The sequence below is a fragment of the Deinococcus sedimenti genome (assembly GCF_014648135.1).
Classification (GTDB): Bacteria; Deinococcota; Deinococci; order Deinococcales; family Deinococcaceae; genus Deinococcus; species Deinococcus sedimenti.
Genome location: NZ_BMQN01000001.1, coordinates 1291539 through 1346368 on the forward strand (window position 1 = coordinate 1291539; position 54830 = coordinate 1346368).

Here is a 54830-nt window from a genome sequence, read left to right on the forward strand (position 1 = left end):
GGGCGTGCCGTACCACACGGACGCCGTCCAGGCGCCCGGCGTGCTGCCGGTGGACCTGATCGACTGGGGCGTGACCTTCGCGACGTTCAGCGCGCACAAGTGGGGCGGCCCGCGCGGCGTGGGTTTCCTGTACATCCGCCGCGGCGCCGAGCTGCCCCCCTTGACGCTGGGCGGCGGGCAGGAGGGCGGCGTGCGACCCGGCACGCAGGACACCGCCGGGGTGTACGCCTCGGGTGTGGCCCTGACCCACGCGGCCGCGACGCAGGGCGCGACCCTGGCGCACCTGGGCGCCCTGCGCGAGCAGTTCATGCGGGAGGTCGCGGGCATCCCGGACCTGAGCGTGAATCACGCGCCGGACAGCAGCCCGAAGGTCGTGAACGTCACGGTGGGCGGCGCGGACGGCGAGGCGCTGCTGATGAATCTCGACATGCTGGGTGTCGCCGCAAGTGCCGGGAGTGCGTGCAGCGCGGGCACCATGCAGCCCAGCCACGTCCTGACCGCCGTGGGACTGGATGAGGCGCAGGCCCGTGCGTCCCTGCGCTTCAGTTTCGGCGCGGCCACCACGCCCGCCGAGGTCAGCGCGGCGGCCCAGGCCCTCGCGCAGGCCGCCACCTGGAGCCGCGCCTAGACGGCCCACACCACGAAGAGAGGCCGTGTGTACAACTCCACGGCCTCTCTGCCTTGATGGTGTGGCTCTTCTCTATCAACCATCACCCATCAACCCTCTCCCCCCGTCAGCTGGTTTCGTTGGCGCCCGGGTCGCGCGTCAGGGTGGGTTTCACGGGGGCGTGCTCGCGGTCCTGGGTGTCGCGGGTGTCGCGGCCGAGGTCCTCGCGAGTGAGTTTGATCTCGATGGGGGCGCCGCCGAAGTTCAGGCTGCGCTGCGGGAAGGGAATCTCGATCCCGGCCTCGTCCATGGCGATCTTGATGCGGCGGTTGAATTCCCGGCCGATGGCGTACTGGCTTTTGGGTTGTACCTTGAACAGGGCGCGCAGGGTGACGCCGTCCGGGGCGAGTTGCGTGACGCCCTGCTGTTCGGGCACTTCCAGGAAGAAGTGCTTCCACTCGTCGGCCTCGTAGATCTCGGTGCTGACCTGTTCGAGGACGCGCAGGGCGTCGTCGATGTTCGCGGTGTAGGTGACGTCCACCTGCGCGACGACCCTGGACCAGTCTTTGCTGCTGACGCTGACCGTCTGAATCTGTCCGTTCGGGACGATGTGCACGGTGCCGTCCAGGGCGCGCAGGGCGGTGACGCGCAGGTTCACGCGTTCCACGCCGCCGGACAGCTGCCCGGAGTTCACGGTGATGACGTCGCCGACGCCGTACTGGTCCTCGAGGAGGATGAAGAAGCCGTTGAAGACGTCCTTGATGAGGCTCTGCGCGCCGAAGCCCACGGCGAGACCCAGGACGGACACCCCGGCCAGGAGGCTGGTGGCGTTCACGCCGAGCGCCTGGAGGCCCGCGATGACGCTCAGGATGACGACCACGACCCGCAGGGTGCTTTCCACGACGCCCTTGAGGGTCTGCACGCGGACGCTGCGGCGGTTGAATTCCTCGTCCGCGACGATGCGGTGCGCGAGTGCCCCGATGAGGTTCCAGGCGATCATGGCCATGGCGATCACCACGACCAGTTGCCCGGCGCTGTGGCGGAAGCCGTCCATGATGTCGCGGCCCAGGCTGAACAGCACGGGGACGCTGGGCAGGTACGCGACGGCGGTGGCGACGGCCAGCCAGCCGACGATCACGACCAGCGCCCACAGCCCGTTCAGGGCGGGGCGCAGGCGGGCGGGGACGTGCGGTTCGAGCGCGCGGATCAGCAGGCGCCCGAAGCGGTAGATGGCGTACGCGGCGACGGCGGTGAGGGTCAGTCCGACCCACACCTGGGGTTTGACGATCTGCACGGTGAGTTCCTGCAACATGACCCCCACCTTCTCATGAGGCGGTGAGGATGCATAGAGAACGCCCACCCCGTTTGGCTTGGGGCGGGCGTTCAGCAGCTGACGTTACGCGCCGGAGCTGTCGGTGAAGGCGGCCTCCAGCCGGGGGACGAGGTTCGCCTCGTGCGCGCGGGCGGCGCGCAGCAGGGCGTTCTTCACGGCGCGGGCGTCGGCGCTGCCGTGCCCGATGAATGCAAGGCCGCGCACGCCGATCAGGAGGCTCGCGCCGTACGTGCTGGGGTCCATCCGCTCGGCGAGGCCGCGCAGCGCGCCGCGCACCATCAGGCCACCCAGCTTGCTCTTCAGGCTGCTCTGCAGCGCCTCCTTGACCCACCCGAACAGCACCTTCGCCTCACCCTCGGCGAGTTTCAGGACGACGTTCCCGGTGAAGCCGTCGGTGACGACGATGTCGGTGGTGTTCCTGAAGATGTCGCGGCCCTCCACGTTCCCGTGGAAGTTGATGCCCCGGCCGTGCAGGGCCTTCAGCAGGCCATGCGCCTCAAGGACCAGGGCGCTGCCCTTGTGGGGTTCCTCACCGATGGACAGCAGGCCCACGGTGGGGTTCTCGCGGTCCTCGACGACCTTCAGGTACACGCTCGCCAGCCGCGCCCACTGCGCGTAGTACGTGGCCTTCACGTCGGCGTTCGCCCCGGCGTCCAGCAGGGTCGTAAAGCCTCCCTTCGCGGGCAGGTGCGTGAGGATCGCGGGCCGCTCGACGCCCCTGATGCGGCCCAGCGTGAGCAGCGCGGACGCCATGGTCGCGCCGCTGTGGCCCATGCTCACGACCGCCGACGCGCGGCCCTCTTTGACGAGGCGCGAGGCGACGTTGATGCTGGCCTGCGTGCGGCTGCGGACGTCGCTGGCGTGCTCGTCCATGCCGATCACGTCGGTCGCCTCGACGACCTCGATGGGCAGACTGGCGCTGCCCGCGTGCCGCCCCAGTTCCGCGTGGAGTTTCACGCGGTCCCCCACGAGGATCACGGCGACGCCCGCGCGGGCGGCCTGCACCGCCCCCTCGACGTTCGGCACGGCGCCGTGATCGCCGCCCATGGCGTCCAGCGCGACCGGCAGGCTCATCAGCGGTCGTCGCCGTCGAGCGCGGCGGACGTGTAGAAGGGCCGGGTCTCCTGCCCGCGCTGCTCACTGGGCAGGCGGTAACCGGGACGCTCGACGTGCTCGCGGATGTCCTTGAAGTCCACGTACTGATCGGCGGCATTGCGCAGCTCGTAGCTGGTCATCTCGGCGATGCTGGCCACCACGACGCGCTTACCACGCGCGCGCAGCACCTCGACCGGGCGCTCGAAGTCCCCGTCGCCGGTCAGCAGAACCGCCGTGTCGTACTGGTCGCTGGTGGTCAGGAGGTCCGTGACGATCTCGATGTCCAGGCTGGCGCGGCGGTACGTGTCGCCGCTGTCGTCGGTCGCCTCGCGCAGCGGGCGGGTGCGCACCGTGTAGCCCATGTACGTCAGGGCGTCCGTGAAGCGCTTCTGCTTGTCGTCAATGGGGGTGGGGACGGCGGTGTAGTAGAAGGCGTTGTACAGGCGGCCCGGAGCGGCGAAGTGCTCCAGGATCTTGCGGTGGTCGAAGTTCCACCCGAGTCGTTTGGCTGCCGCGTACACGTTCGCGCCGTCAATAAAAAGTGCAATGCGTTCCATCTGTCATGTCTCCTGGGTCCCGGTGGCCTGCCATGGGGCGGGCACCGGCGGACGCCCGGCGTCCCCTGGGGGGCCTGAGCGTTCGTGAATCAGGATACCGGACAGGACGTCACTCGAGCCATGCGGCCCCGCCAGGGGCGAGCAGCGCGGGCCTCCCCGGCTGTGGCCGCGCCGGGGCGAGCAGCGCCGCCCACACGTCCGATCTCAGCTGCGCGAGATCCACACCCGCGTACTCGGCGGGCAGCGCATCCAGGTACCGCAGGGCCTTGTCGTAATTCCGGTGCGTCAGGCTGCCGTGCGCCCAGCGTTTGTGCAGCGCCGCCGCGAGCAGGATCAGCGCCTGCAGGAACACCCGGTCGTCCCCGCGCGCGGTCATCCACGGCCCCTCCCACGCCTCGTGCGCCTCCCACCACTCGCCGCATGCGAACAGCGCCGCGCCGCGCCGGAAGTCCACCGACTCACTGACCGTCATGCCCGGCAGGGTACCCCGTCCCGGCCCGCAGAACGCCAACTGCGATTCACCTCACCACGGTTAAACAACCGGTGAGGGAACACCCACGCGCGGCATATCCCGCCCCTGCCCCCCAGGGGTATAGTCGATGGCATGAAGCCTGTGGAACTCACGGACAGCAACTTTAACGCCGAGATCAGCGAGGGCCTGACCCTGGTGGACTTCTGGGCCCCCTGGTGCGGACCCTGCCGCATCATCGCTCCCGTCATCGAGGAACTCGCCGGTCAGTACGAGGGCAAGGTCAAGATCGCGAAACTGAACGTCGACGAGAACCCCGTCACGCAGGGCCAGTACCGCGTCATGAGCATCCCCACCCTGATCCTCTTCAAGGACGGCCAGCCCGTCGAGGGCGTCGTCGGCGCCCAGCCCAAACGCGCCTTCGAAGCGCTGCTCGACAAGTACAGCAACGCCGAAGTCGCCAGCGCCTGAACGCCAAAAGTGACGCGCCCCGGTCAGTGACCTGGGGCGCGTTTCTCTGGGTGGTTGTGGAAAGTAGGGAGTGGGGAGTGGGCTGAAGGGCATCCGCATGCCACCTCGCGTGTTCGCTTTATCGCGGGTCCGCCGCGTGCCCGACCAAAGCGACCAACCCACTTCCCTCCCCCGTTCACATCCGCACGATGTCCGGCGGTGTCCAGGCGTGCAGGGCCTCACTGAGGAGCACCTCGCCGTCGGGCCAGTCGCCGTGACCGCTGGCGATGTTGATGTGCCCGGCCTCGCCGGCCGAGATGAATTCGGCGTCCCACGCTTCCGCGAACGCCTGCGCGCGCTCGAAGCTGGCGAAGGGGTCGTTCTCACTGGCGACGACCAGCGCCGGGAACGGCAGGGGCTGCATGGGGACGGGGGCCATGTCCGCCACGGTCGGGTACTCCTCGAACGCCCGGTCCGCGTCGGTGGGGCCGACGAGCATCGCGCCCTTCACGCGCGGGTGCCCGCCGGTCAGGCGCGCCCAGTGGACGATGTTCAGCACGCCACAGGAATGACCGATCAGCACCAGATCACCGGGCGTCGCGTCGATGACCTCCTGAAGGCGCGCCGACCACGTCTCGGGCGTGGGCCGCTCCGGGTCGTCCTGCCGCACGCGCGCCGCGCCGAACTTCGCGGTCCAGAGGCTCTGCCAGTGCTCCGGCCCGCTCTCCCCCAGGCCCGGCACGATCACGATGGTCGGCGTCATGTGTTCAGGCTAGCGCCTGAAGGAAGTGGGGAGTGGGGTGTGGGCAGTGGGTCGGTCGTCAGGGGCGGGCACGCGACGGACCTGCCTTGGGGTCAGGCTGACGCCTGACGGGAGTGGGCAGTGGGTTGTGGGGAGTGGGTCGGTCGCTCTGGGCGGGCACGCAGCGGAACCGCGATAAAGCGAGCACGCCGATGTCCCCGGTGATGCCCTTCACCCCACTCCCCACTCCCTACTACCCACAACCCTCTTCACCCTTCGAGGAGTTCCACCTGTCGTCCGTCGGGGTCCTGCACGAAGGCCATGTCGCGTCCGCCGGGGCTGGGTTGGAGGTCGCGGGTGACGGTCACGCCGCTCTCTTTCAGGGCTGGGAGGAGGTCGCGGAGGCCGGTGACGTGCAGGGCGATGTGTTCGGCCCAGTGGGCGTGCGGGGCGGGGGTTTCGCCGGTGATCTGGAAGAACTGGAGGAGGCCGTCCCCGAGGCGCAGCACGGCGCGGCGGTGCCCTTCGGTGGTGGTGAGGTTCTTCTCGGTGGTGGCGCCGAGGTGTTCGTAGAAGGCGACGGTCGCGGCGATGTCGCGGGTCAGGAAGGAGACGTGCTTGAGCATGCGTGCAGGGTATACGCTGCCGGGCGTGACGGGAGCACCGTGGAACTTGTCGGGTCGGGGCGTGGTCGCCGTGTACGGGTGCCGGGAGGCGGGGGCGTTGATGCTGGTGCGTTACGCGCAGTCCGGCGTGGGGCCGTACGACGAGTTGCTGTGGGTGTCCCTGTCGGGCGCGCCGCAGGTGACGCGGATCGTGGTGAGCACACAGGCGAGTGTGGTGTGGGGCCGCCGGAACTGGGCGATTCCCAAGTCACGGGCGGATTTCGCATGGGAGGGCGCGCCGGGGCGTGAGCAGGTGCGGGTCACGCAGGACGGGCGGCTGCTGGCGCACCTGAGCGTGCGGTCGTGGGGGCCGTCGCTGCCCGTGACGACGGCGGTGGTGCCTGCCGCGTGGCGGACGCTGACGCAACCGCCCCTGCCGGAGGCCGGGGACCGGGCAACGCTGCTGACGACGGTCTCGGCGGCCGGTCGGGTGCGGCCCGCGCGGCTGAGCGTGATCGCCGGGGACTTCCACCCGGCGCTGCTGGAGCGGCGACCGCTGCTGACGGTGGCGGTGCCGGACTTCCGGATGGTGTTCCCCGCTGCGCGCGTGCGGCCTGCCTGACCGGTCGTTCGGGGTCATGCGCCCCGCGCGGCGGGTGAGATAGTTCAACGCGAACGCCCCCACCCCACCTGCCCCGCGCACTGGGCCTGCGGGCACCCTCTCCCCCACTCCTCTCTGACTTCGGCGCCCCGCGCGCCCCGGTGATCCCATGAGCGAACAACCCGAATCGAACGCCCAACCCGCCGCACCCGCCCACGGAACTCCTGCTCAGGGTGCTCCGGGCCAGGGTGCGCCCGCCGGTCGCCCCGCCCGCAAACGCATGGTGGACCTCGACCCCAGCGGGCAGGTCACGCAGCGTGAACCCGACCGTGGTGGGCGGCAGTTCATGAACTACTCGTTCTTCAAGCTCGACCCCGCCTTCCGCCGCCTGCCGCACGCCGAACGCGAGGAGATCAAGGCCGAGTTCATGGCCGCCGCCGACGCGTGGCAGGCCGACGCGCCCGCCGCGAAGGGCCTCATCCAGCGCAGCTACTCGCTGGTCGGCGTGCGCGGCGACGTGGACTTCATGATCTGGCGCATGGCCTTCGACGTCCGCGACTTCCAGGACGCCCAGGCCCGCCTGAACCGCACCCGCCTGATGGGCTACCTGACCCAGCCGTACACGTACACCAGCATGAACAAACGCAGCCAGTACGTGAACCGCGTCGAGGGCAGCGGGCACGGGCTGGAAATCCTGCCCGGCCAGGGCCGCTACCTGTTCATCTACCCGTTCATCAAGACCCGCGCGTGGTACGACCTGACCCCTCACGCCCGCCAGGGCATGATGGACGAGCACATCTACGCCTCCGAACCGTTCAAGGGCGTGCGCATCAACACCAGCTACTCCTACGGCATCGACGATCAGGAGTTCGTGGTCAGCTTCGACAGCGACTACCCGCAGGAATTCGTGGACCTCGTGCACCGCCTGCGCTACACCGAGGCGAGCAACTACACGCTGCAGGACACCCCGATGTTCACCTGCGTGAAAAAGGACCTGCAGGAGACGCTCGACGACCTCGCATAAACGCGGGTGATCCGGGGGGAGGTCGGGTGGCCTCTCCCCTTCTGCTGCCGTCAGCTGCTCAGCGCGTCCAGGGCGGCGCGGATCTGCCGGGCGCCCTCGATGAGGCGGGGGCCGGGGCGGCCTAAGCCGCTCTCGGGCACGGCGACGACCGGGACGCCCAGGCCGCGCGCCTCGATGACCTCGGGGCGCAGTTTCTTCGCACCGCACCATGAGCAGACGATCAGGTCCGGACGGGCGGCGCGGACCTCGTCCAGCGTCAGCGGGCTGCTGCGACCTGCCCGCTCGGCCAGGGCGTTCACGGCGCCCAGGCTGGTCAGCAGGTCCGTCACCCAGGAGTCGCGGGTGGCGGCGATGATGGGTTTCGGCCACCACTCGACCAGCACACGTCTGGGGGTCAGGCTGGGGCGGTGCAGGGCGGCCAGTTCGGCCTCCAGCGCGGCGGCGACCTCCTCGCCACGTTCGGGCAGGCCCAGCAGCGTGCCCACCTGCCGGATGGTCGCGGCGGTGCCCGGCACGCTGGTCGGGTCGAGGATCACGGTGTTCAGCCCGGCGTCCTGCACGGCCTGCACGACGCGTTCCATACCGGGCACGCTCAGGCTGGCGAGCACCAGATCCGGGCGGGCGCGGGTCAGGGCGTCCACGTCGATGTTCAGGTCCGGTCCCAGCCGCGCGGCGTGGTCGAGGCCGGGTGCGTCGCTGTGGCTGTCCACGGCGACCAGCCGGTCGGTGGCGTGCAGGGCGTGCAGGATGTCGGTGTTGCTGCACGTCAGGCTGGCCAGTCGCATGGGGGGCATGCCCGGCAGTGTAGGACGAGGGTCAGGTGAGAGGGAAGTGCGCGCTGGCACGGGCAAACGCCCCCTGACCGTATGGTAGGCTCGGGGGTATATGAAGAACACGTTCGTCGTTTCCATGGCGCTGCTGCTGGCCCTGACCATCGGTGGGTCGATCGTCGGGTTCAAGAACGCCACCACCCCCCACCACAGCGAAGAGAAAGGCCACGAGGAAACCAAGGCTCCTTCCATGGGCAGTGAGGAAGCGCCCAGCCCGAACAGTGCCTCCACGGGCGCGGAAGCCGCCGCCGGCACCACCGGTGACGTGACCGCCGCCAATGAAGGTGGAGAGCAGGCGGGCGCGAACGGCGCCGTGAGCGCCAGTGGAGAGGGCACCACCGGCGAGGAGCAGACCAGCACGACTGAGGGGAGTGCCACCGACACCGACACGGCCGGCTCGACCGGGGAGCAGCCGGCAGAGACGGCGGCCGCCGCCGAGACGCAGGGCGACGCCAGCGCGGGCGAGAAGACCTACGCGGCTGTGGGCTGCGCCGGGTGCCACGGCGCGAACGGCCAGGGTGTGGTCGGGCCGAGCCTCGTGGCGGCGAACGGCCCCAAGGACTGGACGCTGGCGGAGTTCACCACGGCGCTGCGTGAAGGCAAGACGCCCGAGAAGGAACTGGCCGCCACGATGCCCCGCTTCACCGACGCGCAGATCACGGACAGCGACATCGCGAACCTCCAGGCGTACATCAAGACCCTGAACTGAACACCGCAGTTTGAGGCGGCCCCAGTACTCCTGGGGCCACCTCTCTACTTTCCGTGATCAGATGGGGTAGTACGCGCGGGGCTGGCCCTGCACGAAGTCGCGGGTGGGCACCCAGATCAGCGGGTTGCGTTCCTCGACCTCAGGAGGTGGGCCGTAGCGGACCAGGGATTCCACCTGCGCGAACGGCACCCACTTCACGCCGACGACCTCGGGGTCGGTGGGGTCGATCTCGCCGTGGAAGGTGGCGGTGAAGCGGCCGAAGATGGCGTAGCACTCGTTGCGGGTGCCGGTCAGCAGTTCGCCTTCGAGCAGGCTGACGAACATCAGGTCCGTGACGGTCAGGCCAGTCTCGACGAGCACCTGACGGACGGCGGCGTCCCCGAGGGTCTCGCCGGGCAGGGCCTTGCCGCCGGGCAGGCCGTAGAAGATGCTGCCGTCGTCCATGCGTTCCTCGACGAGCAGCAGGTGCCCGTCCCGGACGAGGTACACGTGCGCGGCACGTTTCAGGGGCAGGGTGCGCGACAGGTGGCTCATGTGCCCGGCAGTCTAGCGCGCCCCGGTTCCTGCAGCAGGCTCAGGACGTCGTCCGGCAGGCGCGCGGGGCGGTAGGTCTGGTCGGTGGCGATGTGGCGGGTCTCGCCCGTCGCGAGGAGTTCTTCGCCACGCAGCACCTCGTACGTGAAGGTCATGGTGCGCGAGCGGACGCTGCTCAGCCGCGCCACGATCCGCAGTTCGTCGTCGTACCGGGCGGCGCGGCGGTACTCGACGTTCAGGCCCGAGAGCATCAGGTAGTACCCGCGCGCCTCGACTTCGCGGTACGGGAGGCCCAGGTGGTGCATCAGGTCGGTGCGGGCCACCTCGAACCACACGGGGTACGTGGCGTGGTGCGCGACGCCCATCGCGTCCGTCTCGGCGTACCGCACGCGGATGACGGTGGGCGGCCAGGGCGCGCCCTCCGAGCCGGTTTCAGGCGCGGTCACAGGGGGGGACGGTCGCTGGCGTCGTGGAATTCCAGCACGGGCGTGCGGCGCAGCTTCACCTGATCCGCCACCTGCCGCTGCAGGTACCCGCGCGCGCCGCGCAGGGCGTCCAGAAGTTCCTCCATGTCGCCGGTCATGGCGCTCACGTACACGCGCGCCAGGGAGTAGTCGGCGGTGACGGTCACGCGCTCGACGGTGACGATCATGGGCACGCGCGGGTCGCGCAGGCCACCGATGGCGTCGCTGATCACGCGGGTCAACTGCGACTGGATCTGTTCGGGTTTCACGCGCCGCTCCGGCCGTCGAGGGGGTGGGGGGTGGGGACTGGCATCCCGGCATGCTACGGCATCCGGGTCCACCCTGACCTTCATGCGCCCTGCGGTCACGGCCCGGGCACGGTGCGGTCACGCCTGGCCGCGCAGCGGGTTCCGGGTGTGGGTTCGAGTCAGGGCACGCCTGCCCCACAACCTATCCGAGTTAAATCGTAGATTCTCCGAGCAAACTCGGATAGACTTGGGGCCAGGAGGCGAACATGGCACGACCACCCCACCCAGGCCCCACAGAACGCGAACTCACCCTGCTGAAACTGCTCTGGGAACATGGCCCCAGCACAGTGCGGCAACTGCACCAGCTCATCCACCTGCGGCCCAGGCCCGCGTACACGTCGGTTCAGAGCAACCTCCAGGGCATGCTCGACAAGGGGTACGTTCACAGTCGGACCGACCAGCACGCTCACGTCTACGCCGCCACCGTCACCCGGGACGAGGTGGAACGCCGCGCCGTCAGCGACCTGATCCGCCGCGTCTTCGACGGGTCGGCGCTGCGGCTCTTCACGGCAGCCCTGCATGACGAGCAGACCACACCGGCAGAACTGGAGCGCCTCCAGGCCCTGCTGGACGAGTCCCGTGATGACTGAGTGGCTGCTGACGTACCTGCTGCACAGCACAGCCACACTCGGCCCCCTGCTCCTCCTGCTGCGGTTCGCTCCGCCGCCCGCCGCGTGGCGCGACGCCTCGCTCAGGGTGGCGCTGCTCGCGCCGATCCTGACGGCCCTGCTCACCAGCACCCCTGCGGTCAGTGGGCGCGCCGAGCCGCCCACGCCGCCCCTCGTGACGACCGCCGACCGGACGGCGTCCAGTCCGGCGGCGCACCCTCCGCCGCACGCGCCAGTCGCGTCGCCCACGGAACCCCGCACGCCGCTCCTGATGCCCGCCCCGGCCACCCCCCTCACGCCGTGGGCATGGGCGGCGCTGTGCTCCGGGGTCATCTGGGCTGCCCTGCAGTACGGCCTCGCGTGGCGGCACCTGCCACGTCGGCGCGAACCAGTGCGCGACCCGGCCATCGTGACCCTGCTGCGCGACCTGCCGGGCAGTCACCGCGTGACGCTCTGCTGGGCGGCGGTGCCCGGCCCCTGCGCGCTGGGCGACCGCACGATCCTGCTGCCCAGGCCGATTCAGGACTGGCTGCCCCCACCTCAGCTGCGCGCCGCACTGGCCCACGAGTGCGCGCACCTGCGTCGTCACGACCCGGCCTGGACGGCCGCTCTGGGCTTCGTGGCCACTGCCCTGTGGGTTCAGCCCCTGAACCGGCTGGTGTTCCGGGCGTGGCGGCAGGCCGCCGAGGAACAGGCCGACGCCTGGGCGGCCCACCACACCGGACGCCGCGTCCTCGCGGACGCCCTGCTGCGGGTGGCGCGGCACGCTCCGTCCGCACCCGCGCCGCTGCTGACGCCCGCCGCGGCCCGCCCGGGTCACCTGACCACCCGCGTCACGGCCCTGCTCTCTCCCCCGGAGGTTTCCATGACCCGACGACTGAACTGGTTTCTCGGCACCCTGACCATCTCCCTGCTCGCCACGCTGCCGCCGGTGGCCGTGGCGCAACCCGTGCCCCTGGGAACCGTGGTGATCGACGCGGGCCACGGCGGCACGGACGCCGGCGTGAGGGGATTCGTCACCGAGAAGGACGTCACCCTGCTGCTCGCCCGGCAACTCCGTGACGACCTGACTCGACTGGGCGTCCGGGTGATCATGACCCGCCAGGAGGATCAGACCCTCAGCCTGCAAGACCGCCAGCGCCGCACTACCCCGGCGGCCCAGCTGCTGCTCTCCCTGCACCTGGACGCCTCTGCCGACGCCTCGCAGCGCGGCGCGCGTGTCTACGTCGCGCCGACCAGCGCGCCGCAGGGTCGCGCGTCTGCCGACCTCGCGCAGGCACTCCTGACCGCCCTGAGCGGCGTGAACGGCGACCGGGTCAGCGGACCGCAGCCGGGAACTTACTCCGTACTCGTGAACTCACCGGTGCCCGCGGCCCTCCTGAGCGTCGGCCACGCCACGAACCGCCAGGACGCCCGGCAACTGAGCGACCCGGCGTACCGGCAGCAGCTGAGCCGCGCCCTGGCGCAGGCGGTGCGGCGCAGTCTGAACCCCTGACCCACGGAACTTCTCAGCGGGGGCGCGCGTACCGTGGGGCATGAACCTGAAACTGCCGTTCCTGAAGACCGATGACGCGCTGCCCGGTGGCGTGACCCGCCCGACGTGGGTGGTGCTGGACCTGAGTGGCCCCTACCCGGAGCGTCAGCCGACGAATCCCGTGGCGGGGCTGCTGAGCCGCACTGAGACGCTGGAGGCCCTGGCGGCGCGCGTCGAGAAGCTGCGGGGCGCGGCGTGGTTGCATGGGGTGCTGGTGCGGTTCGGGGAGTTCACTGCGTCTCCCGCGACGGCGCACGCGATCCGCGGGCTGCTGGCCGACCTGCAGCGGGAGAAGCGGGTGGTGGCGTACCTGCCGCAGCTGAACATGCTGTCCCTGATCGCGGCGAGCGGCGCGGGGGAACTGGTGTCGCCGGAGTCCGCCGAGGTGAACGTCAGCGGTTTCGGGATCGAGAGCACGTTCCTGGGTGAGTTCCTGAAGAAGCGCGGGATCGAGTTCGAGAACCTGCGTGTCCGCGAGTACAAGGCCGCCCTGACGCGCTTTTCCGAGGAGCGGATGGACGACCACAACCGCGAGCAGTTGCAGGCGTACCTGTCGGGCCTGGAGGGCGCGTGGGTGCGGGACCTCGCGGCGGCGCGCGGCGTCCCGGAGGACGTCGCGGCCGGGTGGCTCGCGGCGGACCTGACGAGCGCGCAGGCGGCGCTGGAGGCGGGCCTGATCACGAAGGTCGCGTACGAGGACGAACTGATCGGCCCGGCCAGCCGTCCGTTCGCGGCGGTCGCGGACCTGCTGCTGCCCGCGCGGCCCGGGAAGGCGGCGAAGGCGGGGCGGGTGGCGGTCGTGCCGCTCGTCGGGGCGATCATCACCGGCAAGAGCCGCAGCAACCCCGTGCCGCTGCCGCTGCTGGGCGGCCCGATGGCCGGGTCGGACACGGTCGTGGCGGCGCTGCGCCGCGCCAAGGGGGACAAGACCACGAAGGCGATCGTGCTGTACGTGAACAGCGGGGGCGGCAGCGCCCTGGCCAGTGACCTGATCTGGCGCGAGGTCGCCACCAGTGAGAAGCCGGTCGTGGTCGTGATGGGCGAGTACGCCGCGTCCGGCGGGTACTACGTCGCCACGCACGCGAAGAAGATCGTCGCCTCGCCCTACACGCTGACCGGGAGCATCGGCGTGGTGAGCGGCAAGCCCGTCCTGACGGAATTCAACCGCCGTCACGGCCTGAATCCCGAACGGGTGGGCCGCGACCGCGCGCTGATGTACTCGGCGGCCCGCCCCTACAGCGACGACGAGCGTGAACACGTCGAGAAGGGCATCCTGGAGGTGTACGACCGCTTCACGACCCGCGTCGCCGAGGGCCGCACCCTCAGCAAGGAGCGCGTGAACGAACTGGGCCGCGGCCGCATCTGGAGCGGACAGGACGCCCTGGACCGCGGGCTGGTGGACGAACTGGGCGACCTCCGCACCGGCCTGGCGCGCGCGCGGGAACTCGCGGGCCTCCCCAGTGACGCGCCCGCGTGGAACGTCACGCCGAAAAACCACGGTCCCCTCCCGGAATTCGCGCAGGAGGCCGCGCGGGCCGCCCGCGTGACCGTCTGGCCGTTCGGCGGTGAACGCGTGCTGACGTGGTTCGATCAGGACGTCAAAGTGCGCTGACGCGGGCAGTAGTGAGTGGAAAGTGGTGAGTGGAAGGGCGAAACCCCCGACCCACTCACCACTTCCCACTGTCCACTCTCTGGTTACGCCTGCGTCGTGGCTTCGTACGCGTCGATCTGTCGGCGGATGACGTTCAGGCTGCCTTCCCAGAAGTCCGGGGCGTGCAGGTCGATGCCGAAGCGCGCGGCGAGGTCCAGCGGGGTGGCCTGCCCGGTGGCCGCCAGCAGCGCGTCGTAGCGGGCCTGGAAGTCCGCCTCCTGCCCCTGGGCTCGGGCCTGTTCGTACTGGGCGTACAGGCCCAGGCCGAACAGCAGCCCGAAGGTGTAGGGGTAGTTGTAGAAGCTGCGGCCATAGTAGTGGGGTTTGACGGCCCACATGTAGGGGTGGGGGGTGTTCAGGGCGTCGCCGTACGTGTCGCGTTGCGCCTGGACCATCAGGGTGTTCAGGTCGCTGGGGTTCAGGTCGCCGCCCGCGCGGCGCTCGAAGACGGCCTTCTCGAACAGGAAGCGGCTGTGGATGTCCACAACGACCTGCGCGTGACCCATCAGCTGCGTTTCGAGGACGTACAGGTGTTCGGCGCCCTGCGCGGTGGCCAGGGCGGCGTTCTGGATGATGGTCTCGCAGAAGATGCTGGCGGTTTCCGCGAGGGTCATGGGCGTCTCCTGCTGGAGGGGGTCCAGCGGGGCGAGTTGCACGTTGTGGTACGCGTGCCCCAGTTCGTGCGCCAGGGTGCTGACCGAGTCGAGGCTGGGGTCGTGGTTCATCAGGATGCGGCTGTCGGCTCCGGACCATTTCATGCAGAACGCGCCGCTGCGTTTGCCGTCGCGGGGTCCGGCGTCGATCCAGCGTTCCCGGAACGCGCGGGCGGCGAAGTCGCCCAGGGCGGGGCTGTACGCGCGGAACTGGCGTTCCACGAAGGCCTCCCCGGCGGCGTAGTCCCAGTGGGTGTCGCTGGTGCCGACTGGGGCGAACAGGTCCCACCAGTCCAGTTGCGTCTTGCCGAGGTGGCGGGCCTTGGCGCGGAAGTACCGGCGGAAGTCCGGCAGGGAGCGGACGACGGCGGCCTGCATGGCGTCCAGCGTCTCGCGGTCGATGCCGTTGCTCAGGAGGCTGGGCGCGACGACGTCCGTGAAGCCGCGCCGGGTAGCGAGGGTGCCCGCCTCGCCCTTGACGCCGTTCATGCAGGCGGTGAACACGGTCTCCTGGGTCTTCCAGGCGGCGATCTCGGCGTGGTAGGCGTCCTCGCGCACCTGCGCGTCGGGGTCGCTGGCGAGGGCGCGCAGGGCCGTGACGGGCAGGGTCTGGCCGCGGTACTCGCCGGTCAGGGTGCTGGAGACGTTGCCGTGCAGTTTGCCCCAGCCGCCGCCGCTGGCGGGGTGCAGCCGCGCGGCGAGGTCCTCCTCGGGCGGGGTCATCTGGTAGCGGGCGAGTTCGGCGGCGCGGCGCAGGCGGTGCTCGTGCGCGCGGGCGACCTCGCTGTTTTCCAGCAGGTGCGTCAGGGCCGCGTCGTCTAGGCCGCCCAGCCACGCGGTCAGGCGTGAACCCAGCGGACCGAGGGGCAGGGTCAGGGTGGTCAGGGCGGCCATGCGGGCCTGCGCCGCCTCGTCGCGGCTGTCGGTGGTGACGAAGGCGTACACGAAGGCGCGCACGCGGCCCGCGCGGGTCAGGACGGCGTTCAGTTCGCCCAGCACCGCGTCCACGCCGTTGGGCGTGACGGGCGAGTCGGCGCGGACGCCGTGCGTGTCGAACAGGGCTTCCAGGGCCTGCACGTCCTCGCCCAAGGCGCTCAGGTCCTGGTCCAGTTGCGGGTCGGTCAGGCTGGCGTACAGGTCGTCGGTGCGCCAGCGCGGCATCTCGGTTGTGGTCACGGTTCCGAGTGTACGGCGACCCCCCGGGGAGCGGGTAAGCCAATTGGCGCAGCGGGTAGGGGTCGGCGTGCCATGCTGGTGGGGTCATTCTCCGTTGGTCTGGACAGGGTCGCCGCGCGCGACTGGATCAGCAGGTCTTTAGTTGATAAAACAAGTCCACTTTTTCCGGAGGTTCCCATGCGTACTCGACTCACCCTGACCGCCACCCTGGCCCTCGCCGCACTCGGCAGCGCCCACGCCGTCACCACCCTGACCGTCTTCATGGGCAGCCAGCAGCGCCCCGAGATCTTCCAGCCCATCTTCGACCGCTTCGAGAGACAGAACCCCAACGTCAAGATCAAGATCGAGACCGGCGGCGCCACCAGCGAAGCGCAGAACCAGTACCTGACCACCGTGCTCGCCGCCAAGGACAACACCCTCGACCTCTTCCTGATCGACGTGGTCCGCACCGCCACCTTTGCCGCCGCCGGCTGGGCCGAACCGCTCGACGCGTACCTGCCCAGCAAGGACACGTACCTGAAAGCCTTCCTGCCCGGCCCGGTCGCCGCCGCCAGCGTCAGCGGCAAGCTGTACGCCATGCCCGCCTTCACCGACTCGCAGTTCCTGTACTACCGCAAGGACCTGCTGGAGAAGTACAAGGCCAAGGTCCCCAAAACCTGGGAGGAACTCGCCGCGACCGCCGCGCGCATCCAGAAGGCCGAAGGCGGCACCCTGCAGGGCTTCAACTTCCAGGGCGCGCCCATTGAGGGCACCGTGTGCAACTTCCTGGAGATGACCTGGACCGGCGGCGGCAGCGTCAATGACGTCACCAGCCCCGCCGCGAAGCAGGGTCTGGGCTTCCTCGTGAACGCCGTGAAGACCAAACTGGCCCCCGCCGCCAGCGCCGAGATGAAAACCGACGACTCCCGCCAGCAGTTCCAGGCCGGGAACGTCCTGTTCGGCCTGAACTGGAGTTACGCCTGGGCGCACTTCCAGGGCAACAGCCCCCAGCCCACCAAGGTCAAGGGCGACGTGGGCGTCGCCGCCCTGCCCGCCTTCGGCAAGAACGCCAGCGCCACCTGCACCGGCGGCTGGGAATGGGGCCTGAACGCCTACAGCCGCAACAAGGCCACGGCCGTGAAACTCCTGCAGTTCATGTCCAGCAACGACGTGCAGCGCGAGATGGCCGTCAAGGGCGCGTACCTGCCCGTCCGCAAGAGCCTGTACAACGACAAGGCCGTGCTGGCCGCCAACCCGCACTTCAAGTCCCTGTACCCCATCGTCACGAAGGCCCGCCCGCGCCCCGTCACGCCCGCCTACCCGCGCGTCAGCGAGATCATCCGCAACAACGTCTCCGCCGCCATCGCAGGCAGCAAGAGCGTGGACGCCGCGCTGAACGACATGAAGCGTGACCTGGAACCCCTGCTGAAGTGATTCGGATTCCGTCTGTTTCTTTGACAGATCGGCACTTCACCGATCTGGCAACTCCACGCCCGGAACCCTCACCGCTCCCTCTCTGCGGGGCAGCTCTGCGAGTCGCGTCCGCTCGGATGGAACGGTTGTTACAGACCATTCAATCGGAGTCCGTATGACTCCACCCCTGAATTCCCCTTCCCGCCGGGTTCGCCGTGAACCCGGCGAGGGCCTGCTGGCCTTCTTCCTGCTGCTGCCGGCGGCGACGCTGCTGCTGGGCGTGCTGCTGTTCCCGATGCTGACCACCTTCCGCGACAGCCTGTACCTGAACAAGCTGACCGAACCGTGGCTCACGGGCTTCGTGGGTGTCAAGCAGTACGCGCAGATGCTCGGCGACGCCCGCTTCGGCGCGGCGCTGCGCAACACGCTGTTCTTCGGCGTGCTGACGGTCGGCGGGTCGTTCCTGGTGGGCGTCCCCATGGCGCTCGCCGCGCACCTGCCCAGCCGCGCGCGGGACGTGGCCCGCGTGGCCCTGCTGCTGCCGTGGGCGATGCCACCGGTCATTACGGGCCTGATCTTCGCGTGGCTGTTCAACGCGCAGTACGGGGTGTTCAACGACCTGCTGGTCCGCGCGGGCTTCATTCAGGAGCCGCTGCGCTGGCTCAGCACGCCCGGCCTGAGCGTCCTGGCGATGGTCCTCACCATCGTCTGGAAGACGAGTTCCTTCGTCGCGCTGATCGTCCTGGGCGGCCTCCAGGGCATCCCGAAGGAGATGATCGAGGCGGCGCAGGTGGACGGCGCGACCCCCACCCAGACGTTCTTCCGGGTGATCCTGCCGCTGCTGGCCCCCAGCCTCGCCGTGGCGTTCATCTTCCGCACCATCAGCGCCGTGCAGGTCTTCGACATTCCCTACACGTTCATCCAGCAGGCGCCCGCGCAGGGCCTGCTGGAGACGCTCGGCGTGTACATCTACCGCACGGGCATCGAATTCCTGGACTTCGGGTACGCCGCCGCGCTCAGCGTGGCGCTGTTCGCGCTGAGTCTCGCCGTGACCGCCGTGTACGTCCGCTTCGTGCGGGACGGAGGCAACTCGTGAGCCGCGACACCAGTCCCCAGCGCCTCACGCCCGCGCAGCGCGCCGGCCGCTCCGCCGCGCTGGCCGCCCTGATCGTCGGCGGGTTCTTCCCATTCATCTGGATGGTCCTGACCAGCCTGAAATCTGAGGGGGAACTCCAGAAGTTCCCGGTGCAGTACCTCCCGTCGAAGCTTGACTTCAGCAACTACGCCCGGGTGTTCAGCGAGCAGCCGTTCGCGCAGTTCTTCCTGAACTCCCTGACTGTCAGCCTCCTGAGCACCGTGCTGTGCATCGCCGCCGCCGTGCCCGCTGCGTACGCCCTGGCCCGATTGAACCTGCGCGGACGCGGGCTGCTCATGACCGCCGTCGTGACGTTCAGCATGCTGCCGGTCGTCAGCCTGCTCGTGCCCATGTTCCGCCTGATGCGCGGCGCGAACCTGTTGAACACCTACCCCGCGCTGATCCTCCCCTACGCCGCTCTGAGCCTCCCCATCGGCATCCTGACGCTCGTGGCGTTCTTCAGCGCCATCCCCCGCGACCTCGAAGCGGCCGCCATGGTGGACGGCACCACCCGCGTCGGTGCACTGACCCGCGTGGTCCTGCCGCTCTCGACACCCGGCGTCGTCACGGCCGCGCTGCTGGTGTTCGTGAACTCCTGGAACGAATTCCTGCTCGCCCTGAGCTTCAACACCAAACTGTCCATGCGCACCGTGTCCGTCGGCGTGACCCTCTACCAGGGCGAATTCGCGTTCCCCTGGCCGCTGATCGCCGCCGCTGTCGTCGTCGCCACCGTTCCCCTCGTGCTGCTGATCGCCATCTTCCAGCGCCGCTTCGTCGCGGGCCTCACCGCCGGCGGCGTGAAGGCATGAGTGAGGGTGTGCTGCCCGATTCGGCTCAGCTTCTCACGGCGCTGGGCTCGTGGACGTCCAGAGCGACGGATCTCCTCTCAAACGAGGGAAATATTCTCCACGCCGTCGCGCTAAGTGCCATCCTCTGGCCCCGTTTCATTGAATTCGAGGACCACATCATCCGCGAAGATCGCTTTGATCTGGAGAATTTCCGCCAATGGAAGGAGAGCACCGGCCACAATCGGCAAGCCATCGAGAGCGTCCTGAATCACGTCCACATCTACGATCTGCTGCCCTCACACGACGAGGCACCTCTAGAAGCCTACGAGTACCTGGCTCAGGTGCTCCTGCGCACTTGGAAGGCCGCGCTGAGCGAGCAGCATCCCACACGTCAATTCGAGTTCCACTACGCCACCGAGCCTGTCGAGTACGGCCCCACCGTCTACGTCTGGCAGACCCTGGCAGGAGGCCCCGCATGACCGAACCGTCCCAGTCCGAATTCCTGTGGTTTCTTCAGCTGTCGCGTGACGGCGAGTTCATCGGGACAAAGGAGAAACCGCCGCGTAAGCCGACCCTGGCGTACCTGCAGTCGCTGATCAGCACGGCGGGCGAGGCGGGGTTCGAGGCGCTGCTGACCGCCACGAACTATCACAGTGAGCACGAGAACTACACGGCGGCGGTGGCGGCCCTGGCGCGCAGCGCGCCGACCGATCCGGCGCTGCTGATCGCGGTGCGGCCGGGGATGTTCCACCCGGCGATGTACGCGAAGATGCTCGCGACGCTGCAGAACCTGTTCCCTGGGCGGGTGCGGGTGAACATCGTGACCGGCAGCAGCCCCGCCGAGAACGCCATGTACGGCGACCGCGAGGATCACGGCAGGCGCTACGAGCGGACGCGGGAGTTCATGCAGATCCTGCGGCAGCTGTGGACGGCGCCGCCGCCGCAGTCGTTCAGCAGCGACCTGTACTCGTTCGAGAACGCGGTGCTGGACCCGGCGCCCGTGCAGCCGATCCCGCTGTACTTCGGCGGGGCGTCCCCGGTGGCGCAGGGGATCGCGGCGGACCTGGCGGACGTGTACCTGATGTGGGGCGAGCGGGAGGACATGCTCGCCGAGCGGCTGGCGCAGATGCGGGCGCTGGAGGCGAAGACGGGCCGCCCGCTGCGCTACGGGCTGCGCACGCACGTGATCGTCCGCGAGACGGAAGCCGAGGCCCGCGAGGCCGCCGAGCGCCTGATCAGCCGCGTGGATCCGGAGGTGCGGGCGGCGTTCGTGGCGAGTCACGCGCACGTGGACGGCGTGGGCCAGAAACGGCAGATCGACATGATCAGGGACCTGGACGGGGACCTGATGGTCGAACCGGGCCTGTGGGCGGGCGTGGGCATGGCCCGCAGCGGCGTGGGCGTCGCCATCGTCGGCGATCCGCAGCAGGTGGCCGCGAAGATCCGCCGGTACGAGGACATGGGTTTCAGCTCGTTCATCTTCAGTGGCTACCCGCACCTGGAGGAAGCGCGCCGTTTCGGGGAACTGGTCATGCCGCTCCTGAAGGGCACCGCGCGGGAGGAACGCGCGATTCATACGGACAAGGTCGCGCCGGTCGCCTGACCTGACCTGCTCCTCCCCCCTTGAGGGGGAGGTCGGGTGGGGGGTGGCGGGCCGCGCCCGCCGGGTTCAGCTGGCGCGCAGGATGACGTGTTCGAGGCGTTCGGCGACGTTCACGAGGTGATCGCCGAGCCGTTCGAGGTTGCGGGCCATGCGGCCGGCGGTCAGGGCGACGTCGGTGTCCTCGGGTCGTTCGAGGAGGCGGGTGAGGCTGGCGCGCTGCATCTGTTCGTACAGCGCGTCCACCTGTTCGAAGTCGAGGCGCATGACGTCGCGCGCGGCGTGCAGGTCGCGTTCCGCGAAGGCGTACGAGAGCCGTTCGAGCATCTGCGTCAGGAGGCGCACGAGGGGCAGGGCGTCCTGCACGGTGGCGCTGCGGGTGCGGGGCGCGATGGTTTCCAGGTCGCGGGCGACGTTGAAGGCGTAGTCGCCGACGCGTTCCAGGTTCGTCAGGCTGCGGAACACCATCAGGTTGAACGCGAGGTCGTCCTCGGTCAGCGGGGTGCTGAAGGCCTGGAGGCACAGGTCCTCCAGTTCGCGTTCCAGCGCGTCGGTTTCGGCTTCGAGGCGTTCGGCGCGGGCGGTGAGTCCGGCGAATTCGGCGCGTTCGTTCGCGTCGCGTACGGCGTCGAGCTGTTCGAGGGTGATGCTGAGCATCCGCAGGAAGCGCGCGGTGATGGTGGCCACCGGGCCGGTCGCGGGTGCGCCGGTCGGGTGGGGGGTGGGGGGTGCGCCGCCGTCCATGCCGCCCAGTATCCTGCCGCGTTGTGATGAGGTGGTCAAGGCGGGCGTGACGGGGCGTTCACCGATGCGGACCTCCCCTGATGGTGGGGGTGGAGGGGCGGGTGGTCAGCGGTGGGCGCGGACGGGTCCCAGGGGCGTGAACCCGGCGCGGGTCAGCGCGGCACGCAGGTCATCGGGGGTGGCGGCGTGATGGGGGCGGGCCTGGAGGGTCAGGTCGCCGAGGCTGGCGACGGGCCAGCTCTGCACGGTCCAGCCGTCCAGCTGCGGGGCGCGTCCGCCGGGGGCGATGACCTCCACGCTGTACATGGGCAGGCTGTACAGGGGCGCAGTGGGGTCAGCCTGCCGGGCGAGGGGCTGGAGGTCGGGCGTGAGGGGGAAGCGGGCCGTGGGGCGCAGGGTGGCAGTCATGTGGGGACCTCGTCGGGGGCGCGGCCGGGGTGGCCGGTGATGCCTCCAGGGTGCGCCTGCGGGGCCAGGGCTGACCATCGGTGGGGACGCTGCCCCTCCCGCGTTGCATCGGTTTTCCCGATGCCTGCCGGGGTGGGCGCGGCCTACACTGGGGTATGACCTCCGCGCGCCCCTCCCCCACCGGTCTGCCGTCACTGGCGCAGCTGCGCGCCCTGCTGGCGGTGGCGGACGCCGGGGGCTTCAGCGAGGCGGCGGCGGAACTGGGCGTGTCGCAGTCCACCCTCAGCGAGGCGATCAGCAAACTGGAGGCGCTGGCCGGGCGGCCCCTGCTGCGGCGTGGGCGCGGCGGGACGGTGCCGACCCCGGCGGGCGAGCGGATGCTGGTTCACGCGCGGGCGGCGGTGCAGGCGGCGGGCGACGCGCTGCTGGCCGCGCAGGAGGACACGCAGTTGCGCGGCGTGCTGCGCGTGGCGTCGTTCCGTTCGACCGCCACGCACCTGCTGCCGCCCGCGCTGGCGGCGTTCCGAGCGCAGCATCCGGGCGTGACGGTGCGCCTCCTGGACGGCGAGACGGAGGGTGGCGGTCAGGAGCTCGTGCGGCGCGGTCAGGCGGACGCGGCCATCGTGATCGAGGAGAACTGGGGCGACCTGCGCCTGACGCCGCTGGTCATGGACGAGTACCTCTTCGTGGCGCCCGCGCGGCGGGGCACGCACCCGGTCACGCCGGAGGACCTCCAGGGGCCGCTGCTGCTCGCCCCGGGTCCGAATTCCTGCAACCTGCGCGTGATGGGGTACCTGCGCCGCTGCGGCGTGCAGCCGGAACGCGTGACCGAGATCGGCGAGGACAGCGTGATCCTGGGCATGGTCGCGCACGGGCTGGGCGTGAGCGTGATGCCGCGGCTGGCGCTGGAACCGCTGCCCGAAGGGCTGGTGGCGCTGCCGCTGCCGGAGCGGCTGATGCGGCCGCTGGCGCTGGCGACCCTGCCGCACCGCGCGAACCTGCCGGTGATCCGGGCCTTCACGGGCGCGCTGCTCGCGGCGCTGCACCGGCCCCATGCGCCCGCGCCGGACCCGGCGGTGGCCTTGCCGGGCGGGGCTTCTCTGCTACATTGAAGCGCATGACGACCCTGTGTTGCCTCCGCTAGCGGCCCACGTGCAGCCCAGCGTCCGTGACCGCGCCCCTGATCTATGTGGCGCGGTCTTTTTATTGCCTACTGAACGAGGAGACATCATGACCCAGCGTCCCGAACCCCGCCTGCCCGATCCGAACATCGTCCTGTACGACTCCCTGTCCCGTCAGAAGGTGACGTTTACGCCGACTGCGCCCGGCCGGGTGGGCATGTATCTGTGCGGCCCGACCGTGTACAGCGACGCGCACCTGGGCCACGCGAAGAAGGAGGTGGCATTCGATGTGATCCGCCGGGCGTTCACGCACTTCGGGTATCAGGTGCGGTACGTGGCGAACATCACCGACGTGGGTCACCTCCAGAACGACAGCGACGACGGCGAGGACAAGATGCTCGCCCGCGCCCGCCTGGAGCAGCTCGAGCCCATGGAGGTCGCCGACAAGTACTTCTGGTCGTTCATGCACGATATGGAGGCCCTGAACGTCCTCAAGCCCAGCATCAACCCCCGCGCGACCGGGCACATCATCGAGCAGATCGCGCTGATCGAGGAACTCATCGCGCGCGGGCACGCGTACGAGTCGGCGGGCAGCGTGTACTTCGACGTGCGCTCCTGGCCCGAGTACGGCAAGCTGTCGGGCCGCAGGCTGGACGATCAGGAGGAAGGCACGCGCGAGGCCGTCCGCGAGGAGAAACGCGACCCACGTGACTTCGCGCTGTGGAAGCGGGCCGAGCACGGCCACATCATGCGCTGGCCGTCCCCGTGGGGCGAGGGGTTCCCCGGCTGGCACATCGAGTGCTCCGCCATGAGCCTCAAGTACCTCGGTGAGGGCTTCGACATTCACGGGGGCGGCCTGGACCTGCAGTTCCCGCACCACGAGGCCGAGATCGCGCAGTCCGAGGCAGCCGGGCACGCGTTCGCGCGCTACTGGATGCACAACAACATGCTGACCATCGGCGGCGAGAAGATGAGCAAGAGCAAGGGCAACTTCCTGACCATCCAGGACGTGCTCGCGCAGCACGACCCGATGGTGGTGCGTTTCCTGCTGGTCGGCAGTCACTACCGCTCCATCACCGAATTCAGCGACGCGGCCTTCGAGTCCGCCCGCAGCGGGTACCGCCGCCTGACTGAGGCGCTGCACGAGATCGAACGCCGCCTCCCGAACGCGCCCGCCGGGCAGAACGCTGCGCTGGACGCGAAGATCGCCGCGCACGTCCAGGCGTTCGAGGACGCCCTGCGGGACGACTTCAATACGCCCAAGGCCGTCGCGGCGCTGTTCGGCCTGACCACTGACCTGAACGCCGCACTGAATACCGGTGAGGTGCCGCGCGGCACGCTGGAGGCCGCCCAGCGTGCCTACCGTGACCTGGGCGGCGAGGTGCTGGGCCTCTTCGCGGGTGGCAGCGGCCCCGCGCAGAGCGACGACTCGCAGGTCGTCAGCGCCTTGATGGACCTGGTCCTGAAGGCCCGGCAGAACTACCGCCTGAACAAGCAGTACGCCGAGGCCGACGAACTGCGCGACACCCTCACGCAGGTGGGCGTGACGGTCGAGGACACCAAGGACGGGGTGCGCTGGAAACGCTGAGCGGTCCGGCCGTTTCCCTCGCTCCTGACCTCAAGCCAATCTGAACAGGCTGTCAGGATTCCGCCAGGGTCCGCCCCTATCCTGAGAGTCGAGCGGTGTTCGCACCCTCATTCTTCCCTCTGAAGGGCACGCCACCTCCCCATGGGCGTGCCCATCTTGCTGCCTGGGGGAGGGGTACCGAAGGTGAACCCGGGCCCAGGGTCAACCTCACCCGCCGTTTCGGACACGCGGTACACTCCGGACCATGCTGCCCCCGCTCGTCAAACAGGTGCTCGACAACTTCAATTTCGATGTCGACCCGGACCTGAGCCGTGAAGAGAACACCGAGGACGTGATCAAGAGCGCCGCCCTGCTGGCCGGGGCCATCAGCGTGGAACCCATCCCGTTCGCGGACATCCTGCTCATCACCCCGGTGCAGGCCAAGATGGTCCTGCATATCGGCAAGATCTACGGCCACGACGTGACCCCTGAACGCGCGCTGGAAATCGCGCGTGAACTGGGCGTGACGGTCGCCTACGGCCTCGCGGCGCGGCAGGTCATGCGCGGCCTCGCCAAGATGGCCCTGCCTGTCATCGGCGGGCTGATCACTGCGCCCGCCGTGTACGGCTGGACGTTCGCGTTGGGGCGCCTGGCGCAGAACTACTTCGAACGCCGCATCCAGGGCCTCCCGGACAGCCGACAGGACCGCGTGCAGGTCATCCAGGAGGCCAAACGGGACGCCAAGAAGGTGCTGCCCACCGCGCAGGACTTCACCGACCTCGCCAGCGAATTGCGGCGGCGCGCTGAACAGAAGAAGTAAGCACTGGACTCTCGAAACAACGCGTGCGGGCACGTCAAAAGAGTTGACGTGCCCGCACGCGCCCACCGTTTACTTCAGGTCGATGTCCAGCACGGGCATGGGGGGCGCGGCGGGTTCCTCGGCCGTCCGCTTGAGGTTGGGGATGGCGACCGGGGTGGTGCGGTCCATGGGCTCATGGGGTTGTCCGGGCCGGACCCAGTGGGCGGTGGCGGCAGGTCCGCCGAGCCGCTGTGGGGGTTTGGGAGTGGCGGCGGCGCGGGCGGCGCGGAGGATGCCGTCGACCTCCTGTGAGCTGAGCAGACCCTTGGTTTCGAGGACGCTGAGGATACCGAGAACGGTTTTACGCAGAAATTCGGCCTCCACGGCGGGGTCCTTGGGGGTGGGGTCCTTCTTTGGGCTGGTCATGCGGGTCAGCGTAGCGCGTGGCTGCTCCCCACGCGGTGACATCGGGTGTTCCGGCGGCCGGGCCGGGGCGGGGCGCGCCTTTGCGTACGGGTGGTATTCTGCATGCTGTCTGAAAGCGTGGTGTGAATGGTCACCCACACGGCATAACGCTTCGCCCTAGTGTGTTGGCGAGACGGGGCTGAGACGTCGAGGAGGTTTGGATGTACCGAGGAAGAGAGGGGCAGTGGGCGTTCCTGCTTCACCGCCTGTCGGGGCTGGCGATTCTGTTTTACCTGATGCTGCACGTGTTCAGCATCGGGTCGTTCATTTTCGGTGAGCGGTTCTACATGACGATTCACGAGACGTACGACCTCGTGCCGTTCCGGATCGGGCTGCTGTTCGTGACGGCGGGCGTGGTGTACCACGCGTTCAACGGACTGCGGATCATCGTCATGGACTTCACGGGCTTCGGCGTGGCGTACCAGCGGCAGATGTGGTACGGCGTGATGCTGCTCAGCGTGCTGGCGTTCATCGGTTCGGCCATCGTGGTCGTGCCGCGCATCCTGGGAGGCTACTGATGATCCGCGCCCGGACCTTCACGGACGCGCGCCAGCAGGCGCACAGCAACGCCGAACTGCACTGGTGGATCTTCATGCGGATCAGCGGTCTGATCCTGATGTTCCTGATCCTCGGGCACGTCTACATGACGTTCATTCAGGTCAGCGAGTCCGACGCGACGTTCGACGCGGTCGTGAACAAGCTGGCGAACCCGGCGTGGAAGTTCTACAACTGGTTGATCCTGAGCCTGTCGCTGCTGCACGGCGCGAACGGCGCGCGGTACTCCATCGAGGATTACGTCCGCAGCCGCCCGAACCGCGCGTGGGTGAAGGGTGTGTTCTACACCGTGATCGCGCTGCTGTTCGCGTTCGGCACGGTGGGTCTGTTCTCCATCTGAAGTTCTTGTTCTCGGCCCCGTTCCACTGGGGTGGGGCCGGTAAAGGAAGTTGACTATGCATCATCGTTATGACGTTCTGGTGGTGGGTGCGGGCGGCGCGGGCCTGATGGCGGCGCTGTACGCCGCGAAAGGCAACGTGAGCGTGGCCTGCATCAGCAAGCTGTACCCCACGCGTTCGCACACCGGCGCGGCGCAGGGCGGGATCGGCGCGGCGCTCGGGAACGTGCAGGAAGACCACTGGGAATGGCACATGTTCGACACCGTCAAGGGGGGCGACTACCTGACCGACCAGGACGCCGCCGAGGTGTTCGCCAAGGACATCATCGACGCCGTGTACGAACTGGAACACATGGGTCTGCCGTTCTCCCGCACGCCGGAAGGCAAGATCGCGCAGCGGAAGTTCGGCGGGCACACCCGTGACTTCGGGAAGGCCGCCGTGGAACGCAGCTGCTACGCGAAGGACCGCACGGGTCACATGATCCTGCAGACCCTGTACCAACAGAACGTGAAGGCCGGGACGACGTTCTTCAACGAGTTCCACGTCACGGACCTGCTGATCGAGGACGGCCGCTGCCAGGGTCTCGTCGCGTACGAACTCTCGACCGGCGAACTGCACACCTTCCACGCGAAGGCCGTGATTCTCGCGGCCGGCGGGTACGGGCGCGTGTTCAAGATCACCAGCAACGCGCTGACGCTGACGGGCGACCTGATGAGCATCTACTACCGCAAGGGCCTGCCGCTGGAGGACATGGAGTTCTACCAGTTCCACCCGACCGGTCTGGCGAAGCTGGGCATCCTGGTCACGGAAGGCATCCGCGGCGAGGGCGGCATCCTGCGCAACGACAGCGGCGAGCGTTTCATGGAACGCTACGCGCCGACCATCAAGGACCTCGCGCCGCGTGACATCGTATCGCGCAGCATCATCACCGAGATCCGCGAGGGTCGCGGGGTGGGCCGCGACAAGGACGCCGTGAACATCGACCTGACGCACCTCCCGCGTGAAGTGATCGAAGGGAAACTCGCGGAGATCACCGACCTGGCCCGCACGTACCTGGGCATGGACCCCGTCAAGGACCTCGTGCCGATCCAGCCGACCGCGCACTATGCGATGGGTGGCATCCCCACGAACCTCGACGGCCTGTGCCTCAGCGACGGGTCCGGCGGCACCGTGGAAGGCCTGTACGCCGCCGGTGAGCAGGCCTGCGTGTCCCTGCACGGCGCGAACCGCCTGGGCACCAACAGCCTGGGTGACCTCGTGGTGTTCGGCCGCCGCGCCGGGATCGCCGCCGCGAAGTACGCCCGTCAGGTCGAGTACCCCGACATGCCCGAAGGTGCCCAGCGCGAGAGCGTCGACCTGTTCGAGCGTCTGCGCAACGGCAGCGGCAAGGAAAACGCCGCCGCGATCCGCAAGGACCTGCAGGAATCCATGATGAACAACGTGGGCATCTTCCGGAACGGGAAGGACATGGCCGCGCAGGTGGAGATCCTCAAGGAACTCAAGGCCCGCTACCAGGGCGTGACGGTCTCCGACCCGAGCCGCCGCTACAACAGCGAACTGATCGAGGCGATGGAACTGGGCTTCATGCTCGACTGCGCCGAGGCCATGACCGCCAGCGCCCTGAACCGCACCGAGTCGCGCGGCGCGCACGACCGCGAGGACTTCACCGAGCGCAACGACACGGACTGGCTGAAGCACACCATGGCGTACAAGAACCTGAACAAGGCCGACGACGTCATCATCGGGTACAAGCCCGTGGCGCTGAAGGGCTTCACGCGCGCCTTCGAACCCAAACCCCGCGTGTACTGACCCCACCCGGACCGGCGGACCCCTTCCCCCCCCGCCGGTCCCTGGAAGGAACCTCCCATGACCCAGACCACTGCACAAGCCAGCAGCGCGCCCGTCAGCGCGAGCGTGCCCATGCTGCAACTGAAAGTCAAGGTCCTGCGCTTCGACCCCGAAAAGGACAAGAAAGCGTACTGGACCACCTACGACGTGGAAGCCCAGCCGGGCGACCGCGTGCTGGACGTCATCAACCACATCAAGTGGTACCTGGAACCCAGCCTGACGTTCCGCCGCTCGTGCATGCACGGCATCTGCGGCAGCGACGCCATGCTGATCAACGGCCGCAACCGCCTCGCCTGCAAGACCCTGGTGCGCGACGTCGCCAAGAGCGGCGGGACCATCACCGTGGAACCCATCCGCGGCCTGAAGGTCGAAAAGGACCTGCTGGTCGACATGGAGCCGTTCTTCGACTCGTACAAGGCGATCATGCCGTACTTCATCAACGAGTCCCCGGCCCCAGCCGCCGAACGCATCCAGTCCGAGGAAGAAGCCGAGCGCATGGCGCACTCCTCGAACTGCATCCTGTGCGCGTGCTGCACGACCAGTTGCCCGATCTTCTGGGTGAACGGTTCGTACCTCGGCCCCGCCGCGATCGTGCAGGCCCACCGCTTCATCTTCGACACCCGCGACGAGGCCACGCAGCAGCGCCTGGGCATCATGAACCAGAACACCGGCGTGTGGCGCTGCCGCACCGCGTACAACTGCACCGAAGCCTGCCCGCGCGACATTCCGATCACTCAGTTGATCGAGGAAGTCAAACGCGCCGTCATGTACGGCCAGGCGTAAGACACAAGCCCCTGAACGCCCCGCCCCGCCTCTCGGCTGGCGGGGCTTTTTCAGTGCGGGCCGGAGCGTGTACCGTGAGGCATGACCGACGCCCTGCCCCGGCCGTCCTGCCCGCGCGTCATCCCCACGGTGCCCGGCCCGCCCCTGATCGGCAGTGTCACGCGACTGTCTCCGCTCTCGCTCCGCACGTTCCTCGCCGACTCGTACCGCCAGCACGGACCGGTATTCAACGTGTCGGGCCTGGGCCAGACCTTCACCGTCCTGGCGGGTCCCGAAGCGAACGTGTGGGCCATGAAGGAATCCAGCCGGGTGCTGCGCTCCCGTGAGGCCTGGCAGCCCAACGATCAGGCCTTCGGGGTGCAGCGGTCCCTGATCAGCGTGGACGGCGCCGAACACCGCGCATTCCGGCGCGTGGAGGGCCGCGCGTACACCCGCTCCTACCTGAGCGCGAACCTCGCCCGCGCACTGTCGGTCACGGCCGAGGATCTCGCCCCGCTGCGCGCCGGAGACGAACTCCCGGTGGCCTCCTGGTGCAAGGCGGTCATCACCGAGCAGCTGGCCCGCGTCGTCGTGAACGGCACCGCCCGCCCGTACCTGCGTGACCTGCTGACGTTCGTGCAGACCACCCTGATGGTCCGCGTGACCCGGCAGCGCCCACCCCTGACCGAGCACCTGCCGGGCTTCCGGCGCGCCCGAGCGCGGTCGCTGGGCATGGTGGAGGCCCTGATCGAGGAGCACCGCCGCATTCCGCCGGCTCAGGCCGGACGCGAACCGGACCTGATTGACGACCTGCTGGCCGCGCAGGCGGCCGACCCCGCGTTCTGGTCCGAACTGGACCTGCGCGTAGCGGCCATCGGGGCGTTCATCGCGGGCATGGACACCGCCGCGAACACCCTGGCGTTCGTGCTGTACCGCGTCGGGCAGCACCCGGAGCTGATGCCCGCACTCGTCGCGGAGGCAGACGCGGCCTTTCAGGATGGTCCACCCACCCTGGAGACCCTGGGCCGCCTGCCGCACCTGCACCGGTTCGTCCTGGAGTGCCTGCGCCTGCACCCGATCGCCCCGGCCCTGAACCGCACCGTGACGCAGGACTTCGAATTCGCCGGTTACGTGGTGCCGCAGGGACGGCGCGTGATCCTCGGCACGACCGTCCCCCACTCCCTGGACGAGTGCTATCCGGACGCCGGCACGTTCGACCCGGACCGCTTCGCGCCGAGCCGCATGGAGCACCGCCGTCCCGGTGCGTTCGCGCCCTTCGGTCTGGGCGCCCACGTCTGCGCGGGCAGCGGCATGGCCGAGGGCCTGATCCTGCTGAATCTCGCGGCGATCCTGCGGACTCTAGATCTGCGCGGCGACCCCAGCTACGTCCTGCGCGAGGTCGCCCGCCCCACCGTCACGCCCGACGACCACCTGACCCTGAGCGTGAGGGCCGTGCGGCACCCGGCGGTCAGTCTGCTGGCCTGATACCCTCCGTGCTCAGGGATTCGAGGCTCCGCACCGGTTTTCCGGTCTGCCGTGCGTACGCGATCTCCCGGCGTGTGGACTCCCCCACGTACCCGCCGGGGTTGATGACCAGGATCTCGTCCGCGAGGTCGATCTTACGCAGGTGCAGCTCACCCAGGCGCTCCAGGGCAGCCTCGCGTTCGGTACCGCTCAGATGCGCCAGGGCGTCCTCGTCCCGCTGGCGGTGACTGCCGACGCTCAGGACGATCCGGCCTGCCAGCGTCTCGGCCAGCGACGCCGCATCGAACTCGGCCAGGAAGCGCACGCTGCCGCACAGGCACACCACGCGCGGCCTCTCCCCCACCGGGAAGGTCCTCGACTCGCCTCCCATCCGGCTGTCGGCCATAGGACTGCCATCGGCCGTCATGCTGGGCTGCACACTCACCGGGCGAAGTCGTGGATGAACTGCACCTGCCCGCGCGTCTCGATGGCGTCTGGGCTGCGGGCTACCCGCACGAGAGCGATGGCGCCTTCCGGGTTCATGCCGCCCTGCACGAGCAGGCACGCGGCGGTCAGGCCCGCGCGGCCCAGCCCGCCGCGGCAGTGGACGACGACGCTGCGACCGTCGAGCAGATGGGTCATGAGTTCGTCGATGTACGCGGCGAAGTCACGCGGGTCGTGCGGCGCGTGCTGGTCAGGGATGGGGTACGGGGCGACCTCGATCAGGTGCGTGGCGGCGGCGTCGTGGTAGCCGTCCATGCCGAGCAGGTCGAATTCGAAGTCCTCGATCAAGGGCGCGATGACGTTCGTGCCCTGCTGCGCGAGGGTGCGCAGGTCGTCCGTGACGCTGCGGTCGTGGGTGACGCCCGGCTGGTACACGCTGCCGCCCTTCTTGCCGGGCGCGAAGGTCAGGCCCAGGCGGCCGGGCCACAGGCCGGTGGGGATCCAGTCGACGCGGATGGGGTTGGCGGCGCTGGTCATGCGCGGGCGTCCTCGGCGATCCAGCGGGCGGCGTCCAGGGCATGATAGGTGATGATGGCGTCCGCTCCGGCGCGGCGCATGCCGGTCAGGGTTTCCAGGACGGTGCGGCGCTCGTCCATGAACCCGGCGGCGGCGGCGGCCTTGATCAGGGAGTACTCGCCGCTGACGTTGTACGCCACGACGGGCAGGTCGAATTCGCGTTTCAGTAGGTTCAGGACGTCCAGGTACGCCAGGGCGGGTTTGACCATCAGGGTGTCGGCGCCCTGTTCGGCGTCCAGGCGGGCCTCGCGCAGCGCCTCACGGTGGCCGCCGGCGGGATCCATCTGGTACGTGGCGCGGTTGCCGACGCTGGGGGTTGACCCTGCGGCGTCGCGGAAGGGGCCGTAGTAGGCGCTGGCGTACTTCACGGCGTAACTCATAATCGGGGTGTGCGTGAAGCCCGCGTTGTCCAGTGCAGCGCGGATCGCGGCGACCTGTCCGTCCATCATGGCGCTGGGCGCGATGACGTCGGCGCCCGCGCGGGCCTGCGACACGGCGGTCTGCGCGAGCAGGGCGAGGCTGGCGTCGTTGTCGACCGTCCAGGCGTCCGCGCCGCTCAGGCCGGGCACCTCGCACAGCGGGCCGCAGTGGCCGTGGTCGGTGTACTCGCACAGGCAGGTGTCCGCGATGACGGTCACCTCCGGCACGCTGTCCTTGATGGCGCGGGTGGCGCGCTGGATGATGCCGTCCTCGGCGTACGCCTGGGTGCCGGTGGCGTCCTTGTGGTCGGGAATGCCGAAGAGGATCACGCTGGGCACGCCCAGGGCCAGGGCCTCGCGGGCCTGCTGGACGGCACTGTCGATGCTGTGGCGCTGCACGCCGGGCATGGTGCCGATGTCGGTGACGGTGTCGCGTTCGTGAACGAAGATCGGGTGGATGAACTGGCTGGGGTGCAGGTGCACCTCGCGGGTCAGGGCACGCAGGGCGGGCGTGCGGCGCAGGCGGCGGGGACGGTCCATGCGTCTACGCTAGCGCGCGGGTGGCGGGACGAATGCAACGGACCTCCGGCGCATAAAAAAAGCTCCCCGACCTGGGGAGCTGTTCAGGGCCGGTGCAGGGTCAGACGGTGCCGAGGAGGCGGCGCACGGCGAAGCGCACGCGGCCCAGGCTGGACACGTCGTCGAACGCGGTCAGGAGCACCTGATTCCCGTGTGGGGTGAGCAGCACTGGACCGCCGTCCACGTCGAGCAGCAGTTCCTGCCACGCCTCGGTGTTCAGGTTGCTCTGCAGACTGCCGATCACGGCGCGGCCGGCCGCCACCAGGGTCAGTTCGGCGGGCACGTCGGTGTCCTTCAGTCCGGCCTTGGCGACGATCTTGCCGTCCAGGCTGACCAGGGCGCTGTGGCGCACGCCGCGCACCTCAAGGAGGCTGTTGATCATGCCTGCTCCTGTCGGGGCAGGTTGATGTCCAGGGCCAGTCGGGCCAGGGTCTGCTGGGCGGTGCGGGTGTCGCTGCCGCGGGTCATGGCGGCCCCGACGGTGTAGGCGCCGGTGGTGACGGCCACGACTTCCACACGTTCGCTGGTGAATGACAGGCGGGTGACGTCTCCGGTGCCCAGGCGGCGGCCGGTGCGGTCCATGCCCTGGCGCAGGGAGACGAGTTCGGCCGCCAAGCCGTCGCCGCCGTCGCCGTGGGATTCGATGGCCAAGCCGTCGGGGCCGACCAGGGCGGCGGCGATCACGCCGGGCAGGGTGCGCAGGGGTTCGAGGATCACAGCAGGGCCTCCAGTTTGCGGGCAGCGTCACGCCCGTACAGGCGGGCCTGACCGAGGTTGCTGCGGCCGTCTATGGCGAGCAGCAGGAAGTACTCGGTCTTGATCGGGTGCAGGTAGACGCTCAGGCGCTCGCCGCGCAGGTACAGTTCGCGCGGGACGCCGCCCTGCAGGGTGTCGGTGTACACGGTGTGCGAGGCGCGGTACAGGCCGGCGTGTTCGGCGACGAGCAGGCTCAGGTCGGCGTCGAGGGTGGCGTGCCCTTCGATCAGCAGGCCGTCGAGGCCCGCGATGGCGGCTGCCCAGGCTCCGTCGACGTCCCGTACCAGTTGTGTGAGTTGATCGAGCATCTGCCCCGCATCATATGCTGCGGGACTGCGGGGCGTGCGGCGGGTCTGACGGTGCGGTGGGGGCGCGAACCCCCCCGTGCCGTGCGGAATTTTTCACGTCCGGGTCAGGCGGTCGCGCAGCGCGGTCAGGTCGGTGTTCGGCAGGCCGTGTGCGGTCAGGTATGCGTCCAGAGTGCCCCAGTGATGGTCGATGTGGGTCAGGGTGTGCCGGATGTCGTCGGCCCGGGTCGGGGCGAACGGGGCGAGTTGCGCCCACTGCTCGGGCGTGCGGCGGGCCTGCATGTCCCGGTAGAAGTCGCGCAGGGCGGGGCCGCTGGCGGTGTAGTCGTCGGCGGTCTGGTCGCGGGTCTGTCCGGCGAGTTCGCTGCACAGGGCGGCGATCAGGCCGGTGCGGTCCTTGCCCGCGTGGCAGTGAATGAGGACCGGGCCGGGTGGGGCGTCGAGGATCGCGCCCAGGACGGTCACGATCTGGTTGGGTGCGTGGTCGAGCATGGCGCTCATGTGGTCGGCGTTGCTGCGGGCGGCGGCGCTGGCTTCGTTGAAGGCGCGGTGGCGCCACGGGAGCAGGGGGAGGTTCAGGTAGGCGGCGTGGCCCAGGTAGGGGGGTGGATCGGCCGCGCGTTCGGTGCGGCTGCGCAGGTCGATGATGCGGCTGAAGTTCAGGGCCTTCAGGTCGCGCCGACCGTCTGGCGTGAGGCGGCTGAGGGTGTCGCTGCGGGACAGGCCGGGAAGACTGCGGCGGAAATTCAGGAGGCCGCCGGGGGGCTGTTCGGAGGTGGTCATGGAGGGGGCAGTCTGGCGGGTTGTCCGCCGGGTCCGGGGTGGCGGGAGTGACGGTGTGGTGCGGGATTTCTGGGGTACAATGCGGTCATTGAGGGAGCCGGTTCTATTACGCCAAGAGCATAATGAGTGTGGTAGAATCAATCCATTCCCGGACTGGCCGGGCCTCGACATTTCAGGCTGACGCGGCGCCACTGCCGGGCCGCAGCAGCCTCACGACTGGAGCCACATGACTGGAATTCACCCCGTTGACATCACCAGTGAAGTCAAGACCAACTTCATCAACTACGCCATGAACGTGATCGTGGACCGCGCGCTGCCCGACGTGCGCGACGGCATGAAACCCGTGCAGCGCCGCATCATGTACGCGATGATGCTCGAGGGCCTGTACTCGAACGTCAAGCACGCCAAGTCCGCGTCCGTGGTGGGCGAGGTCATGAAGAAGTACCACCCGCACGGTGACAGCAGCATCTACGACGCGATGGTCCGCCTGGGCCAGTGGTGGAACATGCGCTACCCGATGGTGCACCCCCAGGGGAACTTCGGGTCCATCGACGGCGATCCGCCCGCCGCGATGCGCTACACCGAGGCGCGCATGACCAAAGTTGCCGAGGAAGTCCTGGCCGACCTGGAAAAGGAAACGGTCGACCTCAAGCCGAACTACGACGAGACGACCGTCGAGCCGTCGGTGCTGCCCAGCGCCGTGCCGAACCTGCTGATCAACGGCGCGTCGGGCATCGCGGTGGGCATGGCGACGAACATCCCGCCGCACAACCTCACCGAGATCTGCAACGGCCTGCTCGCGCTGATCGAGGATCCGGGCATCGGGCTGGACGACATGATGACGCACGTGCAGGGCCCGGACTTCCCCACGGGCGGGCGCATCAGCCGCGCGGGTATCCGGGAGGCGTACTCGACCGGGCACGGCGGCCTGAAGGTGCGCGGCAAGGCCCGCATCGACGAGAAGAACGGCCGCAACCAGATCATCATCAGCGAGATCCCGTATCAGGTGAACAAGACCAACCTGATCCAGACGATCAGCGCGATGTACAAGGCCGGGAAGATCCCGGACATCAGCGCGCTGCGTGACGAGTCCGACCGCAAGGACCCGGTGCGCATCGTGATCGACCTGAAGCGCGGCGCGATCCCCACGCTGGTGCTGAACCAGCTGTACAAGTACACGCAGCTGCAGAGCACGTTCACGATCATCAACCTGAGCATCGTGCACGGCGAGCCGCGCGTGCTGCCCCTGATCGACACCATGCGCTACTTCCTGGATCACCGCCAGGACGTCGTGACCCGACGCACAAAGTACGAGCTGAAGAAGGCGCAGGAACGCGCCCACATCCTCGAAGGTCTCTTGAAGGCGCTGGATCACATCGACGAGGTCATCACGCTGATCCGCGCCAGCAACACGGGCGCCGAGGCGCGCGACTCGCTGATGGCCCGCTTCGGCCTGACGGAAATCCAGGCGCAGGCGATCCTGGACATGCGTCTGCAGCGTCTGGTGGGCCTGGAGCGCGAGAAACTGCAGGGCGAGTACGACGAACTGCAGAAGACCATCGCGTTCCTGCAGTCGATCCTGGGTGACGAGAAGCTGCTGTGGCGCGAGATCAAGAAGGAGATCCGCGCGGTGCGGGACAACTACGGTGACGAGCGCCGCAGCGCGATCACGCTGCTGGAGGAGGACATCACCAAGGAGGACCTGATCGCCGTGGAGGACATGGTCATCACCATGACCAAGGCCGGGTACCTCAAGCGCACGAAGCTGGACGCCTACCGCGCCCAGAGTCGCGGCGGGCGCGGCGCGAGCGGCGGGAAGCTGCGCGAGGAGGACGTGAACACCCGCGTGTTCGTCGGAAGCACGCACGATTACCTGCTGTTCTTCACGGATCAGGGCCGCGTGTTCCACGAGAAGATCTACGACCTGCCGGAGGCGGGCCGTGACGCGAAGGGCACGCACATCCGCAACCTGCTCCCCAGCCTGCGCGAGGAGGAGAACGTCGCCAGCGTGCTGAGCGTGAAGGGCTTCGAGGAGGCCGGGTGCTTCATCTTCGCCACGAAGAACGGCATCGTGAAGAAGACGCTGATCACCGAGTACGGCAACATCACGTCCGCCGGTCTGATCGCGATCAACCTGCAGCCCGGTGACGAGCTGATCGGCGTCGGGATCGTGCAGGACGGCGACCACGTGGTCCTGGCGACCCGCAACGGCAAGGCGATGCGCTTCGAGAGCGGCGAGGTCCGCGAGACGGGCCGCGCGACGCAGGGCGTGATCGGCATCCGCCTGCGCGACGGCGAGGACGACGCGGTGGTCAGTATGGCGCTGGTGCCCGGCAGTGACGTGGACAGCGAACTGCTCGCGGTCAGCGAGTGCGGTCTGGGCAAGCGCACCCCGGTGGGCGACTACCCGGCCAAGGGGCGCGGCGGGATGGGCGTGATCACGCTGGACGTGACCGACAAGACCGGCAAGCTCGTGACCCTGGCCCGCGTGGGTGGCAACGAGGAACTGATGGTCCTGACCGAGAAGGGCACCGTGATCCGCACCCGCGTGGAGGAGGTCCGCGTGACGGGCCGCAACGCGCAGGGCGTGAAGGTGATCAACATCGGGGACAAGGACTGCGTGATCAGCGCCTTCCCGATCCGCCGCGAGGATGAACTGTAACCCCCTGAAGCCGCGTATCCGGGGTGGGCGGTGACGCCTCACCCCGGTTTCTTTCTTCCCGCTGTCTTTATCCGCCGTGCCGTGAGGGCCCGGTGAGGCGTAGCGGCGCACACTGCGGCGGTGGAGGCCGTGCTGGCGCGGGTTCAGGTGGTGGAGCGCGGCAGGGCAATCTGTAACCTAAAGCCAGATTAAAGAAACAAAACTGTTTACAAAAAAGTGAGATTGGGTTACACTGTGAGCACGTCGGGAAAGGGGCCTCACCCCGCCCCCGGCACCAGCGAACCCACCTCACACCCGCCCAAGGAGGCGAAACGAATGATCACCAACACCCGCACTGCCCGGACCTTCGTGGACACCGTGACCTACCGCCCCGGCGCCGTCATCCTCTACCCCGGCAAGAGCGACATGCTCTACCGCGTCTCCACCGGCCTGGTGCGCGTGCACACCATGGACGACGACGGCAACGGCCTGACCCTGCGCTACGTCAAACCCGGCGAGTACTTCGGCGAGGAAGCCCTGGCCGGCGTGAACCGCGCCTACTTCGCCGAGGCCGTCACCGACTCCAGCATCGACGTGATCAACCCCGCCCTGATGAGCGCCGAGGACAACCTGCACGTCACCACCCACCTGGTCCGCACGCTGGAACGCGCGTACGAGAGCATCTACCGCCTCGTCGGCAAGCGCCTGCGCGCCCGCATCGCCGGGGAACTGCTGGAACTCAAGGACACCGCGCTGGCCACTCAGCTCGACAGCGGCGAGACCATGATCTACGCCACGCACGACGAACTGGCCGCCGCCGTCGGCTCGGTCCGCGAGACCGTCACCAAGGTCGTCGGGGAACTGTCCCGCGAAGGCGTGATCAGCGCCGGGTACGGCAAGATCACCCTGAAGAACGAAGCGGCCCTGGCCGACATCGCCGCCGCGTAACGTTCAACCTCACCGCGCCGCCGCCTCCCACCTGGGGGCGGCGGTTTCTCTTGCACCCCCGCCTGTCCAGCCCTGTTTCTGTACATGTGACACCAATCCTGGACGGTTGGCATTCCCAGCGCGCCCCGCGTGTGCATAGACTCGGGCGATGACCCAGACCTACACCCCCCACCGCCCCCTGCGCGTCGCCGTGATCGGCAGCGGCCCCAGCGGCATCTTCGCCACCGAGGCCCTGCTGAAACAGACCGACCTACCCGCCCAGGTGGACGTCTACGACCGCCTCCCCACTCCCTACGGCCTGGTCCGCTACGGCGTCGCGCCCGACCACCTGACGATCAAGAGCGTCACGCGCGGCTTCGAGAAGACCCTCGGGGACCCGCGCGTGCGCTTCCTGGGCAACGTGGAATTCGGCAAGGACCTCACCCACGAGGACGCCCTGGCCCACTACGACGCCGTGCTGTACACCGTCGGGGCCAGCAGCGACCGCCGCCTGGGCATCCCCGGCGAGGACCTGACGGGCAGCATGAGCGCCACCGAGTTCGTCGCGTGGTACAACGGCCACCCGGACGCCGCCGCGCGCGAGATGGTCCTCAGCGCCAGCGGCGTCGCCGTGGTCGGCGTGGGCAACGTCGCGCTGGACGTGAGCCGCATCCTCGTGAAGACCGCGCAGGAACTCCACGAGAGCGACATCGCCGCGCACGCCCTGACCGCGCTGGACGCCAGCCACGTGCAGGACGTGTGGGTGCTGGGCCGCCGCGGCCCCGCGCAGGCCGCCTTCACCACCAAGGAACTGCGCGAATTCGGGGAACTGCACGCCGCCGAACCCGTCGTGAAACCGCAGGAGATCGCGCTGACCGAATCCGAGGAGGCCGCGATCACCGACAACACCAAGAAGAAGAACGTGGAGGTCCTGCGCGACTTCGCCGCCCGCGAAGCCGAGGGCAAGTCGCGGCGCGTACACCTGCGCTTCCTGGTCTCCCCCGTCGAGATCCTCGACGACGGGCAGGGACGCGTGGGCGGCCTGAAGGTCGAACGCAACCGCCTGGACGAGAACGGCAACGCCGTCGGCACCGGCGAGTTCGAGGTGCTGCCCGTGCAGATGGTGCTCCGCTCGGTCGGGTACCGCGGCGTGGCGCTGCCCGGCGTGCCCTTCGACGAGAAACGCGGCGTGATCGCCAACGACGAGGGCCGCGTGGCGGGCCGCGTGGGCGAGTACACCGCAGGGTGGATCAAGCGCGGCCCCAGCGGCGTGGTCGGCACGAACCGCAAGGACGCCACCGACACCGTCGCCCATCTCCTGACCGACGCGAAGGACGGCAGGCTGCCCGGCGCTGCCCACCCCACCCGCGACGCCGTGGATGCCCTGCTGGCCGGGAAGGGTGTGAAGGTCTACTCCTTCCACGACTGGCAGGTGCTCGACGCGCACGAAATCGCCGAGGGGCAGGCGCAGGGCCGCCCCCGCGCGAAAGTCGTGCACCGCGAAGTCATGCTCGGGCACCGCAAGGCCTGACCAGAAGAAGGCGGCGGCCCGCCAGTTCCGGGGGCCGCCTCCTTCCGTGGGGTTTCAGCTGATCAGGCCGGTATGCACGCGGGGCCTGAGGCCCTGCTGCCGGACGAGGGTCCGGACCTCCTGGCAACGGCAGCCCCGGTACGTGCACAGCAGCCCTTCCGGGTCGCGGTTCAGCAGACGCACCGTGCTGTCCACGAGGTCCCGCACGCGGTACAGCCGCAGGGTGCTCTGGCCCACCTGCACGCTGCGGGCGCGGGCGTGCACCTCGGGCGCGAGGTTGTCGAAGTCCGCCGAGCAGTTCGGGAACGCGGTGGGCAGCACCTGACCGTCCAGCGGCACGTACCGCGTCAGCAGCGGCACGCCTGCCAAGTGCTCGCCGTAGTGGACACTGGTGTTACTCCCGAAATCCACGCCCATCAGCAGCGCGAAGCCGTCCAGGTCGTACAGCGCCCCGATGGGCTGGTACGGGCTGCTCAGCGACTGCGCCTCGGTGACGCGGCGCGCCTCCTGGCCCAGCGCGATGAAACTCAGGGTCGGGTGGAAGGAGCGCAGCGCGTCGGCGCGTTCCACGAGTTCCTGCGGCACCCGCCCGATGTCCCGGCTGACCCGCGAATCCCGGTGGAAGCGCGCGTGCGTGGTCGAGGTGGGCCGCGACAGCAGCGTGGAGTACGTGAAGGCCGGGGCGACCACCGTCGCGCTCGCGCGCTCCAGAGCGTCAACGACCGCCCGCGCGCCGCCGTCCAGCTGCCCGAAGGACTTCAGGCTGGCGTGCACGATCAGGTGCTGTGAGCCGTCCAGTCCCAGTGCGCGCAGGCCCTCGTCCAGTTCGGCGGGGGTCACGGCGGGTCGGCGCAGCAGGTTCAGCACGCCCCCAGTCTACTCCGGCAGGCTCCCTGGGCGGGAGGAAAGACGCACAGTCCCTCACCCGCCCGCCGGGCCACCCACAGGGGGGCGGCGCGCAGGTCACCCCACGCGCCGCCCCCATTCAAAACTGGACTTATCCGGATTCCGTCTGTTCCGCAGCTCTCCGAGTCCGCTCGGACTGAACGGTTCTGGCAAACCATTCAGTCGGAGTGCGTTACTTGACGAAGAGCATCTGGCGGTAGGTGGGCAGCGGCCAGTGCTGCTCGGCGACGACCTTTTCCAGCTTGTCCGCGGCCTGGCGCACGGCGGTCATGGCGGGCAGCACCTGGTCGCGCATGTGGTGGGCCTTCTCGTGCACCTCGTCCCCGCCGGTGGCGGTGTTCTGGGCGCTGAGGGCCTGCACGGCGTCGAACAGTTCGTCCGCGGCGGCCTCAACCTCGGCGGCGACACCCCTGACGGCCTTGCTGCTGCCCGCGGCGTGCAATTCACTCAGGTACTTCACGGCGGCGGGGAGGATCATGGTGCGGGCCATGTACTCGGTGGTCTCGCCCTCGATGTTCACCGTCTTGAAGTAGATGTCGTACATGATTTCCTGACGGGCGGCCAGTTCGCGGTCGGACAGCACCTTGAACTTCTCGAACAGCGCGCCGTTCTTCGCGTCGGTCAGGTGGTGCACGGCGTCCAGGGTGGTGCGCAGGTTCAGCAGCTTGCGGCCGTGCTCGGCTTCCTGGTGCCACTCGTCGCTGTAGCCGTCACCGTTGAACACGATGCGCTTGTGGGCGCTGTAGGTGCCCTTGACGATCTCGGCGACGGCTGTGTCCAGCTCGGTTCCGGCGTCGAGTTTGGCCTTCAGCTCCTCGGCGAGGGCGCTCACGGCGTCCGCGACGATGGTATTCAGGACCGTGATCGGGAAGGAGATGCTCTGGCTGCTGCCCGCCGCGCGGAACTCGAACTTGTTCCCCGTGAACGCGAAGGGGCTGGTGCGGTTGCGGTCCCCGGCGTGACGGGGCAGGGGGGGCAGCACGCTGGTGCCCAGGCCCAGCAGGCCGGCCTCGGCGCCGCGTCCACCCTGGCCGCTTTCGAGGCGGTCGAAGATGTCGCTCAGTTCGCTGCCCAGGAAGATGCTGATGATCGCAGGCGGGGCCTCGTTGGCGCCCAGGCGGTGGTCGTTGCTGGCACTGGCGACGCTGATGCGCAGCAGGTCCTGGTGCTCGTCCACGGCCTTGATGACGGCCGAGGTGAAGAACAGGAACTGCAGGTTCTCGTGCGGGGTGTCGCCGGGCTCCAGCAGGTTCTCACCGGCGTTGGTGCTCATGCTCCAGTTGCAGTGCTTGCCCGAGCCGTTCACGCCCGCGAAGGGCTTCTCGTGCAGCAGGGCGACGAGGCCGTACTTGCGGGCGGTGTTGCGCAGCACCTGCATGGTGAGCTGCTGGTGGTCGGCGGCGATGTTGCTGTCCTCGAAGATCGGGGCGATCTCGAACTGGCCGGGCGCGACCTCGTTGTGGCGGGTCTTGACCGGGATGCCCAGCGCGTACAGCTGCTGCTCGGCGTCCGTCATGAAGCTCAGGACACGGTCGGGAATCGCACCGAAGTAGTGGTCCTCGAGTTCCTGGCCGCGGGGGGGCTGCGCGCCGAACAGGGTGCGGCCGGTCATGACGAGGTCGGGGCGGCGGTAGTAGTACTCCTCGGCGATCAGGAAGTACTCCTGCTCGGCGCCCAGGGTGCTGCTCACGCGGGTGCCCTCGCTGGCCCCGAAGAGTTTCAGGGCAGGCGTGACGGCCTTGTTCAGCGCCTCGACGCTGCGCAGCAGGGGCGTCTTGGTGTCCAGCGCCTCGCCGGTCCAGCTGGCGAACGCGGTGGGGATGCACAGGGTCGCGCCGTTGGCGTGACGCATGATGAACGCGGGGCTGCTGGCGTCCCAGGCGGTGTAGCCGCGCGCCTCGAAGGTCGCGCGCAGGCCGCCGGAGGGGAAGGAGCTGGCGTCGGGTTCGGCCTGGATGAGTTCCTTGCCGCTGAACGCCGCGATGGCGCTGCCGTCGCCGTTGGGGGACACGAACGAGTCGTGCTTCTCGGCGGTCGCGCCGGTCAGGGGGTGGAACCAGTGGGTGTAGTGCGTGGCGCCCTTTTCCATCGCCCAAGTCTTCATGGCCAGGGCGACGGTGTCGGCGATGGTCGGGTCAAGGGTCGCGCCGCGTTCCAGGGTCGCCTGGAGGCTCTTGAAGGTGGGTTTGCTCAGGCGGGCCTTGAGCTGCTCCAGGGTCAGGACGTCGCTGGAGTACACGCTGCTGATGATCTGATCGGGCGTGGCGGTGTCCACGGCGTCCGTGCGCCAGTTGCGGGCGGCGGAGATCACGTCGAAGTCATGGTTCATGTCGCTCCCTGTGCGCGGTGGGGTGGGGTCTGTGCGGCGCGCTTGGCATCCCTGATTTCACGCCGCTCCCGGGTGCCCACCGGGCATCCTACACGGGGAGTATATGAGCGGCGCATCAAGGCGGTCAACGAATACTTCTGCACAACATGCCGGAATAACGGGACACTCCGGGACTTGACACCCAGAGTCGTGCAGTTTGTGCATTCACGATCTGCCACACTGAAGCCCGACGCGCAACACTCTGCACCGTCCCCCCGGCAGGGGCCGGAGGTCGTAGCATTTCTGGACGCGCCGCCCAGCGCCCGGAGGTTCCCCAGTCATGTCCCCCCAGTCCACCACGCCCCCCACCCGCGACCAGATCCTGCAGCAGCTGCAGGAAGCGGAAGTCAAGTTCCTGCGCCTCCAGTTCACCGACATCCTCGGCACCACCAAGAACGTCGAGGTGCCCAAAAGTCAGTTCGGCAAGGCCCTGAACGGCGACGTCACCTTCGACGGCAGCGCCGTGGAAGGCTTCACCCGCGTCGAGGAGAGCGACATGCTCCTGCGCCCCGACCTAGGCACCTTCCTGATCTACCCGCAGTTCTCCCGCGAGGAAGGCGAACGCGGCAAGGTCGCCCGCCTCATCTGCGACGTGGCCCTCCCCGACGGCACCCCGTTCGACGGGGACCCCCGGCAGGTCCTCAAGCGGCAGATCGCGCGCGCGCAGGCCATGGGCTTCGAGATGTTCGTCGGAACCGAACCCGAGTTCTTCCTGTTCGAACGCTCCCCCAGCGGCGTCGGCACCACGATCACGCACGACAAGGCCGGGTACTTCGACCTCGCCCCCATCGACAAGGGCGAACGCATCCGCCGCGAGATCACCAACAAACTCGTCGAGATGGGCTTCGAGATCGAAGCCGCCCACCACGAGGTCTCCCCCGGCCAGCACGAGATCGACTTCCGCTACGCCCCCGCGCTGGAAACCGCCGACCGCATCGCCACCTTCAAGTTCGTCGTCAAACGCGTCGCGCTGGAGTACGGCCTGCTCGCCAGCTTCCTGCCCAAACCGCTCCCGGGCGTGAACGGCAGCGGCATGCACTGCCACCTCAGCCTCTTCAAGGGCGGCACGAATGCCTTCGCGGACCCCGGCGGCGAACATGGCCTGTCCCGCACCGCGCAGCAGTTCATCGCGGGCCTCCTCGACCACGCGGGCGCGATGGTCGCCATCACGAACCCCCTCGTGAACAGCTACAAGCGCCTCGTGCCGGGCTTCGAAGCTCCCGTGAACGTCGCCTGGAGCACCAGCAACCGCTCAGCGCTGATCCGCATTCCCGCCAAGCGAGGCAACTCCACCCGCGCCGAAGTGCGCATGCCCGACCCCAGCTGCAACCCGTACCTCGCGCTGGCCGTCATGCTCGCCGCCGGACTGGACGGCATCGAACAGGACATGGAACCCGCCCCCGCCATCCAGCGCAACATCTTCAAGATGACCGTGCGCGAAAAACGCCACCACCGCGTCAAGGAACTCCCCAGCGACCTGCGCGAGGCCGTGGACGAACTGGAAAAAGACGACGTGCTGCGCCGCGCCCTGGGCGAACACGTCCTCGACCACTTCGTGGAAGCCAAACGCGCCGAATGGCGCGAGTACAACGCCACCGTCCACGCCTGGGAACTGGAACGGTACCTCGACCTGATCTGAGAGACCAACCCCTCCCAGCCTCCCCCCTCAAGGGGGAGGAGCAGAGTGGACATCAGGCGACGTCCTTCATCGTGGTCACTGGAAAGCGCAACAGAGAGCCAGGGGCACCCGGTGGCCCCTGCTTGTCTTTTACTGGCGGGTGTCGTCGTTGCCGGTCGTGCCGAAGGTCGTGCCAGTCGCGGGCGTCTGCGTGTCCGCCTGATCCCGCCCGTCGGTAACGTGCGCGGTGCCGGTGTCCGTGTCGGTCATGCCGCTCTCGGAGTTGTCCATGTAGCCGCTGCGGTCACTCATGCCGTTCCCGGCATCCGCAGGTAGGCCGCCCTGTTTCGTGTCGTCGCTCATGCCCCACTCTCCCCCACCACCTGCCGGGCGGGGATGAGCGGGGCGTGCGGGAACCTTGATGCGCGACCCCGGCTCAGGCGATCAGCGGGTGCAGTTCGCCCGTGCTGACGAGGGCCAGCCAGTGCAGCGCGCGGCTGGCGGACACGTACAGCAGGCGGCGTTCGTACTCGGTGCTCTCGTCGTACGTGTCGGCGTTCGCGCTGGCGACGATCGCGGCGCTGAACTCCAGGCCCTTGGCGAGGTTCACGGGCAGGATCACCAGGCCGCCCCGGAAGCGGTGCTCCTGCGTGGTGATGGGCTGCGCGTCCGTGTCGAACTCGCGCAGGGCTTCGGCCATGCGGTCGGCGTCCACGCCGCGCCGGGTGACGATGGCGATGTTGGTGTGCCCGGCGTCCTGCGCGTCCTTCACGGCCCGCGCGATCAGTGGGAGTTCCCCGTCCGGCCCGGCGGGCGCGGTGTACCGTTGAACCTCTGCCCCGTCGCGGTCGACGCCCTGCACGGCGGCGGCGCGGTTGTACGTCGCGGCGATCCGCGCGCCCAGTTCCGTGATCTGCCGCGTGGACCGGTACGTGCGGCCCAGCGTCAGCACCTGCGCGCCCGGCAGTTGCGCCTGCACGGCCTCCCAGGAGCTGGGGCCCTTGTAGCCGTGCATGCCCTGGTTCATGTCGCCCAGCGCCGTGATGTGTCCGGGGCGGGTGGCGCGGCCCAGCAGCGCGTACAGCAGCGGCGAGTAGTCCTGCGCCTCGTCCAGCACGACGTGATCGAAGGGTTCCAGCGTGCGCCCGTCCAGTCGCCCGATGCCGCCCGTGAACGCCTGCACGGCCAGCATCAGGGGCAGTTCGGTGACGTCCGCGTGCGCGCGGCGGGGCGTGGGAATCCCGCTGAGGGGATCGGTGCCCAGCAGCGCGATCTCCCGCTCGGTCAGCAGGCCGCTCGCGGCGAGTTCCGCCGGGCTGCCCAGCAGACGCCGCGCCTCCGTGATGGGCGTGGTCGTGGCGAAGATGCGACCCAGCAGGTTCGTCAGCGGGGACGACAGCTGGCGGCGCACGCTGGCCTCCTCGTCCTCTGGGACGTTCAGGGTGGACAGCGCCAGCGCCTCGATCGCGCGGCGCATCCCGGCCCGGTACCCGTCCAGGGGATCGGCGGCGAACACGTCGCGCAGCAGGCCCGCTAGGGCCGCCTCGTCCAGCGTGAACACCTGATCCTCCCGGCCGCGCAGCGCCACGGTTTCGCGCAGGCCCTGCCCGGCCAACGCCGCGTTAAAGCGGTTCCAGAGGTGCGTGCGGACCACGTCCAGCATCCGCGCGTCGCCCAGCAGTTTCGCCTTGCGCCATGCCAGCGCCCGGCGGGTGTTGTCCCGGTCGGTCAGCAGCAGGCTGAGGGTGCGGTCCGTGACCTCCAGCTTCTCCAGGCCCAGCAGCCCCACCGCCCAGGTTTCCGGCGTCGTGACGACCACACGTTCGATGCCCAGTTCCGGCAGGATGCGCGCTGCATACGTCGCCAGCACCCGGTTCGGCATGAGGACCATGCACGCCTCGGGCCGCGCCCGGTGCGCCCCCCGGTCCGCGTTCGTCATCCACGCCAGCCGGTGGAAGCCGATGGTCGTCTTCCCGGACCCCGCCGCGCCCTGAATGATCACCGGGACGCCCGCCGGGTGCCGCATCGCGTCGTTCTGCTCCGGCTGGAGCGTCTCGACCACGTCCCGCATCCCGGCGGTGCTGCCCTCCTGCAGGCGGCGCAGCAGCACCTCCTCGCGCCCACCCGTGTCCCCGCCCTGCTCGTCGTCGTACAGGTCGGTGACGCGCAGCAGCGTCTTCTGACTCACGTCCAGCTGCCGCCGCCGCCGGATCACGCCCGCACTGCCGCGCCGGGGCGTCCAGCCGAGCGCCTGCGAGTAGAACAGACTGCCCACCTCGCTGTCCCAGCTGACCACCGTGTGCGGGCCCTTCACGTCCCGGAAGCCGTGCTTCCCGATGTACAGCGTCTGCTCACGCCCCGCCACGCGCACCTTCAGGCTGCCGAAGTACGGCTGATGTACGTGCGGCGAGAGCATCGCCGCGAACTCCTCGGCCTGATCGCCCAGGATGATGCTCGTCTCCAGGTCCGCGCCCATCTGCCGGTCGCGGTCCTCCCAGAACTCGATCTGACGGATCATGGCCGCCACTGTTCCCGCCAGGTGATCTTTTTCCAGTTCAAAATCCGGGTGGGTTTCCGGACGCAATTCCGCAACAGGCATAACGCACAGGATACGACGTTCCGGCATGCTCGGCACGAGCAGACATAGGTTCGAGAGGACGACGACCTGCTGGAACCGTGCGTCGGGGGCACCTCGAGACGCCTCCACGCGACTCGTCACACCGACACTGCCGCTGAACTGCGACTGAACGCAGCGCGTGCCTCACCACAGCAGGGCGAGGCACGCGAATCCCCCGTCCAGCGTGACGGGGGTACGGGTTACTTGTTGACGTTCAGGAGCAGTTTCACGTCGGCGTCCTGCTTGCCGGTCGTGAACGTCACCGACGCCAGGTCCACTCCGGTCTCGGCGTCAACCGCCGCCGCTACCTTGTACAGCACCTGGAACTGCTCGTTGTAGCGGACGTTCACGCTTCCCATCGAGACGGTCGTCTTGTTGACCTTGCGCATGATCGTGACCTTCGTCGGCGTGATAGTCACGCCCTTGGGCGCGTCGAAGGACTTGAGCGTCAGCCAGTTCGCTGGGCGGGAGACGTCCGGCACGGTGGGGTTCGACGCCGAGGCGCCCGAGTAGTTGAAGGTCAGTTGGTCGAAGTAGGCGTCGAAGGCATCGTCCTCGCCGAGGAGCGCGCGGGGGTAGGTGTACTGCACGTAGACAGTCTGCCCCGGGGCGAGGCGGGTGACCGATTCTGGCGAGGACTGCACCAGCGGGGCGTAATCGGTGGTGCCGGGCTGCACGGCGGTGCAGGCGGTCAGGGTGGTCAGGAGGGCGGCGATCAGGGCGATGGTGCGCATACCGGCGGAGGCTAGCAGGCTTCACGGTTCTTGCCTGCCTCACATGAAGCACACCCCCAGTTTATGAAGCCTTAACCTGAGCGGATGTTTCGACACGTTCTGACCGCCGCGCTTCTCTTCTGCTCGACCGCCTCCGCCGAGGTCACCCTGGGCCTGAGTGCCGCTGCAGGGCCGGGCGTCGCGCAGGGCGGCGCGCACGTCTCATACCGGTCCGACTGGCGGGGCGGCGGGGCGTGGCGCGGCACCCTGGGCCTGGAGGCGTGGGCGCCCACCACGCTCACCCCGTGGGTCCGTGCGGACGTGACGTACCTGCGCGCCCTGCCGGGCAACCAGCACGCGGGCATCGGCGTGGGCAGCGGCGTCCTGTTGTCGGGCGAGGGCACGGCCGGAGGCGTTCCCCTGTTCGTGTACAGTCCGCTGCTCGGCGCGAACGTGCACGGCGTGTACGGCGTCCACGTGAGCGGCGTGCGCGTGGACGTGCCACTGCGCTGACGCACCGAATGTCTGCGCCGCCCTTGACCCTCTCCCCCGCCGTGTTCCACACTGTGGCTCAGGTGTCGATCCGCAGGAGTACCGCGCGCAGCCACCAGTGAGCGAGCCCGTGACGGTGAGAGTCGGGCGGTGAGGCGGCGCGGGAAGGGCAGCGGGGAGCCCAACACAGACAAAAGTGCCAGTCGGCCGGGGATTCCGGGGCTGGAACTGGGGTGGAACCGCGCGTGTCCTCATGCGTCCCCAGACGAGCGAGTGCCGGGAACTGGCCGCCGTCTGGGGCTTTTTTCCGTCGCCTGCCCGAAAGGAGCACGTGATGCCTGCAACCTCGATGGAAGAACTCGTCAGCCTGTGTAAACGCCGGGGCTTTATTTTCCAGGGCTCGGAAATCTACGGGGGCCTTCAGGGCTTCTACGATTACGGCCCGCTGGGCGTGGAACTCAAGAACAACATCAAGGCCGCGTGGTGGCGCACGAACGTGTACGAGCGCGACGACATGGAAGGCCTGGACGCCAGCATCATCATGCACCGACAGGTGCTGCGCCACAGCGGGCACGAAGCGACCTTCAGCGACCCGATGGTGGACAACAAGAAGAACAACAAACGCTACCGTCTCGATCACCTCGTAAAGGACCAGAAGGCGGACGTGATCGCCAAGGTGGCCGAGGCGATGGGCCAGAGTGCCGAGAACTTCCCGGCGGTCGTGGCGGCGCTGAACGCGAACCCCGCGCAGGCGAGCGAGGCGCTGCGCGCGGCGGGCGTGCGCGACCCGTTCAGCGGCGAGGTGGGCGAGTGGACCGAGCCGAAGCCCTTCAACATGATGTTCAAGACGACCATCGGCCCGGTCGCGGACGACGAGAGCTACGGCTACCTGCGTCCCGAGACCGCGCAGGGTATCTTCACGAACTTCAAGAACGTCGTGGACAGCACCAGCCGCCGCCTGCCGTTCGGCATCGCGCAGATCGGCAAGGCGTTCCGCAACGAGATCACGCCCCGTAACTTCATCTTCCGCGTGCGTGAACTGGAGCAGATGGAGATCGAGTTCTTCTGCGCGCCCGGCACCGACGAGGAGTGGCACGAGCACTGGCTGGAGAAGCGCCTGAGCTGGTGGGAGGCGCAGGGCGTGCCGCGCAGCAAGATCGAGATCCTGGACGTGCCGAAGGAAGATCTGGCGCACTACTCGAAGCGCACGTACGACCTGATGTACGACTACCCCACCCTCGGGCACGAGGAGATCGAGGGCATCGCGAACCGCAGCGACTACGACCTCGGGTCGCACACGAAGAACCAATCGGAACTGGGCCTCGTGGCGCGGGTGGAGGAGAACCTCGACTCCATCGCCAAGCTGACCATCCCCCACCCCGAGACGAACAAGCCGGTCGTGCCGTTCGTGATCGAACCGTCCGCCGGGGTGGACCGCGCCATGCTGGCCGTCCTGAGCGAGGCGTTCACGAAGGAGACGCTGGAGAACGGCAACGAACGCATCGTGCTGAAACTGAAGCCGCACCTCGCGCCCATCAAGGTGGCCGTGATTCCGCTGGCGCGCAACAAGGCCGAACTGGTCGATCTGGCCCGCAGCATCAAGAACGACCTGCAAAAACTCGGGCTGGGCCGCATCCTGCTGGAGGACAGCGGGAACATCGGCAAGGCGTACCGCCGCCACGACGAGGTCGGCACGCCCTACTGCGTCACCGTGGACTTCGACACCGTCGGCAAGGGCGAGGACGCCAGCCTGACCGACACCGTCACCATCCGCGACCGCGACACGCTGGCGCAGGAACGCGTGAAGATCAGCGACCTCAGCGCGTACCTGCAGGCAAAACTGCGGTGAGCGTCCCCGCCGACCACCTCGTGCCGTACCTGAGCGCCGTGGAACTGGCGGTGCTGGGCGTGTACGCTGTCCACCCGGACCTGACGGACGCGATGGTGGACAGCGCCTACGAGGAACTGATGCGCCGATACCGCGCCGAGGCCACGAACCACCCCTTCACACCGGGGAAACTGGACGGCCTGCGCGCCGAGGTGCACGACGCGGCGCTGCGCGGCCTGACGCTGCGCCTGTCACAACCCGGCGATCATCCGGAGGCGGAAGAACTGCGTCTCGCAGTGGGTCGCCTGCGCAGCAGCGTCAAGACCTGGACGCGCGCCGGTGGGCGCCAGGGCTACTTGCACTTCCTGGAGCGGGAGATCGGCGATCTGAGCGTCGACGACGAGGAGTAACGTCGGCATGGGAGAGGGGGGACGCGCCACTGGCCGTCCCCCTCTCTCCTGTCTGCCTGGGGTCAGTGCTGGTGGTCGCCCATCCCGCCGGGTGCGGGCAACGGTTGCGCCCCCCGGTCCTTCAGCAGGCGAGTCATCAGGGTGATCTCGGCGCTCTGCGCGGCCTGGATCTGCCGGGCGAGGGCCTGTACCTCGGGCCGCACGCCGCGTTCCAGCGCGGGGGACACCATGGCCAGGGCGCCCTGGTGGTGGCGGGTCATGAGTTGCAGGAAGGTCACCTCGGCCTGAGCTTCCCGCTGGGTGCTGATCGTCGCCACCTCGGCCTGGGTGGCCATGCCCATCATGCGGGCGTGCTCGGCGGTCATGCCGTCCCCGGCCCAGGGGCGACCCCAGAGGGTCAGCCAGCCGCGCATCTGCCCGATCTGCTCCTGCTGGCTCAGCATGATGTCCAGCGCCAGCGTCCTGAGTTCCGTATCTGTGGTGGTGTCGCGGATGCGGGTGGCCATGTCGATCGCCTGGGTGTGGTGCTGAATCATCTCGCGTACGAAGCGCACCTCGCGGCTGTCCTCGGCGGGCATGATCAACCGGGGCACGAGCAGGAACGCGGCGGCTACGGCGGCGAGCAGGACGGCAATGAACGGGAGGGCGCGGCGCAGGTTCACGCCCGCGAGTATAGGGGCGCGTTCATGAGGCCCAGTGCTCTCCATGCGGCCCGCTACACTGCCCCGGATGACTGGGGAGCGGTGGCGGAACGTGACGGGCGGCGTGGCGGTGGGTGCGGGACTGGCCGTGCTGGCCGCGTTCCTGGGCGAGGTCCGCGCCCCGGCGGGGCTGCTGCTGGGCCTGATCGTGGCGGGCGGGGTGGCCGGGGCGTTCCGGCCCAGCTGGGTGGCCCTGCGGGTCGGGGCGGGCGCGCTGGCGGTGCTGATCGCCGCCTGCCTCGTGACGCCCGTGCTGCGCGGGCCGCTGGCGTCCCTGACCCTGCGCGAACCCCCGGTGAAGGCGGACGCCATCGTGGCGCTCGGGGCGGGCGTTCACTGCGGCAGCCGCGAACTGGAAGCCAGCGCCGTGGCCCGGCTGACCGGCGCGCTGGCCCTGTGGCGCGCCGGGTACGCGCCGGTCGTGACGGTGTCGGAGCAGTCGGGCCTGATCGGGCCGCACGACTGCCCGAAGATGAGCGTGCTGGAGACCGAACTGACCCGCGCGCTGTACGGCCCGGGCGGCCCCACCCTGGTCACGCTGCGCAGCGTCACCACCACCCGCGACGAGGCCGCCCGCGTCCGCGACCTGGCCCGGGCGCGCGGCTGGACACGGGTGCTGCTCGTGACCTCGCCCAGTCACTCGCGCCGCGCCGCCGCACTGTTCCGCGCGCAGGGCGTTCCCGTGATCAGCGTGCCCACCCAGGAGTGGCGCTTCGATCAGGCCCTCACGCAGCCCAGTGACCGCCTGGTTGCCCTGCGCGTCCTGCTGTACGAGGGTCTGTCGCGCGTGAAGGCGGCGCTGGGCGGCACGCCGGAACGCTGAGGCCTCAGCGCACACTTGCCCGCCCCGTGTTCCCGTACACTGCGCGGTTGTGAGTGAGCGTGTGACGGTGATCGGTGGGGGTCTGGCGGGGTCGGAAGCGGCGCTGGCGGCGGCACGGCTGGGCGTGCGGGTGCGCCTGCATGAGATGCGGCCGGTGAAGATGACCCCGGCGCACCGCAGTGGGAATTTCGCGGAGCTGGTGTGCAGCAACTCGCTGGGTGGCGAGGGCGAGTTGCAGAGCAAGGGTCTGCTGCAGGCCGAGCTGCGGAGTGTGGGCGGCGCGATCGTGGGCGCGGCGGACGCCTCCAAACTGCCCGCCGGGAATGCACTGGCCGTGGAGCGGGACGAGTTCAGTGCGCGGGTGACGGCGGCGGTCCGTGAGCATCCGCTGATCGAGGTCGTGGAGGGCGAGGTGGAGGCCGTGCCGGACGGGATCGTGGTGATCGCGTCGGGGCCGCTGACGTCGGACGCGCTGGCGGCGGACGTGGCACGCCTGACCGGCAGTGAGCGCCTGAGCTTCTACGACGCGGCCGCGCCGGTGATCGCGTTCGACAGCATCGACATGGACGTGGCGTGGCGCGCGGGGCGGTACGAGCAGAGCGCGGATTACATCAACTGCCCGTTCACGAAGGACGAGTACCTGGCGTTCTTCGAGGCGCTGGAGCAGGCGCGCAGTCACACGCCGCACGACTGGGAGAAACTGGAGTTCTTCGAGGGTTGCATGCCGATCGAGGAGATCGCCCGCCGCGGGATCGACACGCCCCGCTTCGGGCCGATGTCCCCCAAGGGCCTGGACGATCCGAAGACGGGGCGCTGGCCGTACGCGGTCGCGCAGCTGCGCCAGGAGGATCGCGAGGGCCGCATGTGGTCCCTGGTGGGCTTCCAGACGGGTCTGAAGTGGGGGGATCAGAAGGCGGTCGTGAACCTGATTCCGGGCCTGGAGGGCGCGGAGATCGTCCGGTACGGCGTGATGCACCGCAACACGTACCTGAACGCCCCGCTGGTGCTGGAGTCCACGCTGCAACTGAAGGCCGACCCGACGAAGCTGGTCGCGGGTGTCCTGGCGGGCACCGAGGGGTACCTGGAGTCCGCCGCGACCGGCTGGCTGGCGGGGACGAACGCGGCGCGCCTCGCGCTGGGCCTCCCGCCCCTGACGCCACCTGCGGAAAGCATGCTGGGCGGCCTGACCCGTTATCTGGCCAGTGCGAACCCGAAGGGCTTCCAGCCGATGAACGTGAACTGGGCGCTCGTGCCGGAACTGCCCGCCGAGATCAACGAGAAGACCGGCAAGCCCCGCAAGCTCGGCAAGCGCGAGAAACGCCCAGTGATGTTCCGCCGGGGCCTGAACGCGTTCATGGCGTGGGCGCAGGCGGAGGCGGGCCTGACGGTCACGCCGCCCCCGGTGCGGGGGCCGGAGACCGTCGGCAGCTGACCGGCGCGGCCTGATGGCAGACCTGACGGCTTCCACCGGCGGCACGCAGTCACAGCAGCGCGGACTCTGACTCGACCAGCCCTGAAAGAGGTTTTCAGGGAGACTGAGAAAACCCCTCAGTCTCCCTGAAACAAGCAGCGCGAGGACCCGCCGCCCTCTGTACCGGACATCTTGCCTTCAAGCCGCGCCTGGCGCGTGAAATGGCGTGCTCAGCAGCCTGATCAGTGCGGGTAACTCGGGGAGATTCCACCGCAGGGCATGGCACAGCCGCTCCGCGCCGTACCGCACGAGGCTCATGGCCGGGCGGCCATGAGCCTTCACCTTGACCGGAACCTGCGCCTGGAGCCACACGCCCACCCGGAGGCAGCTGATCCAGGCCAGGACGACCAGCCCGAACAGACGTTCCAGCCGGTCCGGGCGGGTGATGCCGGTCCGCTCCAAATCGAACCCGCGGACCTTGAGGCTCGCGAACGTGCACTCCACCGACCAGCGAGCCCGGTACAGCACGCAGGTGTCCCACACGCTGAAATCCGTGGCCACGACCTGCATCACCTCACCGTAGACGTACGCCTTTTCAGCCATGCACCGGACTTCCCCAACCTTCAGATCACCGAACCACGCGTCCACGCGCAGCTCGTCGACCACAGCGTTCTTTCGGATGCGGATGGCCCGTTTGATGCCCTTACGCCTCAGGAAGCGGAATCACTCCCCACCGATGAACTCCCGGTCAGCGACCAGGCCCTTCCAGCGGCCCGCTGGAAGGGCCTTCAGGAGTCGTGAGACCAATTGGATGCGCCGGACCGTGCCGCTGTTGCCGTCGTGATCGAGAGCGGTCCAGACGAGCGGCACCGTGTACCCGTGCAACACGACGCCGAGGACCAAGAGGTTCAGGGGCGCCTCGCCACGCTCCCAGGTCGTCCGGTCCATGCTGAGCAGAAGTTTCCCAGGGGGCAGCAAGGCCAGCAGGAAGGCCAGGAACACCGGTCCGGTCAGCTGGGGATCCCGGCACCCTCGTTCCACCC

Annotated in this window: 58 protein-coding genes and 1 pseudogene (1 of these 59 only partly in view); 30 read left to right on the forward strand and 29 right to left on the reverse strand. The window is 68.9% G+C overall.

Translation table 11 applies throughout. The features are described 5' to 3' along the window. Positions 1-628 carry the 3' portion of a cysteine desulfurase family protein gene (locus IEY69_RS06350; protein WP_189072220.1) on the forward strand. Its footprint begins 506 nt before the window's first position, so the window shows 628 of its 1134 coding nt (coding positions 507-1134); its start codon lies off the left edge, out of view; its stop codon occupies positions 626-628. A 106-nt stretch (positions 629-734) separates the two neighbouring features. Here IEY69_RS06350 and IEY69_RS06355 read toward each other — a convergent pair whose 3' ends face one another. The 4 genes from IEY69_RS06355 to IEY69_RS06370 all read right to left on the reverse strand — a co-directional run bounded on the left by IEY69_RS06355 (position 735) and on the right by IEY69_RS06370 (position 4064). Continuing rightward, entirely contained in the window at positions 735-1919 is a 1185-nt protein-coding gene (locus IEY69_RS06355) for a mechanosensitive ion channel family protein (RefSeq protein WP_189072221.1), read from the reverse strand. An 84-nt stretch (positions 1920-2003) separates the two neighbouring features. Continuing rightward, positions 2004-3014: a phosphate acyltransferase PlsX gene (gene plsX, locus IEY69_RS06360; RefSeq protein WP_189072222.1), complete on the reverse strand. Its 1011-nt coding sequence runs from the start codon at positions 3012-3014 to the stop codon at positions 2004-2006. Beyond that, positions 3014-3592, reverse strand: coding sequence for a LabA-like NYN domain-containing protein (locus tag IEY69_RS06365; protein WP_189072223.1), 579 nt, complete (start codon positions 3590-3592; stop codon positions 3014-3016). Before IEY69_RS06365 ends, plsX begins: the two co-directional genes overlap by 1 nt. Positions 3593-3701: 109 nt before the next feature. Beyond that, a complete protein-coding gene (locus IEY69_RS06370; RefSeq protein WP_189072224.1) occupies positions 3702-4064 on the reverse strand; it encodes a DUF309 domain-containing protein in 363 nt (120 codons plus the stop codon). Positions 4065-4196: 132 nt separating this feature from the next. Between IEY69_RS06370 and trxA the strand changes: the two genes are divergently transcribed. Beyond that, positions 4197-4532 carry a thioredoxin gene (gene trxA / locus IEY69_RS06375; protein ID WP_189072225.1) on the forward strand — a complete coding sequence of 112 codons (336 nt, stop codon included), beginning with the start codon at positions 4197-4199 and terminating at the stop codon, positions 4530-4532. A gap of 175 nt (positions 4533-4707) precedes the next feature. On the opposite strand, the gene IEY69_RS06380 is transcribed toward trxA, so the two are convergent. Both IEY69_RS06380 and IEY69_RS06385 read right to left on the reverse strand, forming a co-directional pair. Continuing rightward, the gene (locus tag IEY69_RS06380; RefSeq protein WP_189072226.1) at positions 4708-5274 is read right to left on the reverse strand and encodes an RBBP9/YdeN family alpha/beta hydrolase; all 567 of its coding nucleotides are present in this window, start codon (positions 5272-5274) and stop codon (positions 4708-4710) included. A gap of 248 nt (positions 5275-5522) precedes the next feature. Further along, positions 5523-5879: a VOC family protein gene (locus IEY69_RS06385; protein WP_189072227.1), complete on the reverse strand. Its 357-nt coding sequence runs from the start codon at positions 5877-5879 to the stop codon at positions 5523-5525. A 25-nt stretch (positions 5880-5904) separates the two neighbouring features. On the opposite strand from IEY69_RS06385, the gene IEY69_RS06390 reads away from it, so the two are divergent. Both IEY69_RS06390 and IEY69_RS06395 read left to right on the forward strand, forming a co-directional pair. After that, positions 5905-6480, forward strand: coding sequence for a hypothetical protein (locus IEY69_RS06390; protein ID WP_229783679.1), 576 nt, complete (start codon positions 5905-5907; stop codon positions 6478-6480). A 259-nt stretch (positions 6481-6739) separates the two neighbouring features. Then, positions 6740-7483 (forward strand): chlorite dismutase family protein, encoded by a 744-nt coding sequence (locus IEY69_RS06395; protein ID WP_229783701.1) that lies wholly within the window; start codon positions 6740-6742, stop codon positions 7481-7483. Positions 7484-7533: 50 nt separating this feature from the next. Here the strand turns inward: IEY69_RS06395 and IEY69_RS06400 are convergent, their stop codons facing one another. Continuing rightward, on the reverse strand, positions 7534-8268 hold the full coding sequence (locus IEY69_RS06400; RefSeq protein ID WP_189072402.1) for a helical backbone metal receptor: 735 nt from the start codon (positions 8266-8268) through the stop codon (positions 7534-7536). Between the two features lie 100 nt (positions 8269-8368). Here IEY69_RS06400 and IEY69_RS06405 point away from each other — a divergent pair, with 100 nt between their 5' ends. Next, positions 8369-9022, forward strand: a complete 654-nt coding sequence (locus IEY69_RS06405) for a c-type cytochrome (RefSeq protein ID WP_189072229.1) — start codon at positions 8369-8371, stop codon at positions 9020-9022. 57 nt (positions 9023-9079) lie between these two features. On the opposite strand, the gene IEY69_RS06410 is transcribed toward IEY69_RS06405, so the two are convergent. From IEY69_RS06410 to rbfA, 3 genes are read right to left on the reverse strand one after another with little or no spacing between them, the layout of a single operon-like run. Next, entirely contained in the window at positions 9080-9556 is a 477-nt protein-coding gene (locus IEY69_RS06410; RefSeq protein WP_062157810.1) for an NUDIX domain-containing protein, read from the reverse strand. After that, the gene (locus IEY69_RS06415) at positions 9553-10002 is read right to left on the reverse strand and encodes an acyl-CoA thioesterase (protein ID WP_268243849.1); all 450 of its coding nucleotides are present in this window, start codon (positions 10000-10002) and stop codon (positions 9553-9555) included. The genes IEY69_RS06410 and IEY69_RS06415 overlap by 4 nt, the downstream gene beginning before the upstream one ends. Further along, entirely contained in the window at positions 9999-10289 is a 291-nt protein-coding gene (rbfA, locus tag IEY69_RS06420; RefSeq protein WP_189072230.1) for a 30S ribosome-binding factor RbfA, read from the reverse strand. Before rbfA ends, IEY69_RS06415 begins: the two co-directional genes overlap by 4 nt. A 245-nt stretch (positions 10290-10534) precedes the next feature. Between rbfA and IEY69_RS06425 the strand changes: the two genes are divergently transcribed. From IEY69_RS06425 to IEY69_RS06435, 3 genes are read left to right on the forward strand one after another with little or no spacing between them, the layout of a single operon-like run. Further along, complete coding sequence (locus IEY69_RS06425) at positions 10535-10918, forward strand: BlaI/MecI/CopY family transcriptional regulator (RefSeq protein ID WP_189072231.1); 384 nt, start codon at positions 10535-10537, stop codon at positions 10916-10918. Further along, entirely contained in the window at positions 10911-12431 is a 1521-nt protein-coding gene (locus IEY69_RS06430; protein WP_189072232.1) for an N-acetylmuramoyl-L-alanine amidase, read from the forward strand. Before IEY69_RS06425 ends, IEY69_RS06430 begins: the two co-directional genes overlap by 8 nt. Before the next feature lie 40 nt (positions 12432-12471). Next, on the forward strand, positions 12472-14082 hold the full coding sequence (locus IEY69_RS06435) for a S49 family peptidase (protein ID WP_189072233.1): 1611 nt from the start codon (positions 12472-12474) through the stop codon (positions 14080-14082). Positions 14083-14165: 83 nt separating this feature from the next. Here IEY69_RS06435 and IEY69_RS06440 read toward each other — a convergent pair whose 3' ends face one another. Next, positions 14166-15935: a M3 family oligoendopeptidase gene (locus tag IEY69_RS06440; protein ID WP_189072404.1), complete on the reverse strand. Its 1770-nt coding sequence runs from the start codon at positions 15933-15935 to the stop codon at positions 14166-14168. Positions 15936-16127: 192 nt separating this feature from the next. Here IEY69_RS06440 and IEY69_RS06445 point away from each other — a divergent pair, with 192 nt between their 5' ends. The 5 genes from IEY69_RS06445 to IEY69_RS06465 all read left to right on the forward strand — a co-directional run bounded on the left by IEY69_RS06445 (position 16128) and on the right by IEY69_RS06465 (position 20868). After that, entirely contained in the window at positions 16128-17363 is a 1236-nt protein-coding gene (locus tag IEY69_RS06445) for an ABC transporter substrate-binding protein (protein ID WP_189072234.1), read from the forward strand. Positions 17364-17517: 154 nt separating this feature from the next. Next, positions 17518-18438 (forward strand): carbohydrate ABC transporter permease, encoded by a 921-nt coding sequence (locus IEY69_RS06450; RefSeq protein WP_189072235.1) that lies wholly within the window; start codon positions 17518-17520, stop codon positions 18436-18438. Next, positions 18435-19286 carry a carbohydrate ABC transporter permease gene (locus tag IEY69_RS06455; RefSeq protein WP_189072236.1) on the forward strand — a complete coding sequence of 284 codons (852 nt, stop codon included), beginning with the start codon at positions 18435-18437 and terminating at the stop codon, positions 19284-19286. Before IEY69_RS06450 ends, IEY69_RS06455 begins: the two co-directional genes overlap by 4 nt. Before the next feature lie 8 nt (positions 19287-19294). Further along, a complete protein-coding gene (locus IEY69_RS06460; RefSeq protein WP_189072237.1) occupies positions 19295-19744 on the forward strand; it encodes a hypothetical protein in 450 nt (149 codons plus the stop codon). Then, positions 19741-20868, forward strand: a complete 1128-nt coding sequence (locus tag IEY69_RS06465; RefSeq protein ID WP_189072238.1) for an LLM class flavin-dependent oxidoreductase — start codon at positions 19741-19743, stop codon at positions 20866-20868. Before IEY69_RS06460 ends, IEY69_RS06465 begins: the two co-directional genes overlap by 4 nt. A 66-nt stretch (positions 20869-20934) precedes the next feature. Here the strand turns inward: IEY69_RS06465 and IEY69_RS06470 are convergent, their stop codons facing one another. Then, positions 20935-21522 carry a phosphate signaling complex PhoU family protein gene (locus IEY69_RS06470; RefSeq protein WP_174369029.1) on the reverse strand — a complete coding sequence of 196 codons (588 nt, stop codon included), beginning with the start codon at positions 21520-21522 and terminating at the stop codon, positions 20935-20937. A 192-nt stretch (positions 21523-21714) separates the two neighbouring features. After that, positions 21715-22017, reverse strand: a complete 303-nt coding sequence (locus IEY69_RS06475) for a hypothetical protein (protein ID WP_189072239.1) — start codon at positions 22015-22017, stop codon at positions 21715-21717. Positions 22018-22172: 155 nt separating this feature from the next. On the opposite strand from IEY69_RS06475, the gene IEY69_RS06480 reads away from it, so the two are divergent. From IEY69_RS06480 to IEY69_RS06490, 3 genes are all read left to right on the forward strand, one after another. Continuing rightward, positions 22173-23129 (forward strand): LysR family transcriptional regulator, encoded by a 957-nt coding sequence (locus IEY69_RS06480; RefSeq protein ID WP_189072240.1) that lies wholly within the window; start codon positions 22173-22175, stop codon positions 23127-23129. A gap of 118 nt (positions 23130-23247) precedes the next feature. Beyond that, the gene (gene cysS, locus IEY69_RS06485) at positions 23248-24726 is read left to right on the forward strand and encodes a cysteine--tRNA ligase (RefSeq protein WP_189072241.1); all 1479 of its coding nucleotides are present in this window, start codon (positions 23248-23250) and stop codon (positions 24724-24726) included. 244 nt (positions 24727-24970) lie between these two features. Then, complete coding sequence (locus tag IEY69_RS06490) at positions 24971-25525, forward strand: YcjF family protein (protein WP_189072242.1); 555 nt, start codon at positions 24971-24973, stop codon at positions 25523-25525. A gap of 69 nt (positions 25526-25594) precedes the next feature. Here IEY69_RS06490 and IEY69_RS06495 read toward each other — a convergent pair whose 3' ends face one another. After that, positions 25595-25930: a hypothetical protein gene (locus IEY69_RS06495; RefSeq protein ID WP_189072243.1), complete on the reverse strand. Its 336-nt coding sequence runs from the start codon at positions 25928-25930 to the stop codon at positions 25595-25597. Positions 25931-26130: 200 nt separating this feature from the next. Between IEY69_RS06495 and sdhC the strand changes: the two genes are divergently transcribed. From sdhC to IEY69_RS06520, 5 genes are all read left to right on the forward strand, one after another. After that, positions 26131-26487, forward strand: coding sequence for a succinate dehydrogenase, cytochrome b556 subunit (sdhC, locus tag IEY69_RS06500; protein ID WP_189072244.1), 357 nt, complete (start codon positions 26131-26133; stop codon positions 26485-26487). Next, positions 26487-26864 (forward strand): succinate dehydrogenase hydrophobic membrane anchor subunit, encoded by a 378-nt coding sequence (locus IEY69_RS06505; protein ID WP_189072245.1) that lies wholly within the window; start codon positions 26487-26489, stop codon positions 26862-26864. The genes sdhC and IEY69_RS06505 overlap by 1 nt, the downstream gene beginning before the upstream one ends. Positions 26865-26919: 55 nt before the next feature. Beyond that, complete coding sequence (gene sdhA, locus IEY69_RS06510; protein ID WP_189072246.1) at positions 26920-28671, forward strand: succinate dehydrogenase flavoprotein subunit; 1752 nt, start codon at positions 26920-26922, stop codon at positions 28669-28671. Between the two features lie 57 nt (positions 28672-28728). Then, complete coding sequence (locus tag IEY69_RS06515) at positions 28729-29493, forward strand: succinate dehydrogenase iron-sulfur subunit (RefSeq protein ID WP_189072247.1); 765 nt, start codon at positions 28729-28731, stop codon at positions 29491-29493. Positions 29494-29574: 81 nt separating this feature from the next. Further along, positions 29575-30957, forward strand: coding sequence for a cytochrome P450 (locus IEY69_RS06520; RefSeq protein WP_189072248.1), 1383 nt, complete (start codon positions 29575-29577; stop codon positions 30955-30957). On the opposite strand, the gene IEY69_RS06525 is transcribed toward IEY69_RS06520, so the two are convergent. The 7 genes from IEY69_RS06525 to IEY69_RS06555 form a co-directional block, all read right to left on the reverse strand. After that, positions 30941-31342 carry a hypothetical protein gene (locus tag IEY69_RS06525; RefSeq protein WP_229783681.1) on the reverse strand — a complete coding sequence of 134 codons (402 nt, stop codon included), beginning with the start codon at positions 31340-31342 and terminating at the stop codon, positions 30941-30943. The two genes, IEY69_RS06520 and IEY69_RS06525, sit on opposite strands and share 17 nt — an antisense overlap. Before the next feature lie 35 nt (positions 31343-31377). Next, a complete protein-coding gene (locus tag IEY69_RS06530) occupies positions 31378-31917 on the reverse strand; it encodes a cyclin-dependent kinase inhibitor 3 family protein (protein WP_189072249.1) in 540 nt (179 codons plus the stop codon). Then, positions 31914-32915, reverse strand: a complete 1002-nt coding sequence (gene hemB, locus IEY69_RS06535; protein WP_189072250.1) for a porphobilinogen synthase — start codon at positions 32913-32915, stop codon at positions 31914-31916. Before hemB ends, IEY69_RS06530 begins: the two co-directional genes overlap by 4 nt. A gap of 100 nt (positions 32916-33015) precedes the next feature. Continuing rightward, positions 33016-33336, reverse strand: coding sequence for a roadblock/LC7 domain-containing protein (locus IEY69_RS06540; protein ID WP_189072251.1), 321 nt, complete (start codon positions 33334-33336; stop codon positions 33016-33018). Further along, positions 33333-33671 (reverse strand): roadblock/LC7 domain-containing protein, encoded by a 339-nt coding sequence (locus IEY69_RS06545; RefSeq protein ID WP_189072252.1) that lies wholly within the window; start codon positions 33669-33671, stop codon positions 33333-33335. The genes IEY69_RS06540 and IEY69_RS06545 overlap by 4 nt, the downstream gene beginning before the upstream one ends. Further along, positions 33668-34018 (reverse strand): roadblock/LC7 domain-containing protein, encoded by a 351-nt coding sequence (locus IEY69_RS06550; protein ID WP_189072253.1) that lies wholly within the window; start codon positions 34016-34018, stop codon positions 33668-33670. Before IEY69_RS06550 ends, IEY69_RS06545 begins: the two co-directional genes overlap by 4 nt. 93 nt (positions 34019-34111) lie before the next feature. Further along, positions 34112-34801 carry a tyrosine-protein phosphatase gene (locus IEY69_RS06555; RefSeq protein ID WP_189072254.1) on the reverse strand — a complete coding sequence of 230 codons (690 nt, stop codon included), beginning with the start codon at positions 34799-34801 and terminating at the stop codon, positions 34112-34114. A 226-nt stretch (positions 34802-35027) separates the two neighbouring features. Between IEY69_RS06555 and gyrA the strand changes: the two genes are divergently transcribed. From gyrA to IEY69_RS06570, 3 genes are all read left to right on the forward strand, one after another. Continuing rightward, complete coding sequence (gene gyrA / locus IEY69_RS06560; RefSeq protein ID WP_189072255.1) at positions 35028-37463, forward strand: DNA gyrase subunit A; 2436 nt, start codon at positions 35028-35030, stop codon at positions 37461-37463. A gap of 315 nt (positions 37464-37778) precedes the next feature. Further along, positions 37779-38390, forward strand: coding sequence for a helix-turn-helix domain-containing protein (locus IEY69_RS06565; RefSeq protein ID WP_189072256.1), 612 nt, complete (start codon positions 37779-37781; stop codon positions 38388-38390). Between the two features lie 148 nt (positions 38391-38538). Then, on the forward strand, positions 38539-39900 hold the full coding sequence (locus IEY69_RS06570; RefSeq protein WP_189072257.1) for an FAD-dependent oxidoreductase: 1362 nt from the start codon (positions 38539-38541) through the stop codon (positions 39898-39900). 54 nt (positions 39901-39954) lie between these two features. Here the strand turns inward: IEY69_RS06570 and IEY69_RS06575 are convergent, their stop codons facing one another. Beyond that, positions 39955-40767 carry an AAC(3) family N-acetyltransferase gene (locus IEY69_RS06575; protein WP_189072258.1) on the reverse strand — a complete coding sequence of 271 codons (813 nt, stop codon included), beginning with the start codon at positions 40765-40767 and terminating at the stop codon, positions 39955-39957. Between the two features lie 211 nt (positions 40768-40978). Continuing rightward, on the reverse strand, positions 40979-43135 hold the full coding sequence (locus IEY69_RS06580) for a glutamine synthetase III family protein (RefSeq protein WP_189072259.1): 2157 nt from the start codon (positions 43133-43135) through the stop codon (positions 40979-40981). A gap of 319 nt (positions 43136-43454) precedes the next feature. Here IEY69_RS06580 and glnA point away from each other — a divergent pair, with 319 nt between their 5' ends. Then, positions 43455-44813, forward strand: a complete 1359-nt coding sequence (gene glnA, locus IEY69_RS06585) for a type I glutamate--ammonia ligase (protein WP_189072260.1) — start codon at positions 43455-43457, stop codon at positions 44811-44813. Between the two features lie 129 nt (positions 44814-44942). On the opposite strand, the gene IEY69_RS06590 is transcribed toward glnA, so the two are convergent. The 3 genes from IEY69_RS06590 to IEY69_RS06600 form a co-directional block, all read right to left on the reverse strand. Next, entirely contained in the window at positions 44943-45155 is a 213-nt protein-coding gene (locus tag IEY69_RS06590) for a hypothetical protein (RefSeq protein ID WP_189072261.1), read from the reverse strand. Between the two features lie 73 nt (positions 45156-45228). After that, positions 45229-47391, reverse strand: a complete 2163-nt coding sequence (locus tag IEY69_RS06595) for a HelD family protein (protein WP_308425445.1) — start codon at positions 47389-47391, stop codon at positions 45229-45231. A gap of 218 nt (positions 47392-47609) precedes the next feature. Beyond that, positions 47610-48143, reverse strand: a complete 534-nt coding sequence (locus IEY69_RS06600) for a hypothetical protein (protein ID WP_189072262.1) — start codon at positions 48141-48143, stop codon at positions 47610-47612. Positions 48144-48227: 84 nt separating this feature from the next. On the opposite strand from IEY69_RS06600, the gene IEY69_RS06605 reads away from it, so the two are divergent. The 3 genes from IEY69_RS06605 (at position 48228) to IEY69_RS06615 (ending at position 50852) form a co-directional block, all read left to right on the forward strand. After that, positions 48228-48635 (forward strand): hypothetical protein, encoded by a 408-nt coding sequence (locus IEY69_RS06605; RefSeq protein ID WP_189072263.1) that lies wholly within the window; start codon positions 48228-48230, stop codon positions 48633-48635. 313 nt (positions 48636-48948) lie between these two features. Then, complete coding sequence (locus tag IEY69_RS06610) at positions 48949-50463, forward strand: glycine--tRNA ligase (protein ID WP_189072264.1); 1515 nt, start codon at positions 48949-48951, stop codon at positions 50461-50463. Continuing rightward, positions 50460-50852 carry a hypothetical protein gene (locus IEY69_RS06615; RefSeq protein WP_189072265.1) on the forward strand — a complete coding sequence of 131 codons (393 nt, stop codon included), beginning with the start codon at positions 50460-50462 and terminating at the stop codon, positions 50850-50852. The genes IEY69_RS06610 and IEY69_RS06615 overlap by 4 nt, the downstream gene beginning before the upstream one ends. A gap of 62 nt (positions 50853-50914) precedes the next feature. On the opposite strand, the gene IEY69_RS06620 is transcribed toward IEY69_RS06615, so the two are convergent. Next, positions 50915-51514, reverse strand: coding sequence for a DUF305 domain-containing protein (locus IEY69_RS06620; RefSeq protein ID WP_229783682.1), 600 nt, complete (start codon positions 51512-51514; stop codon positions 50915-50917). A 67-nt stretch (positions 51515-51581) separates the two neighbouring features. On the opposite strand from IEY69_RS06620, the gene IEY69_RS06625 reads away from it, so the two are divergent. Beyond that, complete coding sequence (locus tag IEY69_RS06625; RefSeq protein WP_189072267.1) at positions 51582-52376, forward strand: YdcF family protein; 795 nt, start codon at positions 51582-51584, stop codon at positions 52374-52376. A gap of 49 nt (positions 52377-52425) precedes the next feature. Further along, entirely contained in the window at positions 52426-53808 is a 1383-nt protein-coding gene (gene trmFO / locus IEY69_RS06630; RefSeq protein ID WP_268243850.1) for a methylenetetrahydrofolate--tRNA-(uracil(54)-C(5))-methyltransferase (FADH(2)-oxidizing) TrmFO, read from the forward strand. Positions 53809-53985: 177 nt separating this feature from the next. Here the strand turns inward: trmFO and IEY69_RS22090 are convergent, their stop codons facing one another. After that, positions 53986-54501 carry a transposase gene (locus tag IEY69_RS22090; protein WP_373291001.1) on the reverse strand — a complete coding sequence of 172 codons (516 nt, stop codon included), beginning with the start codon at positions 54499-54501 and terminating at the stop codon, positions 53986-53988. 9 nt (positions 54502-54510) lie between these two features. Continuing rightward, positions 54511-54830 (reverse strand): annotated as a pseudogene (locus tag IEY69_RS22095) (IS4 family transposase); the annotation flags it as partial.

Excerpts from the sequence above, each read along its gene's own strand:
- IEY69_RS06355 (WP_189072221.1), bottom strand. The coding sequence starts at position 1,919 with ATGTTGCAGGAACTCACCGTGCAGATCGTCAAACCCCAGGTGTGGGTC.
- plsX (WP_189072222.1), bottom strand. The coding sequence starts at position 3,014 with ATGAGCCTGCCGGTCGCGCTGGACGCCATGGGCGGCGATCACGGCGCC.
- IEY69_RS06365 (WP_189072223.1), bottom strand. The coding sequence starts at position 3,592 with ATGGAACGCATTGCACTTTTTATTGACGGCGCGAACGTGTACGCGGCA.
- IEY69_RS06370 (WP_189072224.1), bottom strand. The coding sequence starts at position 4,064 with ATGACGGTCAGTGAGTCGGTGGACTTCCGGCGCGGCGCGGCGCTGTTC.
- trxA (WP_189072225.1), top strand. The coding sequence starts at position 4,197 with ATGAAGCCTGTGGAACTCACGGACAGCAACTTTAACGCCGAGATCAGC.
- IEY69_RS06380 (WP_189072226.1), bottom strand. The coding sequence starts at position 5,274 with ATGACGCCGACCATCGTGATCGTGCCGGGCCTGGGGGAGAGCGGGCCG.
- IEY69_RS06385 (WP_189072227.1), bottom strand. The coding sequence starts at position 5,879 with ATGCTCAAGCACGTCTCCTTCCTGACCCGCGACATCGCCGCGACCGTC.
- IEY69_RS06395 (WP_229783701.1), top strand. The coding sequence starts at position 6,740 with ATGGTGGACCTCGACCCCAGCGGGCAGGTCACGCAGCGTGAACCCGAC.
- IEY69_RS06400 (WP_189072402.1), bottom strand. The coding sequence starts at position 8,268 with ATGCGACTGGCCAGCCTGACGTGCAGCAACACCGACATCCTGCACGCC.
- IEY69_RS06405 (WP_189072229.1), top strand. The coding sequence starts at position 8,369 with ATGAAGAACACGTTCGTCGTTTCCATGGCGCTGCTGCTGGCCCTGACC.
- IEY69_RS06410 (WP_062157810.1), bottom strand. The coding sequence starts at position 9,556 with ATGAGCCACCTGTCGCGCACCCTGCCCCTGAAACGTGCCGCGCACGTG.
- IEY69_RS06425 (WP_189072231.1), top strand. The coding sequence starts at position 10,535 with ATGGCACGACCACCCCACCCAGGCCCCACAGAACGCGAACTCACCCTG.
- IEY69_RS06430 (WP_189072232.1), top strand. The coding sequence starts at position 10,911 with ATGACTGAGTGGCTGCTGACGTACCTGCTGCACAGCACAGCCACACTC.
- IEY69_RS06435 (WP_189072233.1), top strand. The coding sequence starts at position 12,472 with ATGAACCTGAAACTGCCGTTCCTGAAGACCGATGACGCGCTGCCCGGT.
- IEY69_RS06440 (WP_189072404.1), bottom strand. The coding sequence starts at position 15,935 with ATGCCGCGCTGGCGCACCGACGACCTGTACGCCAGCCTGACCGACCCG.
- IEY69_RS06445 (WP_189072234.1), top strand. The coding sequence starts at position 16,128 with ATGCGTACTCGACTCACCCTGACCGCCACCCTGGCCCTCGCCGCACTC.
- IEY69_RS06450 (WP_189072235.1), top strand. The coding sequence starts at position 17,518 with ATGACTCCACCCCTGAATTCCCCTTCCCGCCGGGTTCGCCGTGAACCC.
- IEY69_RS06465 (WP_189072238.1), top strand. The coding sequence starts at position 19,741 with ATGACCGAACCGTCCCAGTCCGAATTCCTGTGGTTTCTTCAGCTGTCG.
- IEY69_RS06470 (WP_174369029.1), bottom strand. The coding sequence starts at position 21,522 with ATGCTCAGCATCACCCTCGAACAGCTCGACGCCGTACGCGACGCGAAC.
- IEY69_RS06475 (WP_189072239.1), bottom strand. The coding sequence starts at position 22,017 with ATGACTGCCACCCTGCGCCCCACGGCCCGCTTCCCCCTCACGCCCGAC.
- IEY69_RS06480 (WP_189072240.1), top strand. The coding sequence starts at position 22,173 with ATGACCTCCGCGCGCCCCTCCCCCACCGGTCTGCCGTCACTGGCGCAG.
- cysS (WP_189072241.1), top strand. The coding sequence starts at position 23,248 with ATGACCCAGCGTCCCGAACCCCGCCTGCCCGATCCGAACATCGTCCTG.
- IEY69_RS06490 (WP_189072242.1), top strand. The coding sequence starts at position 24,971 with ATGCTGCCCCCGCTCGTCAAACAGGTGCTCGACAACTTCAATTTCGAT.
- IEY69_RS06495 (WP_189072243.1), bottom strand. The coding sequence starts at position 25,930 with ATGACCAGCCCAAAGAAGGACCCCACCCCCAAGGACCCCGCCGTGGAG.
- sdhC (WP_189072244.1), top strand. The coding sequence starts at position 26,131 with ATGTACCGAGGAAGAGAGGGGCAGTGGGCGTTCCTGCTTCACCGCCTG.
- IEY69_RS06505 (WP_189072245.1), top strand. The coding sequence starts at position 26,487 with ATGATCCGCGCCCGGACCTTCACGGACGCGCGCCAGCAGGCGCACAGC.
- sdhA (WP_189072246.1), top strand. The coding sequence starts at position 26,920 with ATGCATCATCGTTATGACGTTCTGGTGGTGGGTGCGGGCGGCGCGGGC.
- IEY69_RS06515 (WP_189072247.1), top strand. The coding sequence starts at position 28,729 with ATGACCCAGACCACTGCACAAGCCAGCAGCGCGCCCGTCAGCGCGAGC.
- IEY69_RS06520 (WP_189072248.1), top strand. The coding sequence starts at position 29,575 with ATGACCGACGCCCTGCCCCGGCCGTCCTGCCCGCGCGTCATCCCCACG.
- IEY69_RS06525 (WP_229783681.1), bottom strand. The coding sequence starts at position 31,342 with ATGGCCGACAGCCGGATGGGAGGCGAGTCGAGGACCTTCCCGGTGGGG.
- IEY69_RS06530 (WP_189072249.1), bottom strand. The coding sequence starts at position 31,917 with ATGACCAGCGCCGCCAACCCCATCCGCGTCGACTGGATCCCCACCGGC.
- hemB (WP_189072250.1), bottom strand. The coding sequence starts at position 32,915 with ATGGACCGTCCCCGCCGCCTGCGCCGCACGCCCGCCCTGCGTGCCCTG.
- IEY69_RS06540 (WP_189072251.1), bottom strand. The coding sequence starts at position 33,336 with ATGATCAACAGCCTCCTTGAGGTGCGCGGCGTGCGCCACAGCGCCCTG.
- IEY69_RS06550 (WP_189072253.1), bottom strand. The coding sequence starts at position 34,018 with ATGCTCGATCAACTCACACAACTGGTACGGGACGTCGACGGAGCCTGG.
- IEY69_RS06555 (WP_189072254.1), bottom strand. The coding sequence starts at position 34,801 with ATGACCACCTCCGAACAGCCCCCCGGCGGCCTCCTGAATTTCCGCCGC.
- gyrA (WP_189072255.1), top strand. The coding sequence starts at position 35,028 with ATGACTGGAATTCACCCCGTTGACATCACCAGTGAAGTCAAGACCAAC.
- IEY69_RS06565 (WP_189072256.1), top strand. The coding sequence starts at position 37,779 with ATGATCACCAACACCCGCACTGCCCGGACCTTCGTGGACACCGTGACC.
- IEY69_RS06570 (WP_189072257.1), top strand. The coding sequence starts at position 38,539 with ATGACCCAGACCTACACCCCCCACCGCCCCCTGCGCGTCGCCGTGATC.
- IEY69_RS06580 (WP_189072259.1), bottom strand. The coding sequence starts at position 43,135 with ATGAACCATGACTTCGACGTGATCTCCGCCGCCCGCAACTGGCGCACG.
- glnA (WP_189072260.1), top strand. The coding sequence starts at position 43,455 with ATGTCCCCCCAGTCCACCACGCCCCCCACCCGCGACCAGATCCTGCAG.
- IEY69_RS06590 (WP_189072261.1), bottom strand. The coding sequence starts at position 45,155 with ATGAGCGACGACACGAAACAGGGCGGCCTACCTGCGGATGCCGGGAAC.
- IEY69_RS06595 (WP_308425445.1), bottom strand. The coding sequence starts at position 47,391 with ATGCCTGTTGCGGAATTGCGTCCGGAAACCCACCCGGATTTTGAACTG.
- IEY69_RS06600 (WP_189072262.1), bottom strand. The coding sequence starts at position 48,143 with ATGCGCACCATCGCCCTGATCGCCGCCCTCCTGACCACCCTGACCGCC.
- IEY69_RS06605 (WP_189072263.1), top strand. The coding sequence starts at position 48,228 with ATGTTTCGACACGTTCTGACCGCCGCGCTTCTCTTCTGCTCGACCGCC.
- IEY69_RS06610 (WP_189072264.1), top strand. The coding sequence starts at position 48,949 with ATGCCTGCAACCTCGATGGAAGAACTCGTCAGCCTGTGTAAACGCCGG.
- IEY69_RS06625 (WP_189072267.1), top strand. The coding sequence starts at position 51,582 with ATGACTGGGGAGCGGTGGCGGAACGTGACGGGCGGCGTGGCGGTGGGT.